The organism is Ruminococcus bromii (genome assembly GCF_002834225.1).
Lineage (GTDB): Bacteria > Bacillota > Clostridia > Oscillospirales > Acutalibacteraceae > Ruminococcoides > Ruminococcoides bromii.
The window spans coordinates 1-57,671 of record NZ_NNSR01000063.1 but is presented as its reverse complement, the minus strand read 5'-3'; the positions used below and the strand labels follow the sequence as shown (position 1 = coordinate 57,671).

Annotated in this window: 50 protein-coding genes, 2 tRNA genes and 1 other RNA gene (1 of these 53 running past the window's edge); 45 read left to right on the top strand and 8 right to left on the bottom strand. The window is 41.3% G+C overall.

The features are described from left to right. The 6 genes from RBATCC27255_RS06585 to RBATCC27255_RS10315 all read left to right on the top strand — a co-directional run. Positions 1-655: the 3' portion of a MurR/RpiR family transcriptional regulator gene (locus tag RBATCC27255_RS06585; protein WP_101029272.1), read on the top strand. The gene continues 242 nt to the left of window position 1, outside the view; the window shows 655 of its 897 coding nt (coding positions 243-897); its start codon lies off the left edge, out of view; the stop codon is at positions 653-655. Further along, positions 642-1,883 carry a BaiN/RdsA family NAD(P)/FAD-dependent oxidoreductase gene (locus RBATCC27255_RS06580; RefSeq protein ID WP_101029271.1) on the top strand — a complete coding sequence of 414 codons (1,242 nt, stop codon included), beginning with the start codon at positions 642-644 and terminating at the stop codon, positions 1,881-1,883. Before RBATCC27255_RS06585 ends, RBATCC27255_RS06580 begins: the two co-directional genes overlap by 14 nt. 41 nt (positions 1,884-1,924) lie before the next feature. Continuing rightward, positions 1,925-2,593, top strand: coding sequence for a (d)CMP kinase (gene cmk / locus RBATCC27255_RS06575; protein WP_101029270.1), 669 nt, complete (start codon positions 1,925-1,927; stop codon positions 2,591-2,593). Next, positions 2,593-3,228 (top strand): lysophospholipid acyltransferase family protein, encoded by a 636-nt coding sequence (locus RBATCC27255_RS06570; protein WP_101029269.1) that lies wholly within the window; start codon positions 2,593-2,595, stop codon positions 3,226-3,228. Before cmk ends, RBATCC27255_RS06570 begins: the two co-directional genes overlap by 1 nt. Continuing rightward, complete coding sequence (locus tag RBATCC27255_RS06565) at positions 3,209-5,182, top strand: bifunctional 4-hydroxy-3-methylbut-2-enyl diphosphate reductase/30S ribosomal protein S1 (RefSeq protein WP_101029268.1); 1,974 nt, start codon at positions 3,209-3,211, stop codon at positions 5,180-5,182. The genes RBATCC27255_RS06570 and RBATCC27255_RS06565 overlap by 20 nt, the downstream gene beginning before the upstream one ends. Before the next feature lie 64 nt (positions 5,183-5,246). Continuing rightward, the gene (locus RBATCC27255_RS10315; RefSeq protein ID WP_147639980.1) at positions 5,247-6,608 is read left to right on the top strand and encodes a dockerin type I repeat-containing protein; all 1,362 of its coding nucleotides are present in this window, start codon (positions 5,247-5,249) and stop codon (positions 6,606-6,608) included. 59 nt (positions 6,609-6,667) lie between these two features. On the opposite strand, the gene RBATCC27255_RS06555 is transcribed toward RBATCC27255_RS10315, so the two are convergent. Further along, a complete protein-coding gene (locus tag RBATCC27255_RS06555) occupies positions 6,668-7,402 on the bottom strand; it encodes a YebC/PmpR family DNA-binding transcriptional regulator (RefSeq protein ID WP_101029266.1) in 735 nt (244 codons plus the stop codon). A gap of 267 nt (positions 7,403-7,669) precedes the next feature. On the opposite strand from RBATCC27255_RS06555, the gene RBATCC27255_RS06550 reads away from it, so the two are divergent. From RBATCC27255_RS06550 to RBATCC27255_RS06445, 22 genes are all read left to right on the top strand, one after another. Further along, a complete protein-coding gene (locus RBATCC27255_RS06550; RefSeq protein WP_101029265.1) occupies positions 7,670-8,554 on the top strand; it encodes a YicC/YloC family endoribonuclease in 885 nt (294 codons plus the stop codon). Positions 8,555-8,563: 9 nt separating this feature from the next. Then, positions 8,564-8,821: a DUF370 domain-containing protein gene (locus RBATCC27255_RS06545; RefSeq protein ID WP_101029264.1), complete on the top strand. Its 258-nt coding sequence runs from the start codon at positions 8,564-8,566 to the stop codon at positions 8,819-8,821. After that, entirely contained in the window at positions 8,811-9,392 is a 582-nt protein-coding gene (gene gmk, locus RBATCC27255_RS06540) for a guanylate kinase (RefSeq protein WP_015523741.1), read from the top strand. Before RBATCC27255_RS06545 ends, gmk begins: the two co-directional genes overlap by 11 nt. Before the next feature lie 45 nt (positions 9,393-9,437). Then, positions 9,438-9,644, top strand: coding sequence for a DNA-directed RNA polymerase subunit omega (gene rpoZ / locus RBATCC27255_RS06535; RefSeq protein ID WP_015523742.1), 207 nt, complete (start codon positions 9,438-9,440; stop codon positions 9,642-9,644). Further along, positions 9,634-12,081 (top strand): primosomal protein N', encoded by a 2,448-nt coding sequence (priA, locus tag RBATCC27255_RS06530; protein ID WP_101029263.1) that lies wholly within the window; start codon positions 9,634-9,636, stop codon positions 12,079-12,081. Before rpoZ ends, priA begins: the two co-directional genes overlap by 11 nt. A gap of 17 nt (positions 12,082-12,098) precedes the next feature. Continuing rightward, a complete protein-coding gene (gene def, locus RBATCC27255_RS06525) occupies positions 12,099-12,575 on the top strand; it encodes a peptide deformylase (protein WP_101029262.1) in 477 nt (158 codons plus the stop codon). A 15-nt stretch (positions 12,576-12,590) separates the two neighbouring features. After that, complete coding sequence (gene fmt, locus RBATCC27255_RS06520) at positions 12,591-13,508, top strand: methionyl-tRNA formyltransferase (RefSeq protein WP_015523745.1); 918 nt, start codon at positions 12,591-12,593, stop codon at positions 13,506-13,508. A 42-nt stretch (positions 13,509-13,550) separates the two neighbouring features. Further along, complete coding sequence (locus tag RBATCC27255_RS06515; protein WP_101029261.1) at positions 13,551-14,255, top strand: zinc metallopeptidase; 705 nt, start codon at positions 13,551-13,553, stop codon at positions 14,253-14,255. 19 nt (positions 14,256-14,274) lie between these two features. Continuing rightward, positions 14,275-15,615 carry a 16S rRNA (cytosine(967)-C(5))-methyltransferase RsmB gene (rsmB, locus tag RBATCC27255_RS06510; RefSeq protein WP_101029260.1) on the top strand — a complete coding sequence of 447 codons (1,341 nt, stop codon included), beginning with the start codon at positions 14,275-14,277 and terminating at the stop codon, positions 15,613-15,615. 23 nt (positions 15,616-15,638) lie between these two features. Continuing rightward, positions 15,639-16,655 (top strand): dual-specificity RNA methyltransferase RlmN, encoded by a 1,017-nt coding sequence (gene rlmN, locus RBATCC27255_RS06505; protein WP_101029342.1) that lies wholly within the window; start codon positions 15,639-15,641, stop codon positions 16,653-16,655. 1 nt (position 16,656) lies between these two features. Continuing rightward, positions 16,657-17,382: a Stp1/IreP family PP2C-type Ser/Thr phosphatase gene (locus RBATCC27255_RS06500; RefSeq protein WP_169923281.1), complete on the top strand. Its 726-nt coding sequence runs from the start codon at positions 16,657-16,659 to the stop codon at positions 17,380-17,382. Positions 17,383-17,400: 18 nt separating this feature from the next. After that, on the top strand, positions 17,401-19,506 hold the full coding sequence (gene pknB / locus RBATCC27255_RS06495; protein WP_101029258.1) for a Stk1 family PASTA domain-containing Ser/Thr kinase: 2,106 nt from the start codon (positions 17,401-17,403) through the stop codon (positions 19,504-19,506). A gap of 11 nt (positions 19,507-19,517) precedes the next feature. After that, a complete protein-coding gene (gene rsgA / locus RBATCC27255_RS06490; protein ID WP_101029257.1) occupies positions 19,518-20,405 on the top strand; it encodes a ribosome small subunit-dependent GTPase A in 888 nt (295 codons plus the stop codon). Beyond that, on the top strand, positions 20,387-21,037 hold the full coding sequence (locus tag RBATCC27255_RS06485; RefSeq protein ID WP_101029256.1) for a thiamine diphosphokinase: 651 nt from the start codon (positions 20,387-20,389) through the stop codon (positions 21,035-21,037). Before rsgA ends, RBATCC27255_RS06485 begins: the two co-directional genes overlap by 19 nt. Before the next feature lie 65 nt (positions 21,038-21,102). Beyond that, positions 21,103-21,178 (top strand) — tRNA-Ala (locus RBATCC27255_RS06480). A 179-nt stretch (positions 21,179-21,357) separates the two neighbouring features. Then, positions 21,358-22,980 carry a PASTA domain-containing protein gene (locus RBATCC27255_RS06475; protein WP_169923280.1) on the top strand — a complete coding sequence of 541 codons (1,623 nt, stop codon included), beginning with the start codon at positions 21,358-21,360 and terminating at the stop codon, positions 22,978-22,980. Between the two features lie 268 nt (positions 22,981-23,248). Then, a complete protein-coding gene (locus tag RBATCC27255_RS06470; RefSeq protein ID WP_015523751.1) occupies positions 23,249-23,533 on the top strand; it encodes a co-chaperone GroES in 285 nt (94 codons plus the stop codon). Positions 23,534-23,564: 31 nt separating this feature from the next. Next, a complete protein-coding gene (gene groL, locus RBATCC27255_RS06465) occupies positions 23,565-25,193 on the top strand; it encodes a chaperonin GroEL (RefSeq protein WP_101029254.1) in 1,629 nt (542 codons plus the stop codon). A gap of 157 nt (positions 25,194-25,350) precedes the next feature. Continuing rightward, on the top strand, positions 25,351-25,614 hold the full coding sequence (locus RBATCC27255_RS06460) for a PqqD family protein (RefSeq protein ID WP_101029341.1): 264 nt from the start codon (positions 25,351-25,353) through the stop codon (positions 25,612-25,614). Next, positions 25,601-26,104 (top strand): S24/S26 family peptidase, encoded by a 504-nt coding sequence (locus tag RBATCC27255_RS06455; protein ID WP_147639978.1) that lies wholly within the window; start codon positions 25,601-25,603, stop codon positions 26,102-26,104. The genes RBATCC27255_RS06460 and RBATCC27255_RS06455 overlap by 14 nt, the downstream gene beginning before the upstream one ends. Further along, positions 26,088-27,308 carry a nucleotidyltransferase domain-containing protein gene (locus RBATCC27255_RS06450; protein WP_101029252.1) on the top strand — a complete coding sequence of 407 codons (1,221 nt, stop codon included), beginning with the start codon at positions 26,088-26,090 and terminating at the stop codon, positions 27,306-27,308. The genes RBATCC27255_RS06455 and RBATCC27255_RS06450 overlap by 17 nt, the downstream gene beginning before the upstream one ends. Positions 27,309-27,414: 106 nt before the next feature. After that, positions 27,415-28,260 carry a DegV family protein gene (locus tag RBATCC27255_RS06445; RefSeq protein WP_101029251.1) on the top strand — a complete coding sequence of 282 codons (846 nt, stop codon included), beginning with the start codon at positions 27,415-27,417 and terminating at the stop codon, positions 28,258-28,260. 42 nt (positions 28,261-28,302) lie between these two features. On the opposite strand, the gene RBATCC27255_RS06440 is transcribed toward RBATCC27255_RS06445, so the two are convergent. From RBATCC27255_RS06440 to RBATCC27255_RS06425, 4 genes are all read right to left on the bottom strand, one after another. Beyond that, the gene (locus RBATCC27255_RS06440) at positions 28,303-29,994 is read right to left on the bottom strand and encodes a glycosyltransferase family 39 protein (protein ID WP_101029250.1); all 1,692 of its coding nucleotides are present in this window, start codon (positions 29,992-29,994) and stop codon (positions 28,303-28,305) included. A 17-nt stretch (positions 29,995-30,011) separates the two neighbouring features. Then, positions 30,012-30,974: an NAD(P)H-dependent glycerol-3-phosphate dehydrogenase gene (locus tag RBATCC27255_RS06435; RefSeq protein ID WP_101029249.1), complete on the bottom strand. Its 963-nt coding sequence runs from the start codon at positions 30,972-30,974 to the stop codon at positions 30,012-30,014. A 56-nt stretch (positions 30,975-31,030) separates the two neighbouring features. Next, a non-coding RNA gene (gene ssrS, locus RBATCC27255_RS06430) (6S RNA) lies at positions 31,031-31,222 on the bottom strand. 45 nt (positions 31,223-31,267) lie between these two features. Further along, positions 31,268-31,564: a DUF1292 domain-containing protein gene (locus tag RBATCC27255_RS06425; RefSeq protein ID WP_101029248.1), complete on the bottom strand. Its 297-nt coding sequence runs from the start codon at positions 31,562-31,564 to the stop codon at positions 31,268-31,270. A gap of 482 nt (positions 31,565-32,046) precedes the next feature. On the opposite strand from RBATCC27255_RS06425, the gene RBATCC27255_RS06420 reads away from it, so the two are divergent. From RBATCC27255_RS06420 to addA, 10 genes are all read left to right on the top strand, one after another. After that, on the top strand, positions 32,047-32,727 hold the full coding sequence (locus tag RBATCC27255_RS06420; protein WP_101029247.1) for a sugar transferase: 681 nt from the start codon (positions 32,047-32,049) through the stop codon (positions 32,725-32,727). Positions 32,728-32,750: 23 nt separating this feature from the next. After that, entirely contained in the window at positions 32,751-34,253 is a 1,503-nt protein-coding gene (locus tag RBATCC27255_RS06415; RefSeq protein ID WP_101029246.1) for an O-antigen ligase family protein, read from the top strand. Between the two features lie 84 nt (positions 34,254-34,337). After that, positions 34,338-36,248, top strand: coding sequence for an NAD(+) synthase (locus RBATCC27255_RS06410; protein WP_101029245.1), 1,911 nt, complete (start codon positions 34,338-34,340; stop codon positions 36,246-36,248). A gap of 25 nt (positions 36,249-36,273) precedes the next feature. Next, the gene (locus tag RBATCC27255_RS06405) at positions 36,274-36,774 is read left to right on the top strand and encodes an LURP-one-related/scramblase family protein (protein WP_015523762.1); all 501 of its coding nucleotides are present in this window, start codon (positions 36,274-36,276) and stop codon (positions 36,772-36,774) included. A gap of 198 nt (positions 36,775-36,972) precedes the next feature. Continuing rightward, positions 36,973-37,455 carry an Lrp/AsnC family transcriptional regulator gene (locus RBATCC27255_RS06400; RefSeq protein WP_015523763.1) on the top strand — a complete coding sequence of 161 codons (483 nt, stop codon included), beginning with the start codon at positions 36,973-36,975 and terminating at the stop codon, positions 37,453-37,455. Beyond that, positions 37,455-38,630, top strand: coding sequence for a pyridoxal phosphate-dependent aminotransferase (locus RBATCC27255_RS06395; protein ID WP_412567485.1), 1,176 nt, complete (start codon positions 37,455-37,457; stop codon positions 38,628-38,630). Before RBATCC27255_RS06400 ends, RBATCC27255_RS06395 begins: the two co-directional genes overlap by 1 nt. Positions 38,631-38,633: 3 nt before the next feature. Beyond that, complete coding sequence (ispE, locus tag RBATCC27255_RS06390) at positions 38,634-39,503, top strand: 4-(cytidine 5'-diphospho)-2-C-methyl-D-erythritol kinase (RefSeq protein WP_101029244.1); 870 nt, start codon at positions 38,634-38,636, stop codon at positions 39,501-39,503. A 73-nt stretch (positions 39,504-39,576) separates the two neighbouring features. Continuing rightward, the gene (gene spoIIR, locus RBATCC27255_RS06385; RefSeq protein ID WP_101029243.1) at positions 39,577-40,179 is read left to right on the top strand and encodes a stage II sporulation protein R; all 603 of its coding nucleotides are present in this window, start codon (positions 39,577-39,579) and stop codon (positions 40,177-40,179) included. Positions 40,180-40,282: 103 nt separating this feature from the next. Then, positions 40,283-43,621, top strand: coding sequence for a PD-(D/E)XK nuclease family protein (locus RBATCC27255_RS06380; RefSeq protein WP_101029242.1), 3,339 nt, complete (start codon positions 40,283-40,285; stop codon positions 43,619-43,621). Then, positions 43,621-47,181, top strand: a complete 3,561-nt coding sequence (gene addA / locus RBATCC27255_RS06375; RefSeq protein ID WP_101029241.1) for a helicase-exonuclease AddAB subunit AddA — start codon at positions 43,621-43,623, stop codon at positions 47,179-47,181. Before RBATCC27255_RS06380 ends, addA begins: the two co-directional genes overlap by 1 nt. Positions 47,182-47,223: 42 nt before the next feature. On the opposite strand, the gene RBATCC27255_RS06370 is transcribed toward addA, so the two are convergent. Then, positions 47,224-47,814 (bottom strand): HdeD family acid-resistance protein, encoded by a 591-nt coding sequence (locus RBATCC27255_RS06370; RefSeq protein WP_101029240.1) that lies wholly within the window; start codon positions 47,812-47,814, stop codon positions 47,224-47,226. A 10-nt stretch (positions 47,815-47,824) separates the two neighbouring features. Beyond that, positions 47,825-48,892: an aspartate carbamoyltransferase gene (pyrB, locus tag RBATCC27255_RS06365; protein ID WP_101029239.1), complete on the bottom strand. Its 1,068-nt coding sequence runs from the start codon at positions 48,890-48,892 to the stop codon at positions 47,825-47,827. 222 nt (positions 48,893-49,114) lie between these two features. On the opposite strand from pyrB, the gene RBATCC27255_RS06360 reads away from it, so the two are divergent. The 7 genes from RBATCC27255_RS06360 to guaA all read left to right on the top strand — a co-directional run bounded on the left by RBATCC27255_RS06360 (position 49,115) and on the right by guaA (position 56,689). Then, positions 49,115-49,201, top strand: a tRNA-Leu gene (locus tag RBATCC27255_RS06360). A 60-nt stretch (positions 49,202-49,261) separates the two neighbouring features. Beyond that, the gene (locus RBATCC27255_RS06355) at positions 49,262-49,765 is read left to right on the top strand and encodes a hypothetical protein (RefSeq protein ID WP_101029238.1); all 504 of its coding nucleotides are present in this window, start codon (positions 49,262-49,264) and stop codon (positions 49,763-49,765) included. A gap of 232 nt (positions 49,766-49,997) precedes the next feature. After that, positions 49,998-50,705, top strand: coding sequence for a phosphoribosylaminoimidazolesuccinocarboxamide synthase (gene purC / locus RBATCC27255_RS06350; RefSeq protein WP_101029237.1), 708 nt, complete (start codon positions 49,998-50,000; stop codon positions 50,703-50,705). 80 nt (positions 50,706-50,785) lie between these two features. Further along, positions 50,786-52,252, top strand: coding sequence for an amidophosphoribosyltransferase (purF, locus tag RBATCC27255_RS06345; protein ID WP_101029236.1), 1,467 nt, complete (start codon positions 50,786-50,788; stop codon positions 52,250-52,252). A 17-nt stretch (positions 52,253-52,269) separates the two neighbouring features. Next, entirely contained in the window at positions 52,270-53,706 is a 1,437-nt protein-coding gene (purB, locus tag RBATCC27255_RS06340; protein WP_101029235.1) for an adenylosuccinate lyase, read from the top strand. Between the two features lie 84 nt (positions 53,707-53,790). Then, on the top strand, positions 53,791-55,068 hold the full coding sequence (locus tag RBATCC27255_RS06335; protein ID WP_015523935.1) for an adenylosuccinate synthase: 1,278 nt from the start codon (positions 53,791-53,793) through the stop codon (positions 55,066-55,068). Between the two features lie 67 nt (positions 55,069-55,135). Continuing rightward, complete coding sequence (guaA, locus tag RBATCC27255_RS06330; protein ID WP_101029234.1) at positions 55,136-56,689, top strand: glutamine-hydrolyzing GMP synthase; 1,554 nt, start codon at positions 55,136-55,138, stop codon at positions 56,687-56,689. A 218-nt stretch (positions 56,690-56,907) separates the two neighbouring features. Here the strand turns inward: guaA and RBATCC27255_RS06325 are convergent, their stop codons facing one another. Continuing rightward, positions 56,908-57,432, bottom strand: a complete 525-nt coding sequence (locus RBATCC27255_RS06325; protein WP_101029233.1) for a helix-turn-helix domain-containing protein — start codon at positions 57,430-57,432, stop codon at positions 56,908-56,910. Between the last annotated feature and the right edge of the window lie 239 nt (positions 57,433-57,671).

Sequence of the window (57,671 nt, the reverse complement as noted above, 5' to 3'; positions counted from 1 at the left end):
ATCTGTTCAGCGAATCGAAGTTACCTCAAACCGTATCGGCAATGACAATGTGCTTGACAGCGTTCTTAATCAGGATATCGACAAAATCCGCAGAACCATTGAAGAAACTTCCCATGAAGATTTTGCCCGTGCAGTTGACGAAATCTGCAAGGCAGAGCGTATTTACATATTCGGTGTGCGTTCAACAGCCGCAATCGCAAATTTCCTTGCATATTATTTTGAAATGATTTTTGACAATGTGCGTGTTATAACGAGCGGCAGTCAAACCGAAACCTTTGAACAGATTTTCAGAATCACCGACAAAGATGTTATGATTGGTATTTCATTTCCACGTTACAGTTCAATGTCGGTTGAGGCAATGGATTTTGCCCGTTCAAGAGGTGCTCACGCAATTGCAATTACCGACAGTATGGTTTCTCCGCTTGTTCAAAGTGCCGATTCAGTACTTATTGCAAGAAGCGATATGGCTTCAATTGTCGATTCACTCGTTGCGCCGTTAAGTCTTATCAACGCTCTCATCGTTGCAACCGTGCTTAAAAAGAAGGATGAGGTTTCCGACACATTCCGCAGACTTGAGCTTGTGTGGAACCGTGACGGAGTTTATACCAACCGTGAAATGGAGATAGTGGGTAATATAGAAGATGATGACAAGTAAAAAAGTTGTGGTAATCGGGGCAGGTGCGGCAGGTCTTATGGCCGGTGCAACTGCGGCACTCTACGGTGCGTCAGTTACGATAATCGAAAAGAACAAGCGTGTCGGCAGAAAAATTATGATAACGGGCAAGGGAAGATGTAACCTTGCCAACAACTGCGATGTACAGACTTTTATCAATAATGTTCCCGTAAACGGAAGATTCCTCTACTCGGCAATCAACGCATTTACTCCCGAGGATACAATCGAATTTTTTGAATCCAAAGGACTTAAAACAAAGACCGAAAGAGGAAACCGTGTGTTTCCGGCATCCGACAGATCTGTAGATGTTGTTGATACAATGCATAATTATGCCGTTGAATCCGGCTGTAAAATAGTGTGCGACACAGCAAATTCCCTTATCCTTGAGGACGGTGCAGTTATAGGCGTTAAATGCGAAGAAAACACCTACTATGCCGACAGCGTAATTATCTGCTGCGGCGGAAAAAGTTATCCGCTCACAGGCTCGACAGGTGACGGATATACACTTGCAAAACAGGCAGGACACACAATTGTTCCGTTAAAACCGTCCCTTGTACCGTTTACTTCCAACGATAAACAATGCAAGGATATGCAGGGGCTTGCACTTAAAAATGTTGCGCTCAGAATAGTTGATAAGAACAGTAAAAAAACTGTTTACAGCGACTTTGGAGAAATGCTGTTTACACATTTCGGAATGAGCGGTCCGATGATTTTGTCGGCAAGCTCACACCTCCGCGTTATTCAGCCCGACCGCTACATTGCGGAAATTGACCTCAAGCCGGCACTTGATTTTGAACATCTCGACAGGCGTATTCAAAATGATTTTAAAGAAAATTCAAACCGTGATGTTTCAAACGCATTTTCAAAGCTTTTGCCGAGAAAAATCATAGTTCCCGTTCTCAAACGCTGGGGAGTTCCCTTTGACAAAAAGTGTAATTCAATTACAAAGGAGGAGCGGCACGCTCTTTGTGAAATTCTAAAATGCTTTACGGTTGAAATCAGCGGTTTCAGACCGATTGAGGAGGCAATCATAACCTCAGGCGGTGTAAAAACTTCCGAAATCAACCCGAAAACCATGGAAAGCAAGCTTGTAAGCGGTCTGTATTTTGCAGGCGAAGTAATTGACTGCGATGCCTACACAGGCGGTTTTAACCTCCAAATTGCATGGAGTACCGGACGGCTTGCAGGAGAAAACAGTGCATATATCTGATTTGATTATACATAATAATTTTGATTGAAAGGATGTAATTTATGTCAATAGCAATCGCTTTGGACGGTCCTGCAGGCGCAGGAAAATCCTCAATTGCAAAAAGAGTTGCAAAGGCACTTGACTATATTTATGTTGATACAGGAGCGCTTTACCGTACAATCGGACTTTCGGCAACAAGAAACTCCGTTGCTCCCGAAGATGAAAATGCGGTAAAGAATTTGCTTTCTAAAATCACAGTTGACCTAACATTCAATGAAAAGGGCGAGCAGATTGTTCTGCTTGACAGCGAAGATGTGTCCGGACTCATCAGAACTCCCGAGGCGTCAATGATGGCGTCAAAAATTTCTGCCGTACCGATTGTAAGAGCATATCTTCTTGATTTGCAGAGAAATATGGCAAAAACTCATAATGTGATTATGGACGGCAGAGATATCGGCACAGTTGTTCTGCCTGACGCTCAGGTTAAAATTTTCCTCACAGCTTCCCCCGAGGCAAGAGCCGAAAGAAGATATAAGGAGCTTGTTGAAAAGGGTATGGATGTAAAGTACGACGACATTTTAAACGATGTAATAACCCGTGACTACAACGATACTCACCGCAAAACTGCTCCGCTCAAGCCTGCCGAGGGCTGTGTTATGATAGACACAACAGAGCTTGATTTTGAGCAGTCGGTCGAAAAAATAATTTCCGTTATAAAGGAGAATATCTGATGGGACAGTCAAAGGCACTTTACGCAGTCGGCAAAGTTGTCTGCAAGCCTATTTTCAAACTTTTGTACAGATATATAACCGTAATTGAACAGCCGCTTCCGCTTGAGGGAGGCTTGATTATTGCAAGCAACCATATTTCAAACTCAGATCCGGTTCTTCTCGGTTTGTCGCAGAAAAAGCGCAGACTGTTTTTTATGGCAAAAATTGAACTTTTTAAAAATAAATTCTTCGGTGCGTTAATCCGTGCGCTCGGTGCATTCCCCGTTGAAAGGGGTGCAGGTGACGGCAAGGCTATCAAGACAGGCGAAGACCTTATCCGTGACGGCGAGATTATGACAATCTTTATTGAGGGCGGTCGTTCCAAAACAGGTGAGCTTATGCGTCCCCGCAGCGGATGTGCTCTTGTTGCACAGCAAATGCAGGTGCCTGTTGTTCCTGCCTGCATTACAATCGTAGGCAACAAAAAGCATACATTTGCAAAAAGGGTTATTCACTTTGGAAAGCCCCTCACACCCGAAAAGCTCGGACTTACTCCGGACAGCGGAAGAAGAGAGCTTAAGGGTGCAACAACCATGATTATGGACGAAATCAAAAGAATGAGGGAGCAGGATTTAATTGAGTATAAAAAAGGCTGATTCGGCAGGTTTTTGCTTCGGTGTCAACCGTGCAATCAATATTGTAAACGAATTGCTCAAAAAAGGAATAAAGGTTGCAACTCTCGGACCGATTATTCACAATATGGAAATGGTTCATGAGCTTGAAGAAAAGGGATGCACTCCCGTTGAGTCCGTTGACGAGCTTTCAAATGATACAACGCTTGTAATCCGTTCGCACGGAGTCGGAAAGAGTGTGATTGATGCCCTTGAAGAAAGAGGTATTAACTATGAGGACGCAACCTGTCCCTTTGTTAAAAAAATCCACAAGATTGTATCAAGCACAAGTCCCGATAGTGATGTTGTTTTGATTGCAGGAAATAAAAATCATCCTGAGGTTTGCGGCATAATCGGTCATTGTGCAAGCGACTGTTACACCTTTAACAATGAAGCAGAGCTTGATGATTTATTGCCAAATATTCTGAAAAAGAATAATAAACAGGTTAAAATTGTCGCACAGACAACATTTGACACACAAGAATGGAAAAAATGTGTAAAAAAGATAAAAAAGCTATGTACAAATGCGAAAATATTTGATACAATATGTAATGCTACGCAAGTTAGGCAAACCGAAGCTTCTCAAATTGCTGCCGAGTCCGACTTTATGGTTGTAATCGGCGACAGGCACAGCTCTAATACAGGAAAGCTTTTTGATATATGCAAAAGGCAGTGTGAGAACACAGTTCTCATTGAAACAGCTGCCGAGCTTGATTTGAACAAGGTTTCGGATGCCGAAACAATCGGCGTAACTGCGGGTGCTTCAACGCCTGCAAGGATAATAAAGGAGGTACTGGATACAATGAGTGAAGTAAAATCCGGTGAAACAAATTTGGAACCATCTTTTGAGGAGATGCTTGAGGAGTCCCTCAAAAACTTTAATACAAACGAGAGGGTAATGGGCACAGTTCTGAGCATAGCTCCCAACGAAGTTCAGGTTGATGTCGGCAGAAAGCAGACAGGCTTTATTCCTGCTTCCGAGCTTTCAAACGATCCCAACGCAAGACCCGAGGATGTAGTTAAAGTCGGCGATGTTATTGAGCTTCTTATTATGAAGACCAATGATCAGGAAGGCACTATCATGCTTTCAAAGCGCAGAGTAGATGCACAGAAGGGTTGGGAAGAGCTCAAAGAAAAGGCAGAGTCACAGGAGGTTCTCTCCGGCAAGGTTACTGAGGCTGTTAAGGGCGGCGTAATCGTTCTCTACAACGGCTCAAGAATCTTTATCCCTGCATCACAGGCAACAGCAACCCGTGAAGAGAGTCTTGAAGACCTCGTTGGTCAGAATGTTGATTTCAGACTTATCGAAGTTTCACAGAACGGCAGACGCAGAAGAGCTATCGGCTCAATTCGCAGCGTGCTTAAGGAGCAGAGAGCCGCTCAGCGTGAAGAGTTCTGGAAGACTTGCGAGGTTGGCAAGCGTTACAAGGGTGTTGTTAAGTCACTTACAAGCTACGGCGCATTTGTTGACCTTGGCGGTGCATTTGGTATGATTCACATTTCAGAGCTTTCATGGACGCACATTAAGCATCCGAGCGAGGTTGTTAATGTAGGCGATACAGTTGATGTTTACATAAAGGACATCAACGAAGAAACAAAGAAGATTTCTCTCGGCTTCAAGAATGCCGAAGACAATCCGTGGGAAATCCTCAAGAACAACTATCCCGAGGGAACAGTTGTTAAGGCTACAATCGTCGGTCTTACAACATTCGGTGCTTTTGCAAACATCATCCCGGGTATTGATGGTCTTATCCACATTTCTCAGATTGCTAACAAGAGAATTGAGAAGCCCGCTGATGTACTTAAGGTTGGCGATGTTGTTGAAGCCAAGATTACTGCAATCGACTTTGACAAGAAGCGTGTAAGCCTTTCAATGCGTGCACTTCTTCCTGAAAATGAGCAGGCTCCTGCAGAGTCTAATGAAGAAGCCGCTGAATAATCAGAGCTTTTGCGGGCACCCGAAAGGGTGCCCTTTTGTTAAAAAATAAATCGGGTATAAGCTTATGAAAAGACTGATTTCACTTTTATCGGCTGTAATTATGATTGCTTGCGTCAGCGTCAGCAAGAGCCGTGCCTATGAAGAATACAATCTGTCGGGTATTATCAGCTGTTCTGACATAAAGAGCGACAGTAACAGCAAGGGCGGATATGTGTGTGCTTTTTCAGGGAATACTGTGTTTTCGGCAAGGCTTGTACCCGATTTTTCTGCTTACAATTTTACTGTAAGCGGTCACATAAGGGGAGTGTCGCAGAGCGGCAAATATACAAATGCACTTGTGTTTGATGACGCATTTACTAATAAATATTCTGTTTATTCTCTTGATACCGACAATGGCAATGTCCGTAAAACTTCTTTTAACGATAAAAATTTCAGAACCGATTCTTTTTCTGTAAGCGATAACTGTGTGTACTACATAAAAACCGACAGCACATATGCTTATGTTGCGTGTGTTGATTTATCAACCGGCAGGAAAACAAAAATAAACTTTAGTCAGAATGCAAACGAAATATTTAATAATAACGGAAAATCTTATGTGAGGCTGTATGACGGCTCAGTTTGCAGACTTTCACAAGCATCCTCTGCCTGTGTTGCAAATACGGGTGAATTTAGAAATATTGCTAACGCAGGAATAAATAAGGTTATCAATCAAGACGGGTTTATTGTTTCTTTATCAGACAATTCAAGAGAATATGTGTCGAATGCGGAATTTGGCAAGGTTTCTGCATCTGACGGCAAAGTGTTTATTGCGGTGAATTACCGCCTCAGCCGCAAAGCTTCCGATAAAACCCAAAGCGTGTCAATTCCGAAAGCTGCAAAAGCGGTTGTAGCTTATAAAAATCGTTGCGGTATTTTGCTTGATAACGGAACTGTTTGTGTATACGAACCGTCTGATTTTCAGGAAAAGAAAATTATCAACAACAATAACAACAACAGTAACAGCAACAACAATAATAATAATGATAATAATCGCCACGATTCCTCCAAAACAGATAATCAGGCGGTAAATTCCGATTATATAATTTCAGACGGTATGATTTACGGAATTTACAGCGGAGAAACCGTTGCCGATTTCAAAAACAAAACTTCTGCTGAAAATGTATATAAGGCGGACGGTACGATTGCAAAGAGCGGAAAGCTGAAAACAGGTTTTACAACCGTTATAAACTCAAAGATTTATGTCATTGCAGTTTGCGGAGATGTGACGGGCGAGGGCAATGTAAATTCAAGGGATGTCACGCTTTTGCAAAAACACCTCTGTGATAATGCCGAATTAGATGGTGCATATCTCAAAGCCGCCGATTTTAACCTTGACGGCGAAGCAGATAACCGTGACCTTGTCTTAATTTCAAGGCAAAAGAATTGACAAAACAAAAACCGCCCCAATCGGAGCGGTTTAATTCATTTTGTCAGAAATAAACTTTATCAGTCCATTTCCCAGTTGTGCCATACATTCTGGATATCGTCGTTATCCTCGAACATATCAAGCATCTTCTGCATCTTTGTTGCAGTTTCTTCGTCCTCAAGCTTTGTGTATGTGCTTGGAACCATTTCAATTTCAGCAGAAACGAATGTGTAGCCGAGCTTTTCAAGCTCATCTCTTACAGCGCCGAAATCATCTGTTTCTGTGTAAATTGTAAATACATCATCGTCAGCCTCAAAGTCTGATGCACCGCACTCAAGAGCGTCGCTCATCACGGTGTCTTCATCCTTTTCAAGGTCTTCACGCTCAATAACGAGAACGCCCTTCTTCGAGAACATAAAGCTTACACAACCCTGTGTACCCATATTGCCGCCAAACTTATCAAAGTAATGTCTTACCTCGCCTGCTGTTCTGTTTCTGTTGTCTGTAAGTGCTTCAACAATTACGGCAACGCCGTTTGGACCGTAGCCCTCATATGTAACAGCCTCATAGTTTGTAGCGTCGGCATCGCTTGACGCTTTCTTGATGATTCTTTCAATGTTGTCATTAGGTACATTTGCAGCCTTTGCTTTTGCAATACAATCCTTGAGCTTTGAGTTAACGGAAGGATCGGCACTGCCGCCCTCTTTGATGGCAACAATAAGCTCTCTGCCGATTTTTGTAAATACCTTAGCTCTTGCTGCATCGTTTTTGCCCTTTTTCTGCTTGATTGTACTCCATTTGTTATGTCCTGACATAAATATCATTCCTTTGTCAATAAAGTATAATTATCTTATTAAGTATATCACACACACCTTTGTGATGTAAACAAAAAAAGTTATTACAGTTTTGTAATAACTCCATTGTCAAATACAGCCTGTGGTGTTATAATCTATGTTGTAGAAAAAGGATGTCTTTAAGACGGTTGAAATTTGAGCGGCTAACGCTCTTCTGCATAGATTGCAAATATGTAAAAATACAGCTTATATGCTTTGAAATATAATTTTACGAAGGGAGTTTTTGAAATGATCAGATCAATGACCGGTTTCGGAAGATGTGAAACCGTTATCAACGGTCGGGAGATTACCGTTGAAATTAAAAGTGTGAACCACCGCTATTTTGAATTTTCCTGCAGAACCCCAAGAAGTTACGGATTCCTTGATGACAAACTTAAAAACTATGTAAATTCAAGGGTTTCACGAGGCAAGATTGATATGCTTGTATCAATCGGTGCTTCCGATGAAGAACCCTGTGATGTAACGGTTAATCATCAGCTTGTTTCCGGATATATCAATGCTTTTGATGAAATCAGCAAAAAGTACGGTATTCCAAATGATGTTTCCGCAGTTTCGCTCTCACGCTTTCCGGATGTTTTCACGGTTCACAAAGCACCTGAGGACGAGGATCAGATTACTGCCGATGTCCTTTCAGCGGCAAAAATTGCCGTTGACGCTTTTGTAGCAATGCGTGAAACTGAGGGCGAGAAGATGAAAGAAGATATTCTTTCAAGAGCCAACACAATTCTTTCTGTTGTAGGTGAAATTGAGGAGCGTTCTCCGCAGACTGTTGCCGAGTATGAACAAAGACTTATGGAACGCATCAAGCAGACGCTTGCCGAAAATGATGTTAAGGTTGACGAACAGAGAGTTCTCACAGAGGTTGCCGTATTTGCGGATAAGGTAGCCGTTGCGGAGGAAACCGTAAGACTGCGCAGCCACTTTGACCAGCTTTCAAAGTTTCTTGAATATGATGAGCCTGTCGGCAGAAAAATTGACTTTATCATTCAGGAAATGAACCGTGAATCAAATACAATCGGTTCAAAGGTTCAGGATGCAATTCTTGCACATAAGGTTGTTGACATCAAGAGTGAGATTGAAAAAATCCGTGAACAGGTTCAGAATATCGAATAAGGTGAACAGATGAAGCTTATTAATATCGGTTTTGGTAATCTTGTCAGCTCCGACAAGATTGTTGCAGTAGTTGCTCCGGACTCTGCTCCCGTAAAGCGAATTGTTCAGGATGCAAAACAGAACAGTTTGCTTATTGACGCAACCTGCGGACGAAAATGCAAATCGGTGATTGTTGCCGAGAATAATCATGTTATTCTCTCGGCAATTTCATGTGAGGCAATTCAGAACAGAACGGACGAAAGTGAGGAAAACAAGGATGAGCATTAACAGAAAAGGAAATCTTATTTTGTTTACCGGTTCATCGGGTGTAGGCAAGGGTACAATAATTAAGGAACTTCTTGACCGTGACAAAAATATCCGTCTTTCGGTTTCAAACACAACAAGAGAACCGAGAGAGGGAGAGATTGACGGGGTTCATTATAACTTTTTGACAAGAGAACAGTTCAACGATGTTTTGAAAAAAGACGGCTATCTTGAACACGCAGAGTTTTGCGGTAATCTCTACGGCACACCTAAAAAGCAAGTTGAAGATATGCTCAATCAGGGTTATGATGTTCTGCTTGAGATTGAGGTCAAGGGCGGACTTCAGATTCTTGACAAATATCCCGACATTCTCAGTATTTTCATTCTTCCGCCTTCAATGGAGTCGCTTGAAAGACGGCTTCGCAGAAGAGGTACAGAGGATGAAGAAACTATTCGGAAAAGGCTTGCGCAGGCTGCCGAGGAAATCAGCTACAAGGACAGATATAAGTACAATGTGGTAAACGGCGACCTTGAAACAGCAATAAATGAGGTTCTCGATATTCTTCATAAAGAGGATGAAAACCTCATTAAATAATATACAAAGAAAATTAACATAAAATATTTTAAGAGGAGAATTATTATGCATAAAGTTGATGTGGATTCATTATTACAGGGTAAGCAGAGTAAGTACGCACTTGTTGTAGGTGTTGCAAAAAGAGCAAGAGAAATTACTCAGACTTTTGAAGAGGAACAGATTGTAACAGAGGATAAGCCTGTTCTCATCGCAATCAAGGAAATCGAAGGTCATGAAATCAACATTCTTGAGCCTGACGAAGATGAACTCTGATTTAACGGTCAAAGTTGCCGTTGAAAACACAACATATGTTTTCGACAAATTATTTGACTACCTTGTACCGTCTGCTTTTACCGATTTGGTTCAGGTCGGCAAAAGGGTTCTCATTCCGTTCGGCAGAGGCAACAAAAAGAAACAGGGTATAATTTTTGAGCTTTCTCCCGTGAGTGATGACATTCTGGTTGAAAAGCTCAAAAGCGTTTGTTCCGTTCTTGATGACGAGCCTGTCCTGTCAAAAGAACTTTTGGAGCTTGCCGAGTTTATGAAAGAGCATTATTTCTGCACCTATTACGATGCGGTAAAAACAATGCTTCCTGCGGGCATAAATTACAAAATCACAACGCTTTACGGTGTTCGTGAGGGCATAAACGAAGAAGAACTTTCCGAAGAACAGCAAAGAATTTTTGCTTACCTTCATTCAAAAAGAAAAGCCGTAAAGTCTGATAAGCTTCTTGACGATTTCGGATTAGATAACACGGCTGTTCTTGAAGATATGGTAAAGTCGGGTTATCTTTACAAATCCGATGAGGCTTTCAGAAGGGTTTCGGATGCGGTTATGAAAATGGCTGCTCCGACCGAACTTGCCGACAGCGACAATATCAAGCTTACCGAAAAGCAGAAAGCCGTTCTCGACCTTATCAAAATGACAGGCGGAACTTCCGTTAAAGAGGTTTGTTACTTCACGGGTGTCACAACAGGCGTTACGGACGCACTTTATAAAAAAGGTCTTATCTACTATTATGACGAAGAAGTGTTCCGCATTGAGGACAGAACAAAGGATGAAAGCCTTGCCCCTGTTGCATTGTCAGAACAACAGCAGACAGCCTGCGATAATCTCTATGCAGAATATGCCGATTCAAAACCGCACACAAGTCTTTTGTTCGGTGTTACAGGCTCGGGAAAAACAAGCGTTTTTATGAAACTGATTGAGCGTGTAATAAACGATAACAAAGGTATTATAGTTATGGTACCTGAAATTTCGCTTACACCGCAGTTTGTTTCAACCTTTTCAAAGCGTTTCGGCGAGCAGATTGCCGTATTTCACAGTGCACTTTCACTCGGTGAAAGGCTTGACGAATATAAACGCGTTAAAAAAGGTCTTGCAAAAATCGTTATAGGAACACGAAGTGCCGTGTTTGCTCCGTTTAAAAAAGTCGGACTTATCATCATGGATGAGGAGCAGGAGTACAGCTATAAGTCGGAAAGCTCCCCCAGATATCATGCAAGAGAAATCGCAAAATTCAGATGCAGCTACGATAATGCCTTGCTTGTTCTAAGCTCGGCAACCCCGTCGGTTGAATCATATTACTACGCAGAAAACGGAAGATATTCGCTTAACACGCTCACCGAGAGGTACGGCGATGCGGTTTTGCCGAAGGTTGTTGTCGCAGACATGAATGTTGAACAGCAAAATGGCAATGTAACGGGATTTTCCGAAACCCTGCTTGAAAATCTGCACTATAATCTTGAAAATAACAAGCAGTCAATTCTGCTTTTAAACAGAAGAGGGCACAATACATTTGTAACCTGCCGAATGTGCGGCGAACCTGTTGTGTGTCCCAACTGTTCAATATCGCTCACATATCACAGCGCAAACCGCAGATTGATGTGTCACTACTGCGGATATTCCGCACCTTACACGGATGAATGTCCGTCCTGTCACAGCAAATCTTTAAGATTTGGAGGAACAGGCACTCAAAAGGCTGAAAGTGAAATTTCAGAGCTTTTTCCCGATGCAAGAATTTTGCGTATGGATACCGACGCAACATCTTCAAAATCATCCTATGAAAGGATGATAACGGCATTTGCAGACGGTAAGTACGATATTCTTGTGGGAACACAAATGGTTGCAAAGGGACTCAATTTTCCCAATGTGACGCTTGTGGGTGTTCTCAACACTGACTATATGCTGTATGCCGATGATTACAGAAGCTACGAAAGAACATTTTCTCTTTTAACTCAGGTAGTCGGCAGAAGCGGCAGAGGGGCGTCAAAGGGTATGGCTGTTATTCAGTCCTACACTCCCGACAACCTTATAATCTCTATGGCGGCAAGGCAGGATTATCTTGCCTTTTATAACACCGAAATTCAGGTCAGAAAAGCAATGCTTTATCCGCCTTTTGCAGATATTTGCGTAATCGGCTTTTCGGGGGAAAAACAGCAGCTTACAATGAAAGCCGCCAACAGCTTTTTGCAATGCTTTGTCAGTCACGCAAAAAGCGAATATCCTGCCATTCCTTTGAGAATACTCGGTCCGTCACCTGCAAGCGTTGTTAAGGTGAGCAATAAATTCAGATATAAACTTATAATAAAATGTAAGAATAACCGTGATTTCAGAACACTTCTCTCAGCGGTTATGATAGAATTTGCAAAGAACAAGGAATTTGGAAGGGTCAGCACATATGCGGATATGAACGCTCTGACCTGTTAGTGAAAGGAATATAATTTATGGCTTTAAGACAAATTGTAAAAGAGGGCGACAGCGTTCTCACCAAAAAATGCAGACCTGTCGTAAAGTTTGATGACCGCCTTGCGGAACTTATTGACGATATGATCGAAACCTTGCACAAGGCTGAGGGAGTGGGACTTGCCGCTCCTCAGGTCGGAATTTTAAGAAGAGTTGTAGTTATTGATGTCGGCGAAGGTCCGATTGAACTTGTAAATCCGAAAATTATCGCTTACAGCGGCAAGCAGGAAACTCTTGAAGGCTGTCTTTCAATCCCCGGCAAGTGGGGGTACACAGTAAGGCCCGATTATGTAAAGGTTAAGGCTCAGGACAGACACGGTGACGAATTTGTTATTGATGGCAAGGATTTGCTTGCAAAGGCTTTTTGTCACGAACTCGACCATCTTGAGGGAATCCTCTTTACTCAGGTTGCAACAAGAATGCTGACTCCTGCCGAAATTGAAGAAATGAATAGCTGATAAACAGGTGAAGATATGAAAATAATTTATATGGGTACTCCCGATTTTGCCGTACCTGCACTCAAGGCTCTTGCAAATTCGGAACATGAGGTTTGCGCCGTGTTTACACAACCCGACAAGCCGAGGGGAAGAAAGATGATAATGACTCCTCCCGATGTCAAGGTGTGCGCAGAAAAGCTGAACATTCCCGTGTATCAGCCCGAAACCTTTAAGGACGGCAAACCTCTTGAAATTATCAATAAATATAATCCCGATGTCATTGTTGTTGCGGCTTACGGAAAAATTCTTCCCAAGTCGGTTCTTGACTCTGCAAAGTACGGCTGCATCAATCTTCACGGCTCGCTTTTGCCTAAATACAGAGGCGCATCTCCTATTCAGCAGAGCGTATTGAACGGTGACAGGGAAACCGGTGTAACGGCTATGCAAATGGATGTCGGACTTGACACAGGTGACATTCTGAAGGTCGTTAAAACGGAAATCGGTGTGAATGAAACCTCGGGAGAGCTTTTTGACCGTCTTTCTCTTATGGGCGGAGAGCTTATTCTTGACACACTTTCTGCTCTTGAAAAGGGCGAAATCACTCCGATTAAGCAGGACGAAAGCCTTGCAACTCACACTTCAAAAATTGACAAATCGCTTTGTCCGATTGATTTTACAAAACCGGCATTTGAGGTGCATAATAAAATCAGAGGACTTAATCCGTGGCCGATTGCCACAACCGAAATTAACGGTAAAAAGATAAAGGTTCATTCTTCTTTGCTCTGTGAAAAGAGCGGAAAAGCGGGAACTGTAATCAGCACAAAACCGCTGATTGTTGCCTGCGGTGAAAAGTCGGTTGAGCTTTGTGAAATTCAGCCTGAGGGCAAAAAGAAAATGACCGCCGAGGCATTTCTTGCCGGCCACAGGCTTTCTGTCGGCGATGTAATCGGTTAAAAATTCCCGTCTGCAATATGCAGACAGAAAGGTGTTTGATTTATGGGCTTCTTTTACGGATTTGATATGACCTATCTTGTGTTTATTGTTCCTTGTATCATAATAACATTGATTTGTCAGGTCAAAGTTAAAACAACTTTTTCAAAATATTCACAGATAAGAAATTCAAGAAATATGACAGGCGCTCAGGCGGCTGAATATGTTCTTCGTCAGCACGGTGTAACAGGCGTCAGAATTGAGCATGTTGCAGGCAGTATGACAGACCATTTTGACCCGAGAACAAATGTAATCAGACTTTCCGACACGGTTTTTAACAGCACCTCCGTTGCGGCTGTAGGCGTTGCCTGTCATGAGGCAGGTCATGCAGTTCAGCACGCAGAAAATTATCTGCCTAACAGAATCCGTTCGTTTATTCTTCCTGTTGCAAGACTCGGTTCAAGCCTCAGTTGGATTTTTATTATAATCGGTTTTTGTTTTACACAGAGAGTAGGTTTTGTATTTCTTTATATAGGTATAATCCTGTTTGCACTTTCCGTACTCTTTACAATCGCAACACTTCCCGTAGAGTTTAATGCATCAAAAAGAGCGCTTGAAACAATCAGAAACGGCGATCTTCTTTACGGTGAAGAATACACAGGCGCAAAGAGAGTGCTTCAGGCAGCCGCAATGACATATGTTGCAGCGGCACTTACTGCAATTATGCAGCTTTTAAGATTGATTGTAATTGCGAACAACCGCAGAAGATAATTTTATTTTGGAGATTAAAATGGCAAATACACGCAATATTGCACTGAATGTGTTGCTTAAAATTGAAAATGAGGGAGCATATTCAAATATTGCTTTGAATAATGCCATAAAGGAAAACCGTCTTTCGAGTGTTGACAGCTCTTTTGTTTCAGCACTCGTTTACGGTGTTCTGGAAAGAAGAATCACGCTTGATTATATTATCAGAGCTTATTCTAAAATTCCGTTAAGGAAAATTGAAACAAAAACGAAAAATATTCTCCGCCTTGGAATACTTCAGCTTTTGTTTATGGACAAAGTTCCCGACAGTGCGGCAGTCAACGAAAGCGTTAATCTTGCCAAAAAGCACAAGCTTCAAAAGTCTTCGGGTTTCATAAACGGAATTCTTCGCAATATCACAAGGGCAGAGGTTAAATATACATTACCCGATGAAAAGGACAGGGTTCGATATCTTTCGGTAAAATATTCCGTTCCCGAAAGTATCGTTAAATTGTGGGTTAATTCTTACGGAGAAAATAATGCCGAACAGCTTTTGGCATCTCTTAACGGCAGAGCCAAAATCTGTTGTCGTGTTAATACCCTCAGAACAGATGCAGACACATTAATTAAGAAATTATCCGATGAGGGCGTTGTTGCGGAAAAAATCCCGTTTATCGACAACGCACTCTATCTTGAAAATACAGGCTCGGTCGAAAGACTCAGAGCGTACAAGTCCGGACTTTTTCATATTCAGGATGCGTCAAGCCAGCTTTGTGTGAATTTTCTTGACGCAAAGCCTCGCAATATTATGCTTGATGTATGTTCCGCACCGGGCGGAAAGTCGTTTTCGGCGGCTCAGTATATGAACAACCGCGGCAGAATTTTCTCCTGTGATATGTTCGACCATAAACTGAAACTGATTTCAGCAGGTGCTAAAAGACTCGGCATCACTTGCATTTCAACGCTTCTGCGCAACGCGTCAACAAATGACACGGCACTTCCTGTGGCGGACAGAATCCTCTGCGATGTTCCTTGCAGCGGTCTTGGAATTATGTCAAGAAAGCCTGAAATCAGATACAAGGACGACCTTATATCCAACGATTTGCCCGATTTGCAGTACGGGATTCTCTGTGCAAGTGCGAAAAATCTTGCAGTAGGCGGTAAGCTTATCTATTCTACCTGTACATTGAATCCTGAAGAAAACAATAAAAACACAAAGCGTTTTCTTAAGGAACATCCCGATTTTTACGGAGTACCGTTAAAACTTCCAAACGGAATTACCCGTGCATTTGATGAAGAACCATACGAAATAACACTTATGCCGCACACCTGCGGAACAGACGGATTTTACATCAGCTTATTCGGAAAGAAGGCGTCAAATTGAATAATTTAACGGATATCAAGTCAATGACGCTTGATGAGCTGACTGATTTTGTTACAGAAAACGGGTTTCCAAAGTTCAGAGCAAAGCAGATTTATGATTGGTTGTACAAAAATGTGACCGATTTTGACGATATGCGTAACATTTCCGCTGATTTAAAGACTTTTTTAAAATCAAGTTGTTACATTTCTGTTGCAAATATTGAAAAAAAACTTGTTTCAAGGTATGATAAAACAGTCAAGTACCTTTTTTCGTTTAATGACGGCGAATGCGTAGAGTCTGTTGTAATGAGTTACAAGCACGGATATTCAATTTGTATCTCAACACAGGTTGGGTGCAAAATGGGCTGCACATTTTGTGCAACAGGCAAAAGCGGTTTTTCACGAAGCCTTGCACCGTCAGAAATGCTCGGACAGATTGAAACGGCACAGCGTGATCTTAACATAAGAATTTCTAACATTGTTCTTATGGGAATGGGTGAGCCGCTTGATAATTTTGACAATGTTGTAAAATTTCTTCGACTGGTTTCGTCCGACAACGGTCTTAACATAGGAATGCGGCATATAACGCTCTCAACCTGCGGTATAGTTCCAAAAATTTATGAACTTGCAAAACTTCATCTCGGAATAACGCTTTCGGTTTCGCTGCACGCCCCGAATGATGAGATAAGACAGCGAACAATGCCCATTGCAAGAAAATATTCTATTGAAGAATTATTAAAGGCTTGTTCGGATTATTTCAAAACAACGGGCCGCCGAGTTACATTTGAATACTCTATGATAAGCGGAGTTAATGACAGTGATGAAAACGCAAGAGAGCTTGCAAAACGACTTGAGGGTACACAAAGCCATGTTAATTTGATTCCCGTCAACACTGTTGAGGGAACAGGCTACTTAAAAAGCAATATTAAAAGACAGCAGGCATTCATAAAGATTCTTGCTGCCAAAAATATCGGAGCAACCGTGCGCAGAACACTCGGAAGCGACATAAACGCATCGTGCGGTCAGCTCAAAAGAAAGCATATTGAAGAAGGAGGTAAATAACTTGGAAGTATTCAGCAAAAGTGATATAGGACTTGTTCGTAATCAGAATCAGGATGACTGTCGCTTCGGAGTTATTTCTCCCAGCTGTGTCTGGGCAGTTGTGTGCGACGGAATGGGCGGTGCAAACGGTGGTAATATTGCCAGTGCAACAGCCGTTGAGTATATCAGCACCAAAATTACCGATTTGTACAAAGACGATATGACCAAAGAGCAGATTGGCGAGCTTATGGCAGAAATTGTTGTCAATGCCAATATGAAGGTTTTTGAAATGTCAATGAAAGACCCGGAGCTCACGGGTATGGGAACAACCTGCGAATTTGTCTTTGTAAAGGATACGACCGTTCATGTTGTTCATGTCGGTGACAGCCGCACATACGCAATCAGAGGCGGCAAAATCAAACAGCTTACAGAGGATCATTCCGTTGTTCAGGAAATGGTTCGCAGAGGCGAGCTTACATATGAGCAGGCACAAAATCATCCTAACAAGAACTTTATAACAAGAGCGCTCGGCATCAAGCCGTCGGTGCGTCTTGACTATATTGAAGCCAACTTTATTTACGGTGATGTCCTTCTCATTTGTACCGACGGACTTTCCAATTGCGTCACAACAGGAGATATGGTAAAAATATGTCATGAAAACCGTGGTGAGGGTCTTATCACAAAGCTTGTTGACAAGGCCAAAGACGGTGGCGGTTCTGATAACATTACAGTTACCGTGATTTACTAAGGATAGGAGTTGACTGTTTTGGATAAATATTTGGGCAAAAGACTTGACGGAAGATATGAAATCCATGAGCTTATCGGTGTCGGCGGTATGGCAAATGTTTACCGTTGTACCGATACTGTAGATGACCGTGAAGTTGCCGTAAAGATTCTTAAGGACGAATATCTTAATAACGAGGAGTTTATCCGCCGCTTTAAAAACGAATCAAAGGCCATTGCGATGCTTTCACATCCGAATATTGTAAAGGTGTATGATGTAAGCTTTGGCGATATGATTCAGTATATTGTAATGGAATACATCGACGGCATTACACTCAAGGAATATATTGATCAGCAGGGCATAATTGAGTGGAAGGATGTAATTCACCTTACAACACAGATTTTAAAGGCTTTGCAGCATGCTCATGAGTGCGGAATTGTGCACCGTGACATCAAGCCGCAGAATATTATGCTTTTGCAGGACGGTACAATCAAGGTTACGGACTTTGGCATTGCGAGATTTTCAGATAAATCAACACGCACAATGACCGAGCAGGCAATCGGTTCTGTTCATTACATTGCACCCGAACAGGCAAGAGGAAATGCAACAGACGGCAAGACGGATATTTATTCTGTCGGTGTAATGCTCTATGAGATGCTCACAGGCAAGCTTCCGTTTGATGGCGACAGTGCCGTAACAATTGCACTTATGCAGTTGCAGTCAACACCAAAGCGTCCCCGTGAGATTAACCCGGGTATTCCAATCGGTCTTGAACAGATTACAATGAAGGCCATGGAAAAGCTTCCGTCAAATCGTTACACCTCTGCCGCCGAGATGCTTTCAGATATTGAAAGATTCAGACTTAATCCCTCAATTGTGTTTGACTACGGTAATAAATCATTCGTTGATGACCAGCCTACAAAGTTTGTTCATTCATTGCGTGACAGCGGTGTAGACAAAAAGGTTGCAGGTGATGCAACAAAGGTTGTTGATATGCCGGAAGATAATGTTGTTGTTAAGGAAGATAAGTTTGCTGACGAGGATTTTGTTAAGGAACACAAGCCGTCATACTACGCAATTAAAGGCATTGTAATTGCCGCTGTAGCGGTTTGCGCAATTTTCTTTGCACTTGCAATGCTGAGAGGCTGTTCAACCTCTCAGGCAAAGGATGTTGAAGTTCCGGACTATGTCGGCAAAGCCTTTGTTTCTGTAAAAGAAAATAATCCGAATGATTTCCAGTTCGAGGTAAAAAGCGAATACGATGAATCCAAAGAAATGGGTGTTATTCTCGATCAGGAGCCAAAAGGCGGTTCCATGAAAGTAAAGTCCGGCTCGACTATCACGGTCACTGTAAACGGTAAGGATACAGAGGTTTCTGTTCCTTTCATAACAAACTACAGCGAAAGTGAAGCGACTCAGGCTCTTAAGGATAAAAATCTGATTCCGGAAATTATATATGTTGAAAACACCAAAACTCCCAAGGGCTACACGATTGAAAGCTTCCCAAAGGCAGGAGTTAAGACTACAATCGGTTCTACCGTTTATGTGTATGTAGCCGGCGGTAAGAGAACAGATAAGGTTACACTTCCTTCGGTAGACGGACTTACACTTTCAGAAGCCAAAAAGACACTTGTTGATCTTGGACTTACGGTTGAAACTGTAACCGATGATGACAGTAAAGAACCAAAGGATACAGTTCTCGGTATGACACCTCTCCAGTACGGCAAGGTTGACGCAGGCTCTGTTATAACGCTTACGGTAAGCTCAGGTCTTGGCGATATAAACACGGTGAACATCTTTGTCGATCTGCCGTCGGATGTTGAGGATTCGGTTGATATGACGGTAATTGTTGACGGTGCTGTTGATTCGCAAAATTCAAAAACGCTTGTGCCAAAGTATAATAAGACCTATACTCTTGAGCTTAAGGGTTCAGGCACCTCAAGTGTGGTAATTCAGCTTGACGGTCAGGCTTACAGAGAGTATTCTGTAGATTTTGCAACGACAACGGTTACAACAACTGCGTCACATGATTATGTTGTTCCGACAACCGCTCCGCCTGAAACAGAACCGACGACACAGTATTACACAGATCCGTATGTTGAGCCTGACACAACCGTTCAGCCGGTTACGGATGATCCTGAATTATAATCGGGTGAAGTATGGATACTAAAAGCGGAATTTTAATGAAGTCAATCGGCGGGTTCTATTATGTTCGTGCCGATGACGCAGATTACGAATGTAAGGCAAGGGGGAGTTTTCGCAAAAACGGAAACTCTCCCATGGCAGGCGATAAGGTGAAGATTTCCGTTCCGAATGACGGTTTTTGTGCGATAGAAGAAATTCTCCCACGCAAAAACAAGCTCCGCAGACCTGCCCTTGCAAACCTTGATATTCTCGTTCTTGTGTGTTCAACTGTTGAGCCGCTGCCGAATTTTACTGTTATAGACAAAATGACTGCGGCGGCAGTAAATAACAATATGGAACCCGTGATTGTCGTTACAAAAAACGACCTTGAAAACGGTGACCGGATTGCCGATATTTACAGACACGCAGGTTTTCGTGTTTTTCTTTGTTCCGATGATTCTTCTTCTCAAACGGAAGAGCTTAAAAGCTATCTTCACGGTAAGGTTTCGGCATTTATCGGCAACAGCGGTGTGGGCAAGTCTACTTTGCTCAACAGGCTGTTTCCATCGCTTTCACTCGAAACAGGACAGACAAGTAAAAAGCTTGGCAGAGGCAGACACACAACAAGAGTTGTTGAGCTGTTTGAGCTTGACGGCTGTTTTGTAGCCGATACACCCGGATTTTCAACGGTCGACCTTCAAAGATACGAAATGATTGACAAAACTCAGCTGCAGTATTGCTTTCCTGAGTTTGAAAAATACATCGGTGAGTGTATGTTTACTTCATGTTCTCACACCTGCGAAAAGGGTTGCAGAATACTTGAAGCACTTTCTGACGGTGAAATTGAAGAAACCCGTCACCGCAGTTATACCCAGATGTACAACGAGGTTAAAGATATCAAATTATGGCAGATAAAGGAGTAATTATGCGTTGTGTGATTATTTCAGGCTCGCCTGACACAAATTCGGATTTTTTGTCCGAGGTCATAAAACCTGATGATTATGTGATATGTGCCGACAGGGGCTGCGATTTTGCAAAACAGGCAGGGATTACTCCAAATCTTGTTGTGGGCGATTTTGATTCAGAGCCAAATGTCTTGTTTCCCAATACCAAAACTGTTCGTCTTATTCCCGAAAAGGATGACACCGACACTATGCATTCTGTCGGCTTGGCGCTTGAAAAGAATTTTGATACGATAGTGATTCTCGGCGCATTGGGCGGTCGCTTTGACCATAGCTTTGCAAATGTGGCAGTTCTTTCGTATATTCACGAACACGGAAGTAAGGGCGTTCTCCTTTCTGAAAAAGAGAAAATAGAATTTCTTCCCGTAGGTCATTATGAATATAAAAACTTTAAAGGCAAAACATTTTCGCTTTTCCCTTTCGGATGTCCGAGTGTCTGCGTAAGCTATTCGGGAACAAAGTATCCTCTTGAAAAATACTGTGTTTCGAGCAGCGTTACTTTGGGTGTTTCCAATATATTTACTTCTGATATGGCAACAATTGATATATATGACGGAAATGCAATACTTATAATCAATTTGAAAGAATGTTGATTTTGTTATTTGATATTGCATTAAAATGTATCTTGTACATACCGTGTGTAATGTCAACATTATATGGGGGTATAGCTCAGCTGGGAGAGTGTCTGACTGGCAGTCAGAAGGTCACGGGTTCGAGCCCCGTTATCTCCACCAATTTATGTCATAACAATATTTGCAAAGAATTATTATTTTTCGGATTTGCAATAACAAAATTGTAATTATATTAACACTTTGAAGACTTGAAAAGAAATATGTTTTTATGGTATAATTCTTTTTAGACAAAATTTGAAATTGAAACTTATTTGGAGTTGAGTAATAATATGTCATTGTGTATGGGATGCATGCAGGAAATAGGTGACAATAAGATTTGCCCGTCCTGCGGATTTGATACAACAGAAAAACAGCAGGCTCCTTTTTTACCATACGGAACTATTCTTCAAAACCGCTATATTGTCGGTGCAGGAATTGATACCAATGGTGAAAGCACGCGCTATATTAGCCACGACAAACAGACAGGTGACATCGTAATCATCTGTGAATTTCTTCCCATCGGACTTTTTTCCCGTGACGAGGGAACTGCAGAGGTTAAAATTAACTATGAAAATCGTCTGGTTTATAATAAGCTCAAAGATGATTTTCTCAACTATTATAAAATTCTTTCCGAGCTTCGTGAATTGTCTGCTCTTATGAATGTTCACAACATTTTTGAAGAGAACAACACGGTTTATGTTGTTGAGGAAAACGAGGATCTCATTCCTTTTGAAGAGTATGTTGAACGCAGTAACGGTCATCTTGAGTGGGATATTGCACGACCGCTTTTTATGCCTGTAATTTCCGCTCTTGAAGCTCTTCATAAGAGAGGCATCGGTCACTATGCAATTGCGCCTAAAAATATGTATATAACGGCAACGGGTAAGGTTAAGATTTCCGGATTTGCATCTGAAAATGAACGCAAAAGAGGTACGCCTCTTAAATCACAGCTTTTCTCGGGAAGTGCTGCTCCCGAACAGTACGATGACAATTTTCCGCTTGACGATATTACCGATATTTACGGCTTTTGTGCAACGCTTTTCTATGCGCTTACAGGTCATATGCCAAAGAGTGCCGTTGAGCGCCGTAAGGACAGCAGACTTCTTATGAGCACAACAACCGTAAAGCGGCTCCCGCCGCATGTTGTTTCGGCTCTTGCAAACGGCTTGCAGGTTGAAAGAGAAAACCGTATCACAGATTTTGACGAGCTTCGTTCTCAGCTTTCCGTTGCCCATACAGCAAAGGCAATTCAGGATGAAATCTCAAGAACCGCAAGTATGAATCTCTCAAAGAACGAGCGTAAGCGCAAAACCTCTAACGGTATGTCGCACGCATCAATAATTATTATTGCTGCCGCTGTAACAGTTCTTGTTCTCGGTATCGCAGGCGTATTTTGGCTGATGCAGAACCCTCTTGCCGGAATGTTTGCTAACAATACCGATGCAAGCGTAAGCTCTACTCAGAGTACCGAGTGGACAGGTGCAACAATTCCGAACTATGTGGGAATGACATATGAAGATGCCGTAAAGAGTGCCGAAGGCAACAGTAATATCACAATTTACAGAACGCTTAACGACGAATACAGCGATGACTATGCAGAGGGCAAGATTATGTCGCAGTCACCTGCCGCAGGCTCAAAAATTACGCAGGAAGATTCGGTTGTAGTAAGTATCTGCGTAAGCAAGGGTTCACAGATGAGAACTCTCCCAAAGGTTGAGGGTGAAAAGCTTGATTCCGTAGCGTCGGACATTGCCGCTCAGGGACTTCTTGCAACTGCAGAGTATGAGTACAGTGACAAGGTTGCCGAGGGCAGAGTTATTCGCTATAAGGAACATGTTGAGGGTGATACTCTTGAATACGGTTCAACTGTTATTCTCATTGTCAGCAAAGGCAAAGAACAGACAAATACGCAATCATCAAACTGATTAACTAAACAACATAGCTTTTAAGACGGACTTTTTCGGTTCGTCTTATTTTTTTGATAAAACGAGAATTATTATTAAATATCGTAATATACCCGATAAAAATCACATTATAAAAATTTTCAGAAAACTGTCACAAAATAAAGGTCAAAAATAGTCAAATTTCTCTTGACATTTTTTGAAAATGGTATAAAATATAATTAGCACTCAGGAAACAAGAGTGCTAACCAATTAAAATGCAATTATTAAATTTTTACAGGAGGCTGTATTTATGACAATCAAACCATTACTCGACAGAGTCGTTTTAAAAGTTGAAGAAGCTGAGGAAAAAACAAAGAGCGGCATCATTCTTTCATCTGCTGCTCAGGAAAAGCCACAGTTCGCATCCGTTGTTGCTGTTGGCCCCGGCGGTGTCGTTGACGGCAAGGAAGTAAAAATGTATGTCAGCGTTGGCGATAAGGTAATCGCAAGCAAATATGCAGGCACACAGGTAAAGATTGACGGCGAAGAGTACACAATCGTGAACCAGTCAGACATACTCGCAACTCTTGAATAATTAACTGTTAAATATACGGAGGTAATTTACAATGGCTAAACAAATCGCATACGGCGAAGAGGCAAGAAAGGCTTTAATGAAAGGTATCGACCAGCTCGCAGATACCGTAAAAATCACACTCGGTCCTAAGGGCAGAAATGTTGTTCTTGACAAAAAGTTCGGTGCTCCGCTCATCACAAATGACGGTGTAACAATTGCAAAGGAAATTGAGCTTGAAGATCCTTTTGAGAATATGGGTGCTCAGCTTGTTAAGGAAGTTTCTATCAAGACTAACGATATCGCAGGTGACGGCACTACAACAGCTACACTCCTTGCTCAGGCTCTTATCAGAGAGGGAATGAAGAATGTAACTGCAGGCGCTAACCCTATGGTACTCAAAAAGGGTATTGCAGATGCCGTTAATGTTGCAGTTGAGGCTGTAAAGAAGAACAGCAAGCAGGTATCGGGTACAGACGATATCGCAAGAGTTGCCACAGTTTCATCACAGGATGAATTTATCGGTAAGCTCATTGCAGAGGCTATGGAAAAGGTTACAACAGACGGTGTTATCACAGTTGAGGAGTCAAAGACAGCCGAAACATACAGTGAGGTTGTTGAGGGTATGATGTTCGACAGAGGTTACATCGCTCCTTATATGGTAACAGATACAGATAAGATGGTTGCAGAGCTTGACAATCCGCTTATCCTTATCACAGATAAGAAGATTTCTACTACACAGGAAATTCTCCCACTTCTTGAGCAGATTGTTCAGATGGGTAAGAAGCTCCTTATCATTGCTGAAGATGTTGAGGGCGAGGCTCTTACAACTCTCGTACTTAACAAACTCAGAGGCACATTCACTTGTGTTGCAGTAAAGGCTCCGGGCTTTGGCGACAGAAGAAAAGAAATGCTTCAGGATATTGCAACGCTCACAGGCGGTACTGTAATCACATCCGACCTCGGTCTTGAACTCAAGGATACAACAGTTGACCAGCTCGGTACTGCCCGTCAGGTTAAGATTGAAAAGGAAAACACAATCATTGTTGACGGTGCAGGCGATAAAGAAGCTATCAAGGGCAGAGTTGCTCAGATCAGACAGCAGATTGAAACAACAACATCTGACTTTGACCGTGAAAAACTTCAGGAGCGTCTTGCAAAGCTCGCAGGCGGTGTTGCAGTTATCAAGGTTGGTGCCGCAACAGAAGTTGAAATGAAAGAAAAGAAGCTCCGTATTGAGGATGCTCTTGCCGCTACAAAGGCTGCTGTTGAAGAGGGTATCGTAGCAGGCGGCGGTATCGCTTGCATGAACGCTATTCCGGCTGTTGCTGAGTTCGTTGACACTCTCGAGGGTGACGCTAAGACAGGTGCTAAGATTGTGCTTAAAGCACTTGAAGAACCGCTCCGTCAGATTGTTGCTAACGCAGGTCTTGAGGGCAGCGTAATCTGCGAGAATATTAAGAAGGCTAACAAGGTTGGCTATGGCTTCAACGCTCTTACAGAGGAATACACAGATATGGTTTCGGCAGGTATCGTTGACCCGACAAAGGTTACGCGTTCAGCTCTTCAGAACGCAAGCTCTGTTGCAGCAATGGTTCTTACAACAGAATCACTTGTTACAGACATCAAAGAGCCTGCAGCTCCGGCAGCTCCCGCAGCACCTGATATGGGCGGAATGTACTAATCCCGTAAGCTTATAATATTATAGATAAATTTTACCGCAGACTCAAAAGGTCTGCGGTAATTTTATGCTCAAATCCTTTTTCTTGCTTTTTGTCGAAAGGTATATTATAATTAATTTAAATACGGATAAAAAATTCACACGGAAAACAGGTGATTTTATGAAGATAAAAGAAGATTTTGTTCTGCGAAAGGTTGCAGATTCGTATGTTGTAGTTCCCGTAAATAAGCTGACGCTTGATTTTAACGGAATTATTAACCTTAACGAAACAGGTGCATTCCTTTTTGAAAAGCTCCAAAGCGATTGCGAAAAGGCTGATTTGCTCAAAGCAATGCTTGATGAGTATGAAGTGAGCGAAGAAAAGGCGAGTGCCGATATTGATTCCTTTATCAAAAAGCTGGAAGAGGCTGATGTCCTTGAATAAAGATGTAAATCTTGATGATGTGATGCAGATTATTGCCGAAAAGCTTGACGCGGGCGGCACGGTCACATTCAATCCAAGGGGGACAAGTATGCTTCCGATGCTCCGTGACGGTGACGACACGGTAGTTTTATCAAAACCGAAGGGAAGGCTCCATCTTTTTGATTTGCCCTTATACAGGAGAAAAGACGGCTCATATGTGCTTCACAGAGTTGTAAACTTTGGCGGTGACGGCAGTTACACGATGTGCGGCGATAATCAGTTTGAGGTTGAAAAGGGTATTACCGATGAAGACATAGTAGGGGTCGTAACGGCTTTTTACAGAAAAGGCAAGCCTTATAAAGTTAATTCGCTGAAGTACAGAGCCTATCTTGAATTTATGTTCTATTCAAAGCCCATAAGACGGGTTATAGTTTCAATTGTTGTAAGAACCAAAAATACATTTGGTAAATTAAAACCGAAAAAAGGAAATAAAAATGAAGAAACATCTTAACGATAATGAAAAAATTGAATTTAAATATCTGCTTGAACTTGTTTCTTCGTCTGTAAACGGCACAGCACCTCTGATTCCCTATGAGGGAATAAAATGGCAGTCGATAAAGATGCTTGCAAAGTATTGCAGTGTGGAAGCTCTTGTTGCCAATGCGGTTTTGACGCTTGACAAAAAATATGTTTCCCCCGAAGTATATGCAAAATTCAAGCAGGAGTTATCGGCTGAAATGCTGATTGACGGAAATCTCTCATATGAAACCGAAAAGATTCTGAAGGCTTTTGATAAAAACAAAATCAAGAACATTCCTTTAAAGGGATATTTTATGAAAAGAGAGTATCCCCGTTCCGATTTTCGTTCCGTGTCGGATGTTGATATTCTGTTTGACAGAAAGCAGATTGATTTGGTTAAAAAAGTTTTTTCCGAACTCGGATACACTTTTCTGAATGAAGATGACAACCAGTATCATTTTGAAAAAAAACCGATGATGAACATTGAAATGCATGCAACTCTTGTCCATGAAAACGAGAAATCCTATCCGTTGCTTGTTAATCAGCTTGACCGTTCAATAAAGCGTGACGGCTACAGCTATTCATATGAAATGAGCCATGAGGACTTTTATATCTATATGCTTGTTCATAACTCGAATCATTTCAGAATCGGCGGAATGGGAGCAAGAATGGTGCTTGACAGCTATGTTTTCTTGAAAAATCATCAATCTGAGCTTGATTATGACTATCTTAATGTGATGCTTGAAAAAATCGGTATTGCAAAGTATGAAAAGCGTGTTCGTGAGATTGCGTTCAACTGGTTTGCAAAGCCACAGGCTGAACTTAAATTTGATGATATCGAAGAATATATTCTGCTCAGCGGTACACTCGGCAGGGTAGATGTCGGCACGATGATAAATTCCCACAAGACAATTACCGAGAATAACAAATCAAAGTTCTCATATCTTGTGTCCTCTATATTTCCACCAAAATCCGAAATGCAGTATAAGTATCCATATGTAAAAAAAACACCGTTCCTTTTACCGATTTCATGGTGTCATATGTGGGGAAAAAGGCTTTTTGTAGACAGAGATATCAATTTTAAATCGGGTATCAAAAACCGTATGTCATACACGGATGAAGATGTAAATTTGTACAAGTCCCTTTTGGATGAAATGGGTTTTGACGGTATTGGGATAAATAATTTCGGAAATTGAATATGCAAATCAACCTCCCGACAGTTTTTGCTGTCGGTTTTTTTGCATAATTAAGGTAAATTTGAAAATAATATTACAAGATATTATTTTGAGGTGATACCTATATATGATCAGAATTATTACCGATTCAGCCGCTGATTTTGAACATTCCGAAAGCGAAAGACTCGGCATTTCAACGGTACCTCTGGCTGTGTTTATTGACGGAAAGGAATATAAGGATGATTTTCTTCATTCAAAGGAACGCTTTTACAGGCTTGCAAGGCTGTCGAAAACTTTGCCGAAAACCTCTCAACCGTCACCGTATGTTTACGAATGTGTCTTAAAAAAGGCGAGAGATAACGGTGACTCGGTTGTTATTATAACTGTTTCCTCTGCATTAAGCGGTTCATATCAGAGTGCAGTTCTTGCAAGAGATTTGCTCGGATATGAAAATTGTTATGTTGTTGACAGCAAATCTGCCTCAGCCGGACAAAAACTTGTTGTGAAAGAAGCTCTGCGGCTTCGTGACAATGGGTTTACGGCTGAAGAAATTGCGGATTCTCTTTTAAAATTCAGAAAAAGAATTATAGTTTATGCCTGCATAGATGATATGAAGTATCTGTATGGCGGCGGCAGACATACAAATGCCGCCGCATTACTCGGCTCAACAGGGAGAATAAAGCCTGTAATCAGTATTGCCGAGTCGGGCAGTGTAGCTTTTGAGGCTAAGACAATCGGAATGCGCCACGGTATGAATCATATGCTGATGTCATTGAAAAAATACGAAATAGACTCAAATTATCCGCTTTATATAATGCACACCAATTCAAGAAACCTTGCATTGTATTTTTCAAAGCTGATAATTTCAAAAGGAGTTGTATTTGATGAGGGCGGTATCGTCAGCGTTGGTTGTGTTGTCGGCAGTCATATAGGAGAGGGCAGCACGGGTATTGCATTTGTCAAAAAAGAGTAAAGAAAAAGCGGACATAATTAACTGTCCGCTTCAATCATTTTATCAGGCTTTTTCGTTTTCTTTCTTTTCGGGAATTTCTTTAAGCTTTCCGACAAATTCTTTGATTTTTGTATATTTGCCGTTGAGAATACACTCAAATGCGAACGACGCTGTAGGAATCATAAGAATTATGTAAGTAAGCACATATTGTGATTTGCCCTCAAACAGCAGATGATAACCGAATGCACCCAACAGAACAAGGGGAAGCAGTACTGTTTCGATGTTTGTCTTTTTGTTGAGGAACAGGAAGTAAATTCCCACCGCAAATGCTATGAAAAGAATTTGCATATATAAGTTAAAATACAGTTCAAAGAACTGTCCGATACTGCCGTCGTACATTCCTTTGCCGATCCAATTAAGCTCGTTTGTATGATTTTTAACCTTGCTTACCCAGATGCTTTCGTAGGTTGTTTCGTTCCATTGGCTGGTGATTTTCTTCGAGAAGAAGTCAATCATATAATTACTGTTCTTGCCGAAATAATTCATTCTTGATTTGATATTGCTCCAAGCCTGTGCATTTCCTGCTTTGGCATCAAGCCCCGCATTTCTGTAATCGTCAAGTGCAATACCGTTGTACCAACCGGGGGCCATATAGGAGTCGTTGATACCCATATCAAGATACATAACCTGTGTAACACCGCTTGAAAGCTTAACGCCCGAACGGTTCTCGTAGCTCATAATAACAAGGTTGCTTGTTCCGACAACAGCAATGCAGATTGCAAGTGCAAACGCAATGCTCTGCCACTTTTTAGCCTTAATTGTGTGAATAATCAGCATAATAACAAACGCAACAAGATAAATCAGGTTGTTGTACTTTGCAAGCGTTGAAACAACAAGAAGCACGGCACATGGAATGAGCAATAAATATTTGTTTGTCTGAAAATACTTGATGAGGAAGTATGATGCCCAAATTGCAAAACACATACCTATAATATTACCATAAACGAAGGTACAGAAGAGAACAGGCTGGAAGCATCCGGCAAGCAAAAGGATTGAAATAAATTCAATCGAACGCTTTTTGAAAAGCAGTTTTGTAATGTTTACAATTCCCAGATAAGCCGCCGCCGTACACATTACATTGAACACCTGAATGGACATTGTGCTTTCTGTGCCGAAAATTCTGTAAAAAATTTCACTTATAAACACAAAGCCAAGCTGAAACGGATAAAAGTTGTAGTAGGCATATCCGCTGTAAAAGTCGCTGTTGTAAAAACCGCTGTTGTTTTGAAATGACAAATAGTTGCCCTTTGCCGCCTGTGACGCTGTTTCATAGATGTTGTAGCTGTCAGCTGCAGGAACAGAGGTTACTGAGAATATCCACACAAGTCCCACAATCATAACAAAAGCCGCAAGACAGATTTGCATATATTTCAGATTTACCTTTGCGAAAAAGTCATAGTGCTTTTTCATTTTAAATATGAAAACCGTAAACAGAGCAGTGAACAGAATGTTAAGTGCAATATTATCCGTTTGATACAAAATTACTTCACTGCCGTAATTTGCCGAATCAAACACGCTTGTCTGCACAAAGCTCATAATTGCTATGTATGCAAATGCTATGAATACAAACAGACAAAGAATGTTTACAATAACATACTCGACTGTATTCTGCTTTTTGACAGAAGTAACCGTTTTTGCAGTCTGCTTAGATTTTTTTGAATTTTTTGAATTGTTTTTAGCTTTAGTATTACTCATATTATGTACCTGCCCAATTAAAATTCTTTCTTGACAGAACGCATAAACAGAGTACCGAGCGCCTCTTTAATATCTGTACCGTCAAATAAAACCTTGTACACCGATTCAACAATCGGAAGGTCAACTCCGTATTCCTGACCAAGCTTGTACAATGCCTTTGAAGTCATAACACCCTCGGCAAGCTTTGTGAACCTGTCACCTTTTGCAAAGCTTTCTCCGTACATCCTGTTGTGACTCCATTTTGAAAACAAGGTAGCCTCATAGTCGCCAAGATGACAAAGTCCGTAGGCACTCATTTCATTGCCGCCGAGCGCCTTAATGAGTCGTGCAATTTCCCGTGTGCCTCTTGCCATCAACGCACCTTTTAGTGAGGTGTAGTTAAGTCCGTCAAGCATACCTGCCGCAATGCCGATAACATTCTTAGCAGCGGCGCCGATTTCACTGCCGATAAGGTCTGTTCCAAGGTAGAATCTGATAAGGTCGCTTGTAAATTCATTTACGAGCTTTTCCTTAACCTCGTGATTATTGCTGTCGATAACCATACAGTTTGGAATTCCCCTTACATAATCCTGCGGATGTCCGGGACCGACCCACACTGCAACAGGAGTTTTGCTTTCATCAACAAACTCACCGACAACCTCGCTGAGCCTTTTGCCCGTAGTTGCCTCAACACCCTTCATGCAGAGGACAATTGTCTTGCCGTCAAGATTATATTTTGAAATGTCTGCAAAATATGAACGCAGATACTGAGATGAAATCGAAATTATAATAACCTCGGCTCTTTCAATTGCATGCTCAAGGTTTGATGATACCTCTATAGATTTTGGAAATGTGAGGTAATCGTTTTTATATGTTTCTTTAAGCTGTATGAACTCGGGAGCGTCGACAAGCCCGCAGCTCAAAACATTATGACCGATTTTGTCGAGATACCAGGCAATGCAGCTGCCCCAGCGACCGCAACCTAAAACGGAAATATTCATATTATTACTTCTCCTGTTTATATATTATTGATATTTTATATAGCTTTAATAACAATAAAAAACCCGCCCGACCGTATGATTTTTGGAATAACCTGCCTACTTGAGTGACAGGTGGGTGCCAGCCCTTGAACTTCAGGCTCCCTTCTTCCGAGAAAACGGGAGGTCTGCACACGGTTCAAAGGAGCGAAGCTCCCGATTTAAATGTTGTAGGGTTATTTTAAAATCATTCGCGTATCGGGCAGGAATTTAAACTCACTTACCTGCAATACTATTATATGCAGAAAAAGCTATTATCAGTCGTCTTCGTCATAAAATTCTTCATTATAACGCTTTTCAAAAACAGCGGCAATTCTGTCGAGCTTTTCATCATCTTCAATTTCGGCAAGCTCTTCTTCGCCGTCAATTTCACTAACTTCAAAAATATAATACTCACCGGGATCATTTACCGCGTCCTCCGGATTTTCAAAGAAAGGATAGAGCACATAAAATTTGCCCTCGTCATTTTCAATTATGTCAAGAATTTCAAACTCAATCTCTTCACCGTTATCGCCGATAAGGGTAATGAGATCCGGTGTATATTCGTTAGCCATCTTATAGCCTCCGTTTATTATAAATTTTGTTTTGCTTTCTTTCATATCCATTTTACATTTTTTTGACCGTTTAGTCAAGGCATTTAAGACTTTTGGTTAAAAATAAAAGATATTAAAAAAATAAAAAAGTTTTAAAAAAAGTGTTGACAATCACCAAAAAGCATGATATAGTATAAACAAGATAAATAATATATTGTCTTTAAATTACTAACAACTTCCTTTCTATGTGCTTGATTACTCCATAAAATTACCTAAAAACCGACGGCTGCATACCGTCGGTTTTTACGTTGTATTAAAATGCTTTTATCAAATTGTAAACTTTTTGTAAGAGAAATAGCCTTGAAAATTGATTTTAAAAGATATATAATGCTTTTGATATTTGATAATGGATTAGTGCGTAAAAATGCGGTATAATCTCCGATTCTCGCATAGGTCTGTTTTCCATATGCTCAACAAACACACAGAATGGAGTTTTTTATTTAATGAAATCATTTCAAAAGCTTCCGCCGCAGTTTCAGTGTGCTGAGGTAAAAGAATACTATGACATTCTTTGCAAAAAGCAAGGCAGTCTTATTTTAAAGCGTGTCCTTGATATTTTTGCGTCTGTCATTTTGCTTGTGTTTCTGATTATACCCATAGCAGTAATTGCCGTTATTATTAAAATTGATTCAAAGGGTTCTGTGTTTTATAAGCAGCAACGAGTTACAACATATGGAAAGAAATTTAAGATTCTTAAGTTTCGTACTATGATAACAGGAGCTGACAAACTCGGCTCACTTGTCACAACCGACTGCGATTCAAGAGTCACCGATATAGGCAGGTTTCTCCGCAAGTATCGTCTTGATGAGCTTCCTCAGATTTTTAATGTTCTTTCAGGCAGTATGTCAATTGTCGGAACCCGACCTGAGGTTCAGCATTATGTTGATATGTATGAGCCGAAATATTTTGCAACTCTGCTTATGCCTGCAGGAATAACCTCTCTTGCATCAATTATGTATAAGGATGAGGAAAAGCTGTTAAAAGGGGAGATGAATGTTGACAGAGTTTATGTTGAGAAAATTCTTCCCGAAAAGATGAAGTTTAACCTTTCATATGTCAAAAATTTCAGCTTTGGATCTGACATTAAGCTGATGCTCAAAACCATTAAAGAGGTTTTCAACTGATTCGTTTTGATTGGAGTATTCAGATGACCGATTTTAAACAAAAGCTAAGAAGATTTTTTTCCGATTCATCGCTTTTCAGGAGAATCTATATTATAGATTTGTTTTTTACCAACATTGCTTTTCTCCAGATTCCTGCTTATGTGCTTCTTGTTTTTCTCTTTATATGGGGCGTCTGCCTTGTGGTGTACAACCAAAGGCGGAACAACACATTCTTTAAACTGCGTTTCGGAATATGGATAGGCGCATTCCTTGCCGTGACTGTATTTTCAATACTTCTCAACTTTTCACAGACAATTCTTTACAGCCTTGTTATGCTGCTGCATTCAGTAATGTGTTTCTTCCTTTTTTACGGAATGCACACAGAGCCTGATTTTGATTACAGAATTGAGCTGTATCACATTGCTAAATTTATCACTTACATCACAACGGTAATGAACATAATCGGCATAAGCTGCCTTATGTTCGGCATAAAATTTGAGTGGTACTGGATTAAGTTCACCGTTTACGAAAACAGATTCACGGGTTGTTATGTCAATCCGAATCTGCTCGGTTTCATAGCAGTGGTGTCGATTTTTTGCTGTCATATGCTCTCAAAGGGACATTTTATGCGCAGGATTGCCGAAAAAATTCCTGAACCCGGCATCAGTAAGATATGGATTGTAGCCTGTCTTGCAACAAATATTTTTTCACTTATTTTGTGTGACTCAAACGCATCGCTTGTGCTTGCTCTCGGATATGCAATTGTTTATATAGTTTATATGTTCTTTGCCGACAAGGCGGGACTTTCACCGTCAAAAATTATTTTGAAAATTACAGCGCTGTTTCTTGTGGGAGTTTTCCTTACAGGCTCTGCCTTAATGTTCAGAACGATTTGTCAGGAAGGCTTTTCCGTTGTTGTATCAAAGACAACCTCTGTTGTCGATTTGCTTTTAGGCAAAACCGAAAGCGAACTTGTGCAGGAAGACCTGACTCCCGAACAGAGAGAACAGCTTGAAAAGGATAAAATAACCTTTTCACACGAAAACAAAAACATTGACAGCGGAAGAAAGAAGCTTTGGCTTGAATCAATCAATCTTTTTAAACTGTCGCCGATTGTCGGAATCTCAAACGGAAATATCGTTCTCTACAGTGCTGAATATTCAAACGGTGCTTTGGAGTATTCCTATCACAAAAGTGATTTGCACAACGGTTTCCTTACAATTTTGGTTTCAACAGGCATAATCGGTTTTGTTCTTTTCGGAATTTTCGGCTTTCGGTTTGCAAAACACTCCGCACAGCATTTGTTCCTTCAGAAAAAAACATACCGTGACGATGTTTACCCCTGTCTGTTTGCTTTTCTTTTCGCATATTTGTTTTTTGCCTGCTTTGAAAAGGCATTGCTCTATGACATATCATTTATGGTGGTGTGGTTCTGGCTGATTATGGGCTATATGAGTTGCTACATCACAAAGTTTGAACCGACGCTTGAAAGTCAGTGTCTTTTTCACGGAAAAAGGCTCAAACGCATTACGAGAACAATGCTCTGATGCTTGTATAATCGGAAAATTTGATGTATAATAACCGTAGGAGCGTTTTGTTTCTGCGGTTATTATTTTGTGAGGTATAATTTTATGAAATACGGTTTCATCAAGGTTGCGTCCGCAACACCGAAAATCAGGGTTGCAGACTGTAAAACCAACACAATAAATATTATTGAACAGATTAAAGAGGCACACAAAAACGGTGCGTCACTGGTTGTGTTTCCCGAACTTTGTGTAACAGGCTACACCTGTTCGGATTTGTTTTATCAGCGTGTTTTGCTCAATGCGGCTGAAAAATCAGTTGAAGAAGTTCTCAAAAAAACAGCAGACCTTGACATAATCTCAATTGTTGGTGTTCCGGTTGCAATTGAATCGGCACTCTATAATTGTGCCGCAGTGATTTATAAGGGCGATATACTTGGCATTGTTCCGAAGGTCAACATTCCGAACTACAGCGAATTTTACGAGGTTCGTCATTACACAAGCGGAAAAAATCTTTACGATGAAATTTCATATGCAGGCGTCGAAACTATAATTTCAGATAATCTTGTGTTCTGTTGTGATAAAATGCGTGATTTCAGCTTTGGTGTTGAAGTCTGCGAGGATTTGTGGGTTGCCGCATCTCCGTCTGTTGAACACGCAAAACACGGTGCAACTATAATCTGCAATCCGTCAACCTCCGATGATGTAATAGGCAAGGCACAGTATCGCCGTGACCTTGTAAAAATGCAGAGCGGTAAGCTTTGCTGTGCATACATTTACAGCGATTCGGGTTTTGGTGAAAGCACAACGGATATGGTATTTTCGGGACAGAACATAATCTCCGAAAACGCATCTCTGCTTGCAGAAAGCAAGCGCTTTACAACAGGCATTATCTATGCAGACATTGATGTTCAAAAGCTTTCGGCAGAACGCAGAAAGACAAATACTTTTACAAAAAGTGATGACAATAACTTTACCTCGGTATATTTTGATATGCCTATAAAACAGACAAAGCTTTCAAGAGAGTTCTCTCGGACTCCGTTTATCCCGTCAAACAAATCAGATCTTGACGCCCGTTGTGAGGAGATTATAACGATGCAGGCAACAGGTCTTGCAACAAGACTTGCTCACACGGGAATTCAAAATGCGGTTTTAGGACTTTCAGGAGGTCTTGACAGCACACTTGCGCTCATTGTCTGCGTTCATGCTTTTGATATGCTCGATATTGACAGAAAGAATATTCATACAGTAACAATGCCTTGCTTCGGCACGACAAAGCGTACAAAGTCAAATGCTCAGCTTCTGGCTGAGGCTTACGGAGTGTCTTTTGAAGATATTAACATTACAAAGGCTGTTCGTCAGCATTTTGCGGATATCAACCACGATGAAAGTGTTACAAATATAACCTACGAAAACTCACAGGCGAGAGAGAGAACACAGATTCTTATGGACCTTTCAAACAAATATAACGGTCTTGTTATCGGCACAGGTGACCTTTCTGAGCTTGCTCTCGGCTGGGCAACCTACAACGGTGACCATATGAGTATGTATGCCGTAAATGTGTCAATTCCGAAAACCCTTGTCCGCTATCTCACTGCCTATGAGGCACAGCACAGCGAGGGAGTTCTCAAAACTGTTCTACTTGATGTTCTCGACACACCTGTAAGTCCCGAGCTTCTTCCGCCCGATAAAAACGGCGAAATTGCACAGAAAACAGAGGATGTGGTTGGCCCTTATGAACTCCACGACTTTTTCTTATATTATTTGGTAAGATTTGGTTTCGAGCCGAATAAAATATACTACCTTGCAAAGAGATCATTTGCGGGAAAATACGACAATGCCACAATCAAAAAGTGGCTCACAACCTTTGTCAGAAGATTTTTTACTCAGCAGTTCAAGCGTTCATGTCTGCCTGACGGACCGAAGGTTGGTTCTGTAACACTTTCGCCTCGTTCAGACTGGAGAATGCCGAGTGATGCGTGTGTAAATCTTTGGCTTGAAAATCTTGAAGAAGATTAAGAAATAAAATTTTGACGGTGATTTTATGAAATTGTTTATTACACGAGATGTATCTCCGTCCGATGTTTGTTTTTTGATTCGTGATGAATTGGGCAGGGATAAATATACTGCTGTTATGAAACGCAGAAAGAGAAGTATGCGTGGTGTTGTCAACAACATTGTAAGGCTTAATATTCTTGATGAGAATAAAAACCTTGTTGCAAGACTTCGACAGTTGCCCGTTGCAGGAGTAAATTCATTTACTCTAAAAACAGACAAAACAGCGGCAACCCTCGTGGTGCTTATGACCAACAATATGGTTCAATGCAGATTCTACGGCAATAATTGGAGAATTCTCGGTGATGTAATTTCAAAAAATTTCAGCATTGTTGATGTTGACAACGCACAGATATGCAATCACATCAAGCACCCTTTAGGATGCGAACTTGAAATTGCCGATGCGCAAAACGAATTGATATGTTTAATGACCGCCTTATGCGTCAATATGATAAATACAGTTGACAAGCGAGAGGTACAGGTTGTATAATCTATGTGCAGACAGTTCCCACTGCTAAAGCTATGTGAACTGTCACAGAGCAAGCAAATAATAGTGCAAACAGCGCAGAAGCGCAGATAAATATTAAAAATTGAAATTGTCAAAGCGACATCCTTTGATGTCGCTTTTTGCAAATTCAGCCTGCAACGCAAAATTTTGCGTTTAATATATTCTCAGGGAGGAATAAATATGGACAAATTATTAAAGCTTTTAAGTGAAAATTCCGGTTTTACAACAGCGGAAATAGCGGCAATGCTCGGCGAGCCTGAGGATTACATTAAGGCGCAGATTAAGGAATACGAAAATTCGGGGGTAATCAAGGGATATCAGGCAGTTGTAAACTGGGATATGGTTGACGACAGCTATGTTGAGGCTTTAATTGAACTTCAGGTAACTCCCAAAAAGGAAACAGGCTTTGATGAAATGGCAGAACTCTGCATGGGCTTTGAAGAGGTTGAATCTCTCTATCTTATGGCAGGCACATATGACTTTGCTCTCATTGTAAGAGGCGAGTCAATGCAGGACATCGCAATGTTTGTTGCCAAAAAGCTTTCTACAATTGACGGTGTGCTTTCAACGGGTACACACTTTATTATGCGCCGCTACAAGGACAGAGGGGCATGCCTTTTCAGCGATGAAGAGAAGCGTGACGGGAGGCATTTGATTCTGTGATAGATTACAATAATTTTATTAATAAAAAGATTTCAACGGTAAAACCTTCGGGTATCCGTAAGTTTTTTGATATAGCTAACGAAATGGACGATGTCATTTCTCTGAGTATCGGCGAACCCGATTTTCAGACGCCGTGGCACATCCGTGAAGAGGGCATTAACAGCCTGAAAAAAGGTAAGACATGGTATTCTCCGAACAGAGGCTTTGCCGAACTTCGTGAAGAAATTGCAGCTTACTACAAAAGAAGATTCGGTATTGAGTACGATGCCAAAAAGCAGACGCTTGTAACTGTCGGCGGCAGTGAAGCAATTGACCTTGTTTTCAGGACATTGCTTGATCCGGGTGATGAGGTTATCATTCCCGAACCTTCATTTGTTTGTTACGAACCGCTTACAGTGATGGCAGACGGCGTGCCTGTTATTATCAACACAAAAAACGAAGATAATTTCAGACTTAAAGCGTCAGACCTTCGCGCCGCAATTACTCCAAAGACAAAACTTCTTGTACTTCCGTTCCCGAACAATCCGACGGGTGCAATTATGGAGAGAAAAGACCTTGAAGAAATTGCAGAGGTTATCAGGGAACACAATCTGTTTGTACTTTCCGACGAAATCTATTGCGAGCTTACATACGGCAATAAGAACCATGTTTCAATTGCTGAAATCGACGGTATGTATGAGCGTACCATTGTTGTAAACGGCTTTTCAAAATCATATGCCATGACAGGCTGGAGGCTTGGTTATGCGCTCGGTCCTGTTCCTGTTATTGCTCAGATGACAAAGCTCCACCAGTACGGAATTATGTCTGCTCCTACAACCGCACAGTATGCTGCTATTGAGGCTCTGCGCAACGGTGACAGGGATGTAGAGATGATGCGTGGCGAGTATGATATGAGGAGAAGGCTTGTTGTGGACAGCTTTAACGCAATGGGACTCACCTGCTTTGAACCTTTGGGTGCATTCTATGTGTTCCCGTGTATCAAAAGCACAGGTCTTACAAGTGAGGAATTCTGTACAAGACTTATTGTGGACAAGCATGTTGCCGTTGTTCCGGGTACTGCGTTCGGTGAATCGGGCGAAGGCTTTGTCCGTGTGTCATATTCATATTCTATCAAGCATCTTAAAATTGCGCTTGAAAGAATCAAAGAGTTTCTTGAAGAACTGAAAAAGGGTTAAAATATGGAAGTAAAAGTTCTTGCTCCTGCAAAAATAAATCTTTCTCTCGATGTTCTTTCAAAGAGAGCAGACGGCTATCACAATATTTCAACCGTTATGCAAGCCGTTGATTTGTATGATACAATCACAATCACAGACAATGAAAGCGGCACGGTGACAATTTCCTGTAATTATGACGGTGTGCCCTGCGATGATTCAAACATCTGTGCAAAGGCGGCTTACAAGTTTTTTGACTATTGCAAAACGGATGTTAAGGGCGTTCATATCGACATTGACAAGAAGATTCCCACACAGGCAGGTCTTGCCGGCGGAAGCAGTGACGGTGCGGCTGTTATTTTAGGCTTGAACAATATGTTCGGAACAATGCTCAAGCCTGCCGAGATGAGAGAAATCGGTGAAAAGGTAGGCGCGGATGTGCCTTTCTGCCTTGAGGGCGGAACAAAGCTATGTACGGGCATCGGCACTGCAATCAAAAAAGTTGCCTCTTTTCGTTGCGACAGCATTGTAATCTGCAAACCCGACTCAGTCAGCGTGTCTACTGCCGATGCATATAAAAAGGTTGACACACTCAATCCTCACGCCTGCTACACGGATGAAATGGTAAAGGCTCTGTTCAGCAGAGATATGTTTATGATTTCAACAACAATCTTCAATGATTTTGAACTTGCTTTGCAGATTCCCGAAGTTAATGAAATCAAGAGTATTATGCTCAAATCAAAGGCAAGGGGAGCAGGTATGAGCGGTTCGGGTTCAGCCGTGTTCGGTGTGTTCACTTCATCACGAAGAGCCAAGAAGTGCTATGACAAGCTTTGTGAAAGCTACAAAGAAGTCTTTCTTTGCAAGCCTGTTTCAGACGGCTGTAAGGTGCTTTGATAAAATTTAATAATTCTGATTAAAATTACAGTAACCTGTCCATACTCATTTTAAGAGAGGACGGGTTATTTTTATGAAAACAAACAAATCAATACTTTTAATCAAATCCGCTGTAATCGCATTCATACTTACAACACTCTATTCGGTAATTCCGTTTCAGGCTGTATGCACTGAAATTCCGAACGATGTTTTCCGTTTTCACATACTTGCAAATTCAGACACGGAAGAAGATCAGACTCTGAAACTCAAGGTGCGTGACAAGGTTCTTGAAAAGACGAAAATACTTTTTGATACGGCAAATTCAAAATCGGATGCCGAAGAATATGTAAAAGCAAACCTTGATGCTATAGAAGAAATCGCACAGAATGAGGTGTACAAAAACGGCTATAACTATCCCGTAAAAGCTGAAGTTGTCAATATGCACTTTGATACCCGCCATTACGAAAGCTATACTCTGCCTGCCGGAATGTACGACGCACTTCGCATAACAATCGGCAATGCAGAAGGGCATAATTGGTGGTGCGTTATGTATCCGTCAATCTGCATTTCAACGGTTGACGAGGGAAAAAGCAGGGCGAAGAACGCTCTTTCTGACGATGAATACAGCGTTGTAACGGATGAAAAGGTGGAATACAAATTTTTTATAGTAGAACTTTTTCAGAGAATTTTTGGTTGATATCGGCAAAGTCCTTTTAATAACCCACAGAATATGTTATTATTTGTACAGATGTTTAAAATAAAATTACTTTGTTGTAAATTAAATTTATGGAAGTGATGAAATGTTGAGATTTATTCTCGGAAAAAGCGGCAGCGGAAAAAGTACCGAGACTTTGAAGATTGCAGGCGAACTTGCCGACAGCAATCTTCCCGTAATGCTGATTGTGCCTGACCAGAGCACATTTGAATGTGAAAAAACTCTGCTCGATGTGTTCGGTGCAAAAAAAGCCGAAAAAGTCCTTGTATTCGGTTTTTCAAGACTTTGCAAATATGTTTTTGAGTTGACGGGAAACTCAGCCGATAATGTTATTGACGAGGGTACAAGAGCCGTTGTAATGAGCCTTGCGCTTGAAGAACTTACCGAAAAACTCCGTCTGCTTTCTTCAAAAGGCAGCAAAAGCCTTGTTGATGTTATGCTGCAGACTGTTTCCGATTTGAAGAAAAGCTCGGTTACAAGCGATGAGCTCAGAAGTGTGTCAAGGCTAGTTTGCGATGAAACCTTAAAGACAAAGCTTAACGAAACAGCTCTCATAAGCGATACATTCGATGCTCTTGTCAGCCAAAGCTATATTGACCCTATGGATGACCTGACAAGACTCGATGATATTCTTCAAAAGAATAATATTCTCAGGAATTATACGATAATCTTTGACGGATTTTCAGGCTTTACAATGCAACAGCTCAAGGTGGTACGAAGCCTTATTCGTGACTGTACCGCTACATATTTTACGCTCACGCTTGACCCTCTGACAGACGGTTCGGAAGAGGTTTTTGCAACCTCACAGCAGACATATAAAATTCTCAAGGAATATGCAAAGCGTGACGGAGTTGATATTAAAGCTCCGATAAAACTGACTGATTTACATCGGTTTAAAAATAACGAATTGACTTTGCTTGAACAAAACATTTTCAGGACACACCTTGAACCGCTTGAGATTTCTCCCGAAAATATCTGCGTTTACAATGCTGTTGATATGTATGATGAATGTGAGTATGTCGCAAGAAAAATCAAGGGTCTTGTTATTGAAAAGGGTTATCTTTATTCGGATATTTCCGTTATCTGCCACGATATCGACCCGTACAAGGGTATTTTATCAGAAATTCTTGAAAAATATGAAATTCCTTATTTCAGCGATGAACACGCCGATATTGATGTAAAACCGGTAATAAGGCTTGTAAACTCAATTTTCAGATGTATTGTTTTTGATTTTGAGAGAGAAGATGTGCTTGCTCTTTTGAAGTCGGGTTTAACCGAATTTTCTGTTGAAGAAATAAGTCTTTTTGAAAACTACCTTTTTGTATGGAATGTTTCGGGTTCGGCTTTTAAAAATAAATTTGTTCAGAATCCAAAGGGCTATTCTGACAGGTTTTCGGATTATGACAGAGAGGTTCTTGTAAAGGTTGAAAATCTGCGTGAATCAGTTATTGAACCGTTACTTCTATTCAAAGAAAATGCAAAGGATAAAAACGGACTTGAAATTTCAAAACTGTTCTATGCACTCCTTGAAGAACTTAAAGTTCCCGATGCATTACGAAGAATGTATGCCGATTTTGAGAGCTCCGACGATAAAGCAGTCGGTGCGGAACAGATAAGAATCTGGAATATGCTTATGTCTGTTCTCGATAAAACCGCCGCAGTAATCGGCACAAAAGCAATGACTGTAAAGCGTTATTATGAGCTTTTGAGCCTGCAAATTTCAGCAATGCAGTTGTCGGATATTCCCAGAACAGTTGACTGCGTAACGGTAACAACTGCACAAAGAGTAAGAATTTCTAAGCAGAAAGCGTCATTCCTCATAGGCTGTGTTGACGGCATTTTCCCTGCAATACCGCACACCGCCGGAATATTTTCGCCTTTTGAACTGAAAATGCTTGCAATGAACAAGGTTGAAATCGGTGACGATTTTGCCGCACTCAACAACCTTGAAACATTTATGGCATATTCCTGTATGACTTCTGCGAGCGAGTATTTGTCGGTATCCTTTTATTTGACGGATATATCGGGTGCAAGCTATCAGCCGTCCGAAATCGTACTTCAGTGCAAAAAGGTATTCAAAAACATCGTTGCATACGACAGGTTCGACTTTGACGCCAAAAAAGAGAGTATGTACGCACTTCGTCCTGCTTTTGACGCTGTTGCCGAGATGCTTGGCAGGGGCGAAAAAGTTCCCGAATCTTTGCTTGAAGTCTTTTCTAAAATTACTGAATATTCGGCAAAAATGGATTCGCTTAAAAATGCAAGGGATAAGGTTCCTTTTAAAATAAATGAGAGTCAAAATGCCGAAAGGCTTTTTGGCGGCAATCTTAGTATTTCAGCGTCACAGCTTGAAAAATTTAATCTTTGCAGGTTTTCATATTTCTGTAACTACGGCTTGAATGTTCGGGAAAGACTAAAGGCAGAGATTAACCCGATGCAGTACGGAACGATCGTTCATTATATACTTGAACGCTTTTTCAGAGAGTATTCTAAGGAACAGTATTCCGTGATGGATAAGGATGAGCTTTCAAAAATTTTCAGTACATATATTTCTGAATACGCTGCTGCACATTTTGGAGAGGTGCAAACAAAACAAAATTCATTTATGTACCGTATAAAACTAATTCTCGAAAATGTGCTCCGCCTTGTGAAGCACACAATTGATGAGCTCACTCAAAGCGAATTTTTTGTTACCGATTGCGAACTTAAAATCGGCGAGGATGTTCCGTCCTACACGGTTGTACTTCCCGACGGCCACAAAATCGCAGTCTGCGGAAGTGTTGACCGAGTGGATATTATGCAGAAAAACGGCACAACTTACTTGCGTGTGATTGACTATAAAACAGGATCAAAGGAGTTTAAGCTCTCGGATGTTCTTTACGGAATCAATCTTCAGATGCTCTTGTATCTTCACTCAATTGAGGTGTCGGGCAGTGACAGATACGGGGATATTATCCCTGCCGGGATTTTGTATATGCCTGCAACCGTTCCGTATATTTCGTCAGACAGTCTGAAATCAATTGACAAGCTTCCTGACGAGCTTAATAAAAAGCTCAAGATGAACGGACTTTTGCTCAAGGACACAGAAATAATTCACGGAATGGATAAGACCGACGCAGCAACATATATTCCTGTAAAAATAAAAGCCGGTGAACCGGTTTCGTCAACAAGCCTTGCAACACTTGAAGAGTTTGGAAAAATTTTCCAAAAGGTTGATATGCTTATTGCTGAAATGGGCAAAAATATCTATAACGGCAATATTGAGGCAAGACCGCTGAAGGGCGGTCACGATTCGTGTGAATACTGCCCTTACGACAGCGTATGTGCCTACAGACGAAGTAATCCGATAAACTGCTTTTCAGTTGATAACAAGACCGTTATCGAAGAAATTACAAACGAAATTAACGGAAAGGAGGAAGAGTAATGTCAAGAAATTGGACTTTGCAACAGAAAAATGCAATCTATGCGACAGACGGCTCAGTGCTTGTATCGGCCGCCGCAGGTTCAGGCAAAACTGCCGTGCTTGTAGAACGGGTAATTCAGCTTATTACACGGGAGAAAAATCCCCTTGATGTTGACCGCCTCCTTATCGTAACCTTCACAAGAGCGGCGGCTGCCGAAATGCGTGAAAGAATACAGGCGGCAGTCAACAAACTTCTTGAAGATGATCCGTATAACGCTCATTTGCTTGCGCAGCGACAGCTTTTGTACAGTGCGAACATATCTACAATAGACAGCTTTTGCGGAGATATTGTCCGTGAATATTTTCATACGCTCGATGTTGCAAGAGATTTTCGTATTGCCGATGAGGGTGAACTTGAAATTCTCCGACAGGAGGCACTCAACATTGTCTTTGAGCATTTTTATGATATTGAGGATAAAGAATTTCTTTGCTTGCTCGATGTTTTTGCGGGAAAACAGGGCGATCAAAAATTGCGTGAAACAGTCCTTAAAATTTCCGAGTTCCTCACCACTCAGCCGTTTCCCGATAAATGGCTTGATGATATGTCGGAAAAATATTCCGAAACACAAATTTCAAAATCCGTGTGGGGAAACATTATAATTGATTATGCCCGAAATGCTGTACTCCACGCAATCAATCTGACGGAAAATTCATTAAAAAGACTCAGCGAGGACGCAAAACTTTATGAGAAGCTCTCACCGTTGTTTGAGGGTGACAAAGCATATTTTACGCTTGTTCAGAAAAAGTTTGCCAAATCGTCATGGGACGAAATTGTTCGTGCGGTAAGTTCTTTTGAAGTCGGCAGAATGACAGCTCCAAAAGGCTACAAGGATAATCCTATCAAGGTTTTCGTTTCATCAAACAGAGATGAAGTAAAAAATACCGTAAAAAAACTTCAATCGGTATTTGCAATGAAAGAGGAAAGTATAAGAAAAGAATTATCTCAGCTTCATAAATTTATAACGGCATTGTTTGTTCTTACTCGTGAGTATGACAAAAAGCTGTCCGAACTCAAAGTAAAGAAAAATATCCTCTCATTTGCCGATATTGAATCGCTTACCGTAAAACTTCTTGCAAAGCCTGATGATGAAAACGGCTACGCAAAAACCGTTCAGGCTCAGGAAATTTCCAACAGGTTTGACGCCGTTATGGTTGATGAATTTCAGGATGTAAACGATGTTCAGGATCTTATATTTAAATCTGTCAGTAAGGATGAAAGCAATCTCTTTGTGGTAGGCGATGTAAAGCAGAGCATCTACGGGTTCCGTCAGGCAAAGCCTGAAATCTTTATTGAACGGAAAAATGAATATAGGCGATTTAATGAGAATAACACCGAATATCCCGCAACTATAATTCTTGACAGGAATTTTCGCAGCCGTTTTGAAGTATGTGACGCAGTCAACTTCATTTTTGAAAGAATAATGACTAAAGAAACCGCCAAAATGGAATACAATTCCGACGAAAGGCTTGTAAACGGCGCTGAATTTCCTGATTCGAATAATTGCAATTTTGAAATTTCATTGCTTGAAGCCGAAAATTCCGATTCCGATAAAGAAGAAATTGAGGCAAAGTACATAACTGACAAAATCCACAAAATGATAAACTCGGGATTCAGGGTTAAAGACGGAGATGTAATGCGAGAGGCAAGCTACGGCGATTTTGCGATAATTCTTCGCAGTCCGAGCGGAAAGGCCACAACTTATGTCAATACGCTCATTAACAGCGGTATTCCTGCCTACAGCGAGAAAAAATCAAATTTTTTTGAGGCAGTTGAAATCAAAATTATGCTCAATTTTTTGCGTGTAATCGACAATCCGGGAATTGATATTCCGCTTCTGTCTGTTCTCTGCAGTCCTATGTATGCATTCACACCCGACGAACTTGCAGAAATGCGTTGTGACAGCAGAAAAATTTCGCTGTATGCTTCTGTTTGCAAGTATGCCGATACAAACGACAAAGCGAAAAAATTTGTTGATGAACTTAAAATTCTGCGTGACTGTGCCTGCACAAATTCCGTTGACAGCCTCATCTCCAAAGCGTGTGAAATTACCGGCTTTATGTCAATTTCACTTGCCGTCAGCGGTAACGACTCGGCGCTTAGAAACCTTGAGCTGCTGCGAGAATACGCAAGAAGCTTTGAGAAAAACGGCTACAAAACGCTTTCGGATTTTATTTCATATACTGACAAGTTGATTGCCAACAAGACAAATCTTGACGCTTTTTCACAAAATGACGGTGACACAACAAACGCTGTAAGAGTTCTCAGTATTCATGCTTCAAAAGGACTTGAATTTCCGGTATGCTTTTTAGCAGATATAACACACCAATTCAATAAGAACGATCTCAAAAACGATATTCTTCTTGACAGTAAGGCAGGAATAGGAATCAAGGTTCAGCGCAACGGTGTTGTTTATAATACTTTTCCGCGTCTTGCAACAGGGCTTAAAATCGAAGAAAACCTTATTGCCGAGGAAATGCGTGTGCTTTATGTTGCGCTCACACGGGCAAAGGAAAAACTGATTTGTGTCGGTGCGGTTAAGAAGTGTTACGATTACCTTGAAAGGCTGTATTCAAAGCTTGTTTTTGAAAGCATAATTGAACCCTATGCCATTACAAGCTGTCAAAGCTACTGCGACTGGATTTGCCTTTGTGCATTGGTTCATCCGTCACTTAACAATTTGCGTAACGATATTATGTCGGGAGCAAAGATTATTCCGTACAACGGAGAATCAGATTGGAAATTGCAGATTATAAAACGGGAACAGTCTTCTGACAACGAGAATGTTTTTGAGGATGACATAACCTCTGTCGGATTGCTTCAGGCTGTCGGCGTGAGCGATGAATCTTTTGATTATGCAAAACTTTTGAAAAAGAATCTTGATTTCAAATACAGAAACAGAGATATTCTTTCACTCCCGCAAAAGGTCAGTGCATCCGATATTGCACACAGTCAGAACGGTGATTATTTTGAAAAGATTCTTTCAAAACCGTTATTTATTGCCGAACAAAATTCCGCTCCCGTTGCAAGAGGTACCGCTCACCACAAGTTTTTGCAATACTGCAATTTTGAACAGGCAAGAGCAAGTCTTGACACTGAAATTGACCGTCTTTTAAATGACGGAAAACTTACACAGGAACAGGTTGATATGATTGACAGAAAAACACTTAATGAATTTTTGTCAACCAAACTAATTGACCGTATAATTGCATCACAGCTTGTAATGCGTGAAAAACGATTTACAGCAAGGCTTAAACCGTCGGAAGTATTCGATGAATATAAAGGTGTAAAAACCGATGCAACAGTAATAATTCAGGGTGCGGTTGATCTTGCGTTTGTTGAGGACGGAAAGCTTGTTATTGTCGATTACAAAACCGACAGGGTAAAAGATATAACAAAACTTGCAGGACTTTACAAGAAGCAACTTGATTTGTACAAATCGGCAATGGAGCAGTCTGAAGAACTTACCGTTAAAGAATGCATTCTTTGCAGTATCCACCTCGGCGCATACATTACCGTATAAAAAGAAAACCGTCCGTAAAATCTGCGGACGGTTTAATCATATTCAGTTTATATCGGTTGCTTCTGCATCAATCATTCTTTGATTGCGGTCGTATTCTTTGTGATAACGGCTGAGCAGAATAATAAGCGAAAATCCCGAAACACCTTCATAAATAAGCGCAATTCCGAGTGCAATCATAAGCAATGCGCCGAAAATGTTTGTAAAGAAAATTGTTGTAAGACTGAACATAATCATTACAATTGCTATAATAAACGGAATCCACCATTTTTTCATACCGAGCGATCTCAGCGTGAGCGAATGTTTCATATCCATAATGCTGTCAACAATAATGATAATGCCAATCGGAATATTGATTATTGCCGCAATTGAAGTGGGTGAAAACAAAGCAAATATACCGAATCCGGTTGAAATAACGCCTATTACAAGTTCAAAGTACATTCCGCCTTCTCTGTCAACAAAGAAAGAAATTATGTTGAACAGTCCATAAACAGTCATCGCACCGCCGAGTGCATAGCACAATACATCAAGCACCTTTTGCGGAAAGACAACCGTCACAATGCCGAGTACGATATAGGCGAGAGAGGTCATCATCATAGTAGCCGCCGGATTTTTCTTTTTCTTATGTTCACTCATTTAATACACCTCAGTCTATTCTCTTGTCGCAGTAACCGCACATTACCATACCAAGCTTTTCGTAGCTGAGGTTTGGAAGATAAGGCTCCTGCTGTGTGATACATTTCGGATTGTTGCAGTGATGATTCGATACAACAAACGGTCTGTTTTCAACAAAAAACTCATCATCTTGCAAAAGCAGAAGAATAAGTGCCATTCTGCCGTACATACCGTACTGAGCCTGTTTGAAATACAACGCTCTCGGGTCATCGTCAATGTCAACCGTAATTTCGTTTACTCTCGGCAACGGATGAAGAATAATCATATCTTCTCTTGCTTTGTCAAGCTTTTCTTTGTCGAGAACAAAAACATTTTTCTGCGCCTGATAATCTTCTTCGCTTGCAAATCTCTCACGCTGAATCCTTGTCATATAAAGAACATCAAGGTCGGTAATTGCATCTGCAAGGCTATGTGAAATTTCATACTTACAGCCGTTCTTTTCAAGAATGTCAATAACATAAAGCGGAACGCTGAGTTCCTTTGTTGAGATAAGTACAAAACTGTTGTTCGGATATTTTGCAAGTGTCTTGATAAGCGAATGAACTGTTCTGCCGTTGAGAAGGTCACCGCATACACCTACTCTGAGGTTATCAAGTCTGCCTTTTTCACAGCTGAGAGTGATAATGTCGGCAAGCGTCTGAGTTGGATGAAGGTGACCGCCGTCACCGCAGTTGATAACGGGAACACCTGCATAGAGAGATGCCGCAGCGGCAGTACCCTCAACAGGGTGACGAATTGCAATAATATCGGCATATTCGCCCACAATTGTAATTGTATCTTTAAGGCTTTCACCCTTTGAAACAGAAGAATTCATCGGGTTGTCAAAACCGATTGTTCTTCCGCCGAGTTTGAGCATGGCTGTCTGGAATGACATCTGTGTTCTTGTACTCGGTTCATAAAATAAAGTAGCAAGAATCTTGCCGTCACAGGCGTGTCGGTAGTCGGCAGGACTCTGCATAATCTTTTTAGCTTTTCTGATAATTTTGTCAATCTGCTCGGTAGACATAACCGATAAATCAATTAAATTTTTGTCGAACATAAATAACACAGCTTTCTGCAATTTTTTCTATTTTATCAAAATTTTCTGTGTTTATATATACTTAAAAGAAAAATGGGAATAAAGAATAAAACAATTTTGCCGATTCCGGTATTAGTTTTATCAGCGTTAATTTCCAAAGTAACTTTAATTCTATCAGATGAAAAATTTTAAAAATTTAACTTGATTTTTTACGATTTGTATTGTATAATACATATTGCATTTGCCGGTGTGATGGAATTGGCAGACGTAGCGGACTCAAAATCCGCCGGTAGCGATACCGTACCGGTTCAAGTCCGGTCACCGGCACCAAAAGGACATTAACTCATAGGGTTAGTGTCCTTTTTTAGTATATTTCGGAGGGCGATAATTATGGGCGGAATAAGCGTTATGCTTTTAATAGGAATGCTTTCGGCTATGTATGTGTTCTTTATAGCGGTAATTGCCGTGCTGATTATTTATTTTGCAGTAAGTTATGTTTTTGAGAGCATTGCGGCAATGGGTATGTGCAAGAGCTTGTACTATAAGCACAGCGGTACAGCTTGGATTCCGTTTTATAATAAATATCTCCTCGGTAAAATTGCAGGGAATAAGGCTTTAGGCATAATTGAAGGTGTGCTGAACCTTTCAATCGCAACCGTTGCCGTTCTGTTTTTCTGTTTTGAACTGGAAATCGGTATCATCGGCTTGATTGCCCTGTTAGCTTGTGTCATTGCATCATTTGTGATAGATGTAATTATCGCCGATAAAATATTCAAAAATCTTAATGTCAGATATTCGGATGTTCTCACAGTGGTAAATGTCCTTACCTTCGGACTTTTTAGACCGATAATACTTTTCGTATTCAGAAATAAGCAGAATACAGTCAGGTTATAATTTCAAAGGAGCGATACACGCCGTATTGTTCCTTTTCCTTTTGCAAAAAATGCCCTGTTTAAGATTATTTTTGTTTCATAATTATTTGATACAGGCAATTTTTAAAAAAATTCGTCAATTTTTTTATTTTTAATTCTCATACGGTTGCTTATTTTTGATTTATATATTATAATGTATCTCGTATTGTTTTTTAATTACGGCTCAAAGCCGCATCTTTATGGAGGATTTGATTATGGAAAAGAAAGAATTACTTTACGAAGGAAAAGCTAAAAAGGTATTTTCTACGGAAGATCCCGATCTCTGCATCGTTTCCTACAAGGATGACGCAACTGCATTCAACGGTGAGAAAAAAGGCACAATCGTTGGCAAGGGTGTTGTAAACAACCGTATGTCAAACTTTATGTTCAAGCTTCTTGAAAAGCACGGCATTGCAACAGACTTTGTTGAAGAGCTTAACGACAGAGATACAGTCCTCAAGAAGGTTGAAATTGTTCCTCTTGAGGTAATTTTAAGAAATAAAGCTGCCGGCAGTCTTTCAAAGCGTCTCGGACTTCCCGAAGGCACACCGATGAAGACTCCTGTTCTTGAGTTCTGCTATAAGAACGATGAACTCGGCGATCCTATGGTAAATGAATATCACATCCTCGCAGCAGGCTTTGCTACAAAGGAAGAAATCGACACAATCACAGAAATGGCCTTCAAGATTAACGAGCTTATGATTGAATTTTTCAAGCAGTGCAATGTTGATCTTATCGACTTCAAGATTGAGTTCGGCAGATACAAGGGCAAGATTCTCCTTGCTGACGAAATTTCTCCCGATACATGCCGTTTCTGGGATATGGACACACAGGAGAAACTCGACAAGGACCGTTTCCGTCGTGATATGGGCGGTGTTGAAGAGGCTTATGCCGAAATGATGAAGCGTGTAGGTCTTGCATAATAACTACATTGTGAATTTTTGAATTAAGATATGTGAATTAAACTTTGGATAGTTATTTTGATTAATCGGATGGTGGCACCTTGGAATTTTCTTTCGATAATTTTGCAAAAGAAGGTCTGCACGAAGAGTGCGGAGTATTCGGCATATTCAGCGACGGCACAATTAACCCTGCATACGCTTGTTATAACGGCTTGCTTGCTCTCCAGCACAGAGGACAGGAAAGCTGCGGCATCGCTGTATCTGACGAAGGTGTAATTGATTATCACAAAGATATGGGCCTTGTTACCGAGGTCTTTAACAACAAAATTCTTGATTCTCTCAACGGACAAATGGCGGTTTCGCATGTCCGTTACTCAACTGCAGGCGGTTCTGTGCTGGAAAATGCACAACCGCTTGTTATGCGTTATGTAAAGGGTACGCTTTCAATTGCCCATAACGGCAACCTTACCAATGCGCTTGAAATCCGCAGAGGTCTTGAACAGCGCGGTGCAATCTTTCAGACAACAATCGACAGCGAGGTTATCTGCTATGTAATTGCCCGTGAAAGACTTAAATGTCATTCTGTTGAAGATGCCGTTGCAAGAACAATGCAGGTAATTGAGGGAGCTTATTCGCTCCTTGTTATGAGCCCGAGAAAGCTTATTGCGGTTCGTGATCCTCACGGTTTCAGACCGCTTTGTATGGGCAAGTACAACGATTCCTATGTTTTTGCAAGTGAAAGTGCGGCTCTTGATGCCTGCGGTGCAGAATTTGTCCGTGATGTTGAACCGGGTGAAATCGTAATTGTAGACCAGAACGGTGTCCGCAGTATGAAACCCGACTTTGGCGATAAGAAAAAGGCACTCTGCATTTTTGAGTATATTTACTTTGCCCGTTCAGACTCCTTTATTGACGGAGTAAGCGTTTATGAGGCAAGAAAGCAGGCAGGACGAATCCTTGCAAGAAAATACCCTGTTGAGGCTGATATGGTTGTCGGTGTTCCCGAATCGGGAATTGACGCTGCAATCGGTTACAGCGAAGAATCCGGAATTCCTTATGAAAAGGCGATTGTGAAGAACAGCTATATCGGCAGAACCTTCATAAAGCCAAGTCAGAAGGAACGAATGAAAAGCGTAAAAATTAAACTCAACCCGATTGCCGACAAAATCAAAGGCAAGAGAGTTGTTATTATTGATGATAGCATTGTGCGTGGTACAACTGTTGACCGAATTGTTACAATGCTCAAAGAGGCAGGCGCAAAAGAGGTACATATGCGTATCAGTTCACCTCCGTTTATGTGGCCGTGTTATTACGGTACAGACATTCCGTCAAGAGGAGAACTTATTGCCTGCAACCATACAATCGAAGAAATCACAAAGCTCAGCAAGGCTGATTCCCTCGGATATCTCCCTGTTGAGTCACTTCGTGAGATGATTCACAACGCTCCCGTAGGCTTTTGTGACGGTTGCTTTACGGGTAATTACCCCGCACCTATCACTAAAGAAACCTTTAAGGGCAAGGAGCGCGGCGGAATGAACTTCGATGAAAACAATAAAAAGGACAACTAATTGAAAGGATGTAAATAATGGTAAAAGATACTTATGAATCACCCTTGTCAGCCCGTTATGCAAGCAAGGAAATGAAATACATTTTCTCGCCTGATAAAAAATTCAGAACATGGAGAAAACTCTGGATTGCTCTTGCAGAATCGGAAAAAGAACTCGGACTCCCAATTACACAGGAGCAGATTGACGAACTCAAGGCTCATGCCGAAGACATCAACTATGAAGTTGCACAGGAAAGAGAGAAAATTGTTCGTCACGATGTAATGTCACATGTATATGCTTACGGTGTTCAGTGTCCGAACGCAAAGGGTATTATTCATCTCGGAGCAACCTCCTGCTATGTCGGTGATAACACAGATATCATCATTATGACAGAAGGACTCAAGCTTATCAGAAATAAGCTTATCACCGTTATCCGCAACCTTTCAAAGTTTGCCGATGAATACAAGGCTCTTCCAACCCTTGCATTCACTCATTTTCAGCCTGCACAGCCTACAACAGTAGGTAAGAGAGCTACTCTTTGGCTTCAGGAGCTCCTTATGGATCTTGAAGATGTTGAGTATCAGCTTTCAAAGGCTAAGCTTCTCGGTTCAAAGGGTACAACAGGAACACAGGCAAGCTTCCTTGAACTCTTTGACGGAGATCACGAAAAGTGCAAAATGCTTGACCGTAAGATTGCAGAAAAAATGGGCTACAAGGCTTGTTTCCCTGTATCAGGTCAGACATATTCAAGAAAGCTTGATTCACAGTTCCTCAATGTTCTTGCAGGAATTGCTCAGTCAGCTGCTAAATTCTCAAATGATATCAGACTTCTTCAGCACCTCAAAGAGATTGAAGAGCCGTTTGAAAAGAATCAGATCGGTTCATCGGCTATGGCTTATAAGCGTAACCCAATGAGAAGTGAGCGTATCGGTTCACTTTCAAGATATGTTATGGTTGATGTTCTCAACGGTTACTTTACAACTGCCACACAGTGGTTTGAAAGAACACTTGATGACTCCGCCAACAAGCGTCTCAGCGTTCCGGAGGCATTCCTCGCAGTTGACGGTATCCTTTCACTTTATGCAAATGTTGCAGACGGTCTTGTCGTTTATCCAAAGGTAATTGAACAAAGACTCAGAAAAGAACTTCCGTTCATGGCAACAGAGAATATTATGATGGATGCAGTTAAAAAGCGCGGTGCCGACAGACAGCAGCTTCACGAGAAAATCCGTGAGCATTCAATGGCTGCGTCAAGAGTAGTCAAGGTTGAAGGCGGCGAAAATGATCTTCTCGAAAGAATTGCCGCAGATGAGGCATTCGGCGTTACTCTTGAAGAGCTTGAAAAAATTCTCAAGCCTGAAAACTACACAGGCAGAGCAAAAGAGCAGACAGAGGACTTCCTCAACGAGTGCATCAAGCCTGTTCTTGAAAAGTACGCAGATGTTGAGTCTGACAAGCCTGAAATCAATGTTTAATTAGACTGATTTAATCGAACCTTTGGTTCAAGTATATATTTTATTTACAGCAGACCGTGAGTCTGCAAAAAGGAGTTTTGTAAAATGGTAAAAGCAATTGTAGGTGCCAACTGGGGCGACGAGGGCAAGGGTAAAATTACCGATGTTCTCGCAAACGACAGCGACATCGTAATTCGTTTTCAAGGCGGTGCAAACGCAGGACATACAATAGTCAACGATTACGGAAAATTTGCTCTTCACCAGCTTCCTTCGGGTGTTTTCCATCAGAATATCACCAATATAATCGGCAACGGTGTTGCTTTCAGCGTTGAAAACTTCGTTAAGGAAATGGCTCACCTCAAAGATCGCGGAGTTCCCGAGCCAAACATTATTATTTCTGACAGAGCACAAATTGTTATGCCTTACCATGTAGCATTTGACTGCTATGAGGAAGAGCGTCTCGGCAAAAATTCTTTCGGTTCAACAAAGAGCGGTATCGCTCCGTTCTATTCTGACAAGTATTCAAAAATCGGTTTCCAGATCAATGAACTTTATGATGATCCCGATTCACTCAGAGAGAAAATCAGACACGCTCTTGAAATCAAGAATGCAACTCTGAAAAACCTCTACAACAAGCCCGAAATCACAGAACAGGAAGTTTTTGACAAGCTGATGGAATATAAGGAACTTCTTGCTCCTTATGTCGGTGACGCATTCACTTTTGTTCATAATGCGCTCAAAGACGGAAAGAATATTCTTCTTGAGGGACAGCTCGGTTCACTCAAGGACACTGACTTCGGCATTTATCCTATGGTTACTTCATCCAACACAATCGCAGGTTACGGTGCTGTAGGTGCAGGTATTCCACCGTATGAAATCAAAGAAATCATCACAGTTGTCAAGGCTTATTCAAGTGCAGTAGGCGCAGGTGAATTTGTTTCTGAAATTTTCGGCGATGAGGCTGACGAACTTCGCAGAAGAGGCGGTGACGGCGGAGAATTCGGTGCAACAACAGGCAGACCGAGAAGAATGGGTTGGCTTGACCTCGTTGCAACACGCTACGGTTGTATGGTTCAGGGTGCAACACAGGTTGCGTTCACGGTTCTTGATGTTCTCGGATATCTTGATGAAATTCCTGTTTGTGTAGGTTATGAGCTTGACGGCAAGGAAATTGACTACTTCCCGTCAACAACAAAGCTTAAAAGATGCAAACCTATCCTCAAAAAGCTCAAGGGCTGGAAGTGTTCAATTTCAGGTATTACAGAATATGACAAGCTTCCTAAGGAATGCCGTGAATACATTGAATTTGCCGAAAAGGCTATCGGTGTGCCGATTACAATGGTTTCAAACGGTCCTTCCAGAAACGATATTATTTACAGATAATTAAAATATTAATTGAATACCGCACAAACTCTGTGCGGTATTCTTTAAATTTGAAAGGAATTTTACTATGAGCAATGCTACAAAAGAAACTGTCATTGTTCTTGATTTCGGCGGTCAGTACAATCAGCTGATTGCAAGAAGAGTTCGTGAGTGCAATGTATATTGCGAAATTCTTCCTTACACCGTTGATATTCAGAAAATCAAAGACATTAACCCAAAAGGCATTATCTTCACAGGCGGTCCTAACAGCGTTTATGACGAGTCATCACCGCATTATACTCCTGAAATTTTTGAACTCGGAATCCCGATTCTCGGCATTTGCTACGGTTGTCAGCTTATGGCATACACGCTCGGAGGCAATGTTGTTTCGGCTACAGACAATTCATCAAGTGAGTACGGCAAGACAGTTACAAGATACAATAATAATGATATCCTCTTTAAATCCGTAAAGAGTGAAGGAATTTCATGGATGAGTCACCGTGACTATATCAATGAAGCTCCCGAAGGATTCAGCATTACAGCTACAACGGATGCATGTCCCGTAGCCGCAATGTCATGTCCTGAAAAGAAGTTTTATGGTGTTCAGTTCCACCCTGAAGTAAACCATACAGAAAACGGTAAAGATATGCTCCGTTCATTCCTTTATGATATTTGCGAATGTAAGGGCGAGTGGAGAATGGAAAGCTTCATCGACACAACTGTTGCACAGCTTAAAGAGCAGATTGGTGACAAGGGTGTAGTTCTCGGACTTTCGGGCGGTGTAGATTCATCTGTTGCCGCAGCACTTCTCAGCAAGGCAGTTGGTAAACAACTTACCTGCGTTTTCGTTGATCAGGGACTTATGAGAAAAGACGAGGGCGACTTTGTAGAGCAGACCTTTACAAAGCTTTTTGATATGAACTTTGTCCGCATTAATTGTCAGGAAGAGTTCCTTGCAAAGCTTAAAGGTATTGAAGAACCCGAAGAAAAGCGCCACATCATCGGCACAGAATTTTATAAGGTGTTCTGGAACAAAATCCGTGAAAGCTACGGCGAGGGTTACTTTGCACAGGGTACAATTTATCCCGACCGTATCGAAAGCGGTAAAGGCGATGCCGCAAAAATCAAAACACATCACAATCAGGTTGGTATCCCGGAAGATATTGATTTTGCAGGTGTAATTGAACCGCTTAAAGACCTCTTCAAGGATGAGGTAAGAGTAGTAGGTGAGAAGCTTGGACTTCCGCACGACCTCGTATGGCGTCAGCCATTCCCGGGTCCGGGACTCGGTGTGCGAGTAATCGGAGAAGTTACAGCCGAAAAGGTTCGTATTCTTCAGGAAGCCGATGCAATTCTTCGTGATGAAATGGATAAGTGCGGTTACGCAGATAAAATGAGCCAGTTCTTCGCAGTCCTCCCGGGTGTTAAAACCGTAGGCGTTATGGGTGACGCAAGAACATATGACGAACTCATCGCTCTCCGTGCCGTTACAACCGATGACTTTATGACAGCCGACTGGGCAAAAATCCCCTACGAAATCCTAGGCAGAGTCTCCAACCGCATCATCAACGAAGTTGAACATGTAAATAGAGTAGTCTATGATATAACAAGTAAACCCCCCGGAACAGTAGAGTGGGAATAAATTGAAAAAGTCTGAAACCCCAGTAATATCAAGGGTTTCAAGGTTTTCGAAGAGCCCGTTGATAAGATTTTGATAAGATTCTACTCGGTACCCTTTATCGTGTGTATCGAGTGGTTTGTGAGTAAAAAGTAATATCTTGTGGCTCGCAAAAATACCATATTAACATTAAACCCCGTACTGACGGATTAAAGTCAGTACGGGGTTTTTGTCGTTTGCAATTATTTTAACTTATCCTTAAACGCTTCAACCATAGCATCGCTGAGATTCTGTGACGGTACTTTCACAAAACCGGAAGCTTCATCATACTTCGGATAATTGTAGCGCCACTTGTCATATTCGTCACGGTTAATGTCGCCGTTATGATATTTCTCGGATTGTTCAGCCCACGCAGCGAGCATTTCTGAAAGCTCGGCAGCATCTGTTCCTTTTTTAGGGTCTGCATACATTGAAACACCGTTTTCAGTCTTTAATATTGTCAATCCGTATCTGTCCTCTAATGTAAACAAGGTGTGCATTAACCCTATGTAACTGTCAATGTCAGGAACAGAAAGAGCCTGTGGCGATATATCGAAAACCTCTGCAAGTTTATTTGTTAAATCAGCCTTAGGCGTTCTACTTCCGGATTCATACTGTGCCATACGAATGTCAGCGGTTTTTTCGGGAAATCCGACCACCTGTCCTAAATATTTCTGTGTCATTCCGCAAAGATTACGAAAGAACCTTATTCTCTCTCCGATTGCCATAAAATTTACGCTCCCTTATTCATATAATGTGCAAACAGTATATCATATATGTTTAGTATATGTCAAGTAACATAAAACAAAAAAGTTTAATATTTTTACGAAAACCACTTGACATAACGGAATATGTTTAGTATAATCATTAAGCAAATAGCGTTAAGTTGTTTGCGAAAACTGAATATCCGTCATACATCACGGTAATGGTGTATCCGCTCGGGCAAATCGGAATGCGGTCAGAAAGT

Bases quoted from the DNA above. Each gene is read 5' to 3' on its own strand.
- RBATCC27255_RS06445 (WP_101029251.1), top strand. From the start codon at position 27,415: ATGATCAGAATTATTACCGATTCAGCCGCTGATTTTGAACATTCCGAA.
- RBATCC27255_RS06475 (WP_169923280.1), top strand. From the start codon at position 21,358: ATGGGATGCATGCAGGAAATAGGTGACAATAAGATTTGCCCGTCCTGC.
- guaA (WP_101029234.1), top strand. From the start codon at position 55,136: ATGAGCAATGCTACAAAAGAAACTGTCATTGTTCTTGATTTCGGCGGT.
- priA (WP_101029263.1), top strand. From the start codon at position 9,634: ATGAACTCTGATTTAACGGTCAAAGTTGCCGTTGAAAACACAACATAT.
- RBATCC27255_RS06550 (WP_101029265.1), top strand. From the start codon at position 7,670: ATGATCAGATCAATGACCGGTTTCGGAAGATGTGAAACCGTTATCAAC.
- RBATCC27255_RS06580 (WP_101029271.1), top strand. From the start codon at position 642: ATGATGACAAGTAAAAAAGTTGTGGTAATCGGGGCAGGTGCGGCAGGT.
- ispE (WP_101029244.1), top strand. From the start codon at position 38,634: ATGGAAGTAAAAGTTCTTGCTCCTGCAAAAATAAATCTTTCTCTCGAT.
- rpoZ (WP_015523742.1), top strand. From the start codon at position 9,438: ATGCATAAAGTTGATGTGGATTCATTATTACAGGGTAAGCAGAGTAAG.
- RBATCC27255_RS06410 (WP_101029245.1), top strand. From the start codon at position 34,338: ATGAAATACGGTTTCATCAAGGTTGCGTCCGCAACACCGAAAATCAGG.
- rsmB (WP_101029260.1), top strand. From the start codon at position 14,275: ATGGCAAATACACGCAATATTGCACTGAATGTGTTGCTTAAAATTGAA.
- addA (WP_101029241.1), top strand. From the start codon at position 43,621: ATGTCAAGAAATTGGACTTTGCAACAGAAAAATGCAATCTATGCGACA.
- purC (WP_101029237.1), top strand. From the start codon at position 49,998: ATGGAAAAGAAAGAATTACTTTACGAAGGAAAAGCTAAAAAGGTATTT.
- fmt (WP_015523745.1), top strand. From the start codon at position 12,591: ATGAAAATAATTTATATGGGTACTCCCGATTTTGCCGTACCTGCACTC.
- RBATCC27255_RS10315 (WP_147639980.1), top strand. From the start codon at position 5,247: ATGAAAAGACTGATTTCACTTTTATCGGCTGTAATTATGATTGCTTGC.
- spoIIR (WP_101029243.1), top strand. From the start codon at position 39,577: ATGAAAACAAACAAATCAATACTTTTAATCAAATCCGCTGTAATCGCA.
- rlmN (WP_101029342.1), top strand. From the start codon at position 15,639: ATGACGCTTGATGAGCTGACTGATTTTGTTACAGAAAACGGGTTTCCA.
- RBATCC27255_RS06415 (WP_101029246.1), top strand. From the start codon at position 32,751: ATGACCGATTTTAAACAAAAGCTAAGAAGATTTTTTTCCGATTCATCG.
- RBATCC27255_RS06440 (WP_101029250.1), bottom strand. From the start codon at position 29,994: ATGAGTAATACTAAAGCTAAAAACAATTCAAAAAATTCAAAAAAATCT.
- RBATCC27255_RS06570 (WP_101029269.1), top strand. From the start codon at position 2,593: ATGGGACAGTCAAAGGCACTTTACGCAGTCGGCAAAGTTGTCTGCAAG.
- RBATCC27255_RS06355 (WP_101029238.1), top strand. From the start codon at position 49,262: ATGGGCGGAATAAGCGTTATGCTTTTAATAGGAATGCTTTCGGCTATG.
- cmk (WP_101029270.1), top strand. From the start codon at position 1,925: ATGTCAATAGCAATCGCTTTGGACGGTCCTGCAGGCGCAGGAAAATCC.
- groL (WP_101029254.1), top strand. From the start codon at position 23,565: ATGGCTAAACAAATCGCATACGGCGAAGAGGCAAGAAAGGCTTTAATG.
- RBATCC27255_RS06405 (WP_015523762.1), top strand. From the start codon at position 36,274: ATGAAATTGTTTATTACACGAGATGTATCTCCGTCCGATGTTTGTTTT.
- gmk (WP_015523741.1), top strand. From the start codon at position 8,811: ATGAGCATTAACAGAAAAGGAAATCTTATTTTGTTTACCGGTTCATCG.
- RBATCC27255_RS06460 (WP_101029341.1), top strand. From the start codon at position 25,351: ATGAAGATAAAAGAAGATTTTGTTCTGCGAAAGGTTGCAGATTCGTAT.
- RBATCC27255_RS06555 (WP_101029266.1), bottom strand. From the start codon at position 7,402: ATGTCAGGACATAACAAATGGAGTACAATCAAGCAGAAAAAGGGCAAA.
- RBATCC27255_RS06435 (WP_101029249.1), bottom strand. From the start codon at position 30,974: ATGAATATTTCCGTTTTAGGTTGCGGTCGCTGGGGCAGCTGCATTGCC.
- RBATCC27255_RS06470 (WP_015523751.1), top strand. From the start codon at position 23,249: ATGACAATCAAACCATTACTCGACAGAGTCGTTTTAAAAGTTGAAGAA.
- RBATCC27255_RS06450 (WP_101029252.1), top strand. From the start codon at position 26,088: ATGAAGAAACATCTTAACGATAATGAAAAAATTGAATTTAAATATCTG.
- RBATCC27255_RS06545 (WP_101029264.1), top strand. From the start codon at position 8,564: ATGAAGCTTATTAATATCGGTTTTGGTAATCTTGTCAGCTCCGACAAG.
- RBATCC27255_RS06400 (WP_015523763.1), top strand. From the start codon at position 36,973: ATGGACAAATTATTAAAGCTTTTAAGTGAAAATTCCGGTTTTACAACA.
- RBATCC27255_RS06335 (WP_015523935.1), top strand. From the start codon at position 53,791: ATGGTAAAAGCAATTGTAGGTGCCAACTGGGGCGACGAGGGCAAGGGT.
- rsgA (WP_101029257.1), top strand. From the start codon at position 19,518: ATGGATACTAAAAGCGGAATTTTAATGAAGTCAATCGGCGGGTTCTAT.
- RBATCC27255_RS06455 (WP_147639978.1), top strand. From the start codon at position 25,601: ATGTCCTTGAATAAAGATGTAAATCTTGATGATGTGATGCAGATTATT.
- RBATCC27255_RS06370 (WP_101029240.1), bottom strand. From the start codon at position 47,814: ATGAGTGAACATAAGAAAAAGAAAAATCCGGCGGCTACTATGATGATG.
- RBATCC27255_RS06380 (WP_101029242.1), top strand. From the start codon at position 40,283: ATGTTGAGATTTATTCTCGGAAAAAGCGGCAGCGGAAAAAGTACCGAG.
- RBATCC27255_RS06325 (WP_101029233.1), bottom strand. From the start codon at position 57,432: ATGGCAATCGGAGAGAGAATAAGGTTCTTTCGTAATCTTTGCGGAATG.
- purB (WP_101029235.1), top strand. From the start codon at position 52,270: ATGGTAAAAGATACTTATGAATCACCCTTGTCAGCCCGTTATGCAAGC.
- pyrB (WP_101029239.1), bottom strand. From the start codon at position 48,892: ATGTTCGACAAAAATTTAATTGATTTATCGGTTATGTCTACCGAGCAG.
- RBATCC27255_RS06515 (WP_101029261.1), top strand. From the start codon at position 13,551: ATGGGCTTCTTTTACGGATTTGATATGACCTATCTTGTGTTTATTGTT.
- def (WP_101029262.1), top strand. From the start codon at position 12,099: ATGGCTTTAAGACAAATTGTAAAAGAGGGCGACAGCGTTCTCACCAAA.
- RBATCC27255_RS06485 (WP_101029256.1), top strand. From the start codon at position 20,387: ATGGCAGATAAAGGAGTAATTATGCGTTGTGTGATTATTTCAGGCTCG.
- RBATCC27255_RS06420 (WP_101029247.1), top strand. From the start codon at position 32,047: ATGAAATCATTTCAAAAGCTTCCGCCGCAGTTTCAGTGTGCTGAGGTA.
- RBATCC27255_RS06425 (WP_101029248.1), bottom strand. From the start codon at position 31,564: ATGGCTAACGAATATACACCGGATCTCATTACCCTTATCGGCGATAAC.